The sequence below is a fragment of the Cupriavidus sp. GW823-FHT07B10 genome, assembly GCF_058794355.1.
Window position 1 is genome coordinate 1 of sequence record NZ_JBXAGS010000001.1, and the last position, 54,985, is coordinate 54,985.

Sequence of the window (54,985 nt, forward strand, 5' to 3'; positions counted from 1 at the left end):
TAGTCATAAACACAGTCGTATGCCTACCCGCTATTGTAAGTGGGGGACTGTGTCCGGCGATTCAGGGGGCCGCTCCATGTACTTAAATAGCTGCTGATTGCTGTCAGGACGTTGTACTAAATACCTTAACCAGGTGCAGCTGCATGAGTAGCCCATTCGCCACTTTTATCCGTGACTTACGTTTGCGTAGTGGCTTGCGTCAGCATGAGTTGGCCAAGTTGTTGGGCTACGAGCAGGCCTACGTCTCCGCCATCGAATTGGGCGTCAAGCCGCCGAGTGAAGAATTCTTGGATAGGCTCGACAGCGGGCTGTCTCTAAATGACCGAGACAACCTTGAGATGCGGCTTGCTGCAGAGAACTCGAGACGGCGGTTTGTGCTGCCGGCAGATGTGCCGACAGAGACATACCTGCTATGCCACGAGCTTTGGAAGAAGATTGATCGGCTGTATCCGGCTCAAATCCGCGCCTTACGGGAATTGGTAAGGATTGATGAACTTCTTACAGACGAGCCCACGTACGGTCCGGAACGCTTGCGCCGCCGTAGATTAAAGGAGGATGCCGAAATGTAAAAACGGGACAAACCTTGGCGGCTTGCCCCGTCGCTGACCTCGTTTGGAGGCCGATACTTCTGGTTGGCGCTTGAAGTATCCCTCCTCGCGGTCGGCTGGTCAAGGCCGCTCATTCATCGACCCCCGGTTTACTTCGGCCCTACTTTGGGAATCACAACCCAAGGGCGGGAGATGTTACGCCCGAAAGCCGGAGTTTTGTCGGTGACACCTCGCATGGGGTGCCGCCGGCCGGCGGTCGCCTCGAAGAAAGCGATTAGGGACCCATCATGGCAGAACACAAATTGCCTACCCCGCATATCCCGGCAAGGCATCTCTTCCCCTCCGACCTCCCATATCACAGCACACGCAACCCCGTGCGACCTTCAGGGCGAGGGTTCAGGGGGAAATTCTACTCCCGCAAAATGCGCCGAATGGTGCGGTGCGAGAGCCTCCTTGAGATGAACTGTCTCTACCTAGCAGAGTTCGCTCGCACCATCGCAGACTTCCACGAACAACCTGTGTCGATTTCATATCTGATCAATGGACGCCGGCGGAGATATACGCCTGACTTTAGGTTCCTATGGCAAGACGGCCGGGAATGGTTTGTTGAGGTCAAGCCCGCCGAAAAGCTCTACACGCCGGAAAACAACGAACGCTTTGCCGCAATCACCAGGCACTTTGAAAGTGCTGGTGCTCGCTTTGTTGCACTCACGGAAGAGCAGATTTGCCAATCCCAACGGTCGAAGATGGTTCAGTACCTCCTGCGCATGCGTCCTAACGATTCGGGACCGAGCGCCTGGGCGGGCTTAAGTTGGGACGATCACCGCTCAGCCAGCTTTGCGGAAGCGGCACAACTACTAGGAAGCCCTAAAACAGTGGTCGAGGCGTTGGCCCGTCGCGATTTCGTCTGCGACCTCCACCAGCCATTGACTGCTGGAACTTCGATTCGCACCTTCGCGGAGGCCGATGATGACGCACTCTTCATTTAAGCGAGGATCAATTCTCTCGATAGACGACATCTGCCATCGTATCGTCGAGATTACTGGTGACCGCTTCCAACTACGCGCCGCTACCGACGGCGCACTGCACGAGTACTCCAGTCAGGAGCTCCTGAGCTTGTATGAGCATGCCCGTCTCAAGGTCACCGCTCTTCAGAACTTCCCGGCTGACGATGACGAGCGTTCCAACCAAGCCCCGGTCGAACGTAGTCTGGCGGATTTCTCGGAACCGATACGTATCAAGGCCATGCGCAAGTGGAAGTACCTTACGGCAATCTGCCCAGACGGGCGGCTCGGGTTCAGTCGAAAGATGCTGCGCGAATCGCTTCGCATGTGTGCTGAACAAATCGAGCCCGGCAAGATGCCACCAAGGATCGCAACCTTCTATTCTTGGCGACGGCAGTGGGTGCTCGGCCGCTTTGACATTCGTGCCCTAATAGACAAATGGGAGCTTCGCGGCCGACGGCCAGGCACTAACTACCCCGACTTACTCCGCGAACTGATAGTCGAGGGTATCGAGACTATCTATCTCACAGAGCAACGCGAGTCCAAAGCGGAACTGCGTGATTGGATAAATGCTCGAATCAGGAGAGCGAATCTTGCGAGACCGCCAGAAGAAGCACTACGGGATGCCTCGATCCGGCTCATCAACAGATTCCTTGAGCAATACGAAAAGTACAACGTGCTGAAGCGTCGCTATGGCGAGCGGCTAGCGACACAAGAGCTGGCGATGTTTGGTAAGGGGCCTGAATGCACGCGGCCACTGCAGCGTGTCGAAGTTGACAACACCCCATTGGATATCTTAGTCATCGACGAAGCTACAAGGCTTGTACTCGGCCGGCCGTGGGTCACGGTGATGATTGACCGGTATTCGCGCATGGTGGTCGGTTTCTATGTGAGCTTCAGGAAGCCCAGTGTCGAATCGGTGCTTCGCTGCTTGCGTCACGCCATGCTTCCCAAGACATATATGCGTGAGAAGTACCCCGAAATCGTGGCCACTTGGCCGTGCTATGGGGTGATCGAGCTACTCGTATGCGACAACGGTCTCGAGTTTCACGCGCAAGACTTAGAAGCTGCGTGCGCAGACATTGGAACACATCTGCTCTACTGTCAGCCGCGCACCCCTCATTTAAAAGGAGTCGTCGAGCGCTTCCTCAAGACACTCAACTACAACTTCCTCCACCTCGTCCCCGGGACCACATACGCAACGTACGAACAGCGGCTTGGCTACGACTCAGCTGCGAAAGCCGTTCTTACGCTGGGCGAACTTCAGCAGGTCCTTCACAAGTGGATCGTGGAAGTGTATGGCGCAACGTATCACAGAGGCATCAACACTGCCCCCTTACAACGGTGGAAAGAAGGTGTGGAAATCGACCCGCCTGAACTTGCGCCTGACCCGCAGCGCCTCAAAGTATATCTTGGCCAAGTCGAAACGAGACGGTTGGACCAGAATGGCGTTCAACTAAACAACTTGCGGTACACGTCGACCGCACTTCAGCGCATTCGCGGAAATAGAAAGTCGCTAGAAGTCAAAGTCAGATATGACCCGGACGACCTGGGGGCCGTGCATGTTTTGGATCCGGAGCGCAAGGACTATGTTGTTGCAACCTGCACAACGCCGGACGTTGCGAATGGCCTCACGATTGAGCAACATACTCTAATCACTAGAAAGGCAAAGGCGGACTACGCGGCATTGCCGCTACACGACGCCATGCTCGTCGCGAAGATGGAGTTGCGGGAGTATACCGAGCGTCTAATGCAGACCCGGATATCACCGGCATTACCGAAAGAAAAGCAGTCCGCAGCGGCCAAGGAGGTCCTAAGGCAGCACGCCGAAGCATCCTCTGCTTACTCAGACACAAGTCCAACGCTCCCACCCCAAGAGACAAATACGGCGGACTTCGTGACCTCGTGGCTCGCCGACCAAGAGTTGTCGAACTACGACGTTGAATACCGTCCGATGCAACCAAGAGAATCGAGGGAGTGAGCCATGGAAAAATTTAGTAGCGATCGGCCGAAGCGACTTCGCGACATGCCCCTAGGGCATTCGCAGCGCGATATGTTTCCTAGTGGCACGCCTTCACTTCGCCCGGCCGATGCGGCCGTGTTCGAGTTTAGGAGAAAGCTCATTCGACACCCCGCATTCACCTCAGCCGTGCAGGCCATCGAGCGGTGTCACCTATATGGCCATTATCTAGTCGAAGAGCCAGATTGTCTCCTCATAACTGGTGTCTCAGGTGCAGGTAAGTCAACGATACGCAGGACATACGCAGCCAGATATCCGCGGGAGGAGCTCGAGGAAATCACCGTGATACGAGTTCTGGAGCTAGAGCTTCCGGCGGCACCGACGATCAAGAATGTCGCAGAGAGGATACTAATTGCCCTGGATGATCCCTATCCAGACAAAGGATCCGCCGAAACAAAGACCGGGCGCATAATTACCCTGTTTAAGTCGTGTGGCGTTGAACTCGTAATGCTAGACGAATTCCAACAGTTCGTCGCTAAGTCGGAGGGAAAGATCGAGTACAAGGTTGCCGACTGGCTAAAGCAACTGATCAACGCCACGCGGGTTCCCTTCGTGCTACTCGGACTCCCTCGCTGCAAGCGAATCCTAGAATTGAATGAGCAGCTGCGCCGCCGGTTTCTTCCCCAAGCTACCTTGTCACCATTTTCAATTAAGACAAAGCGAGAAGCGATCAAGTTCGCAGAGTTCCTTAACACACTCCATTCCCAAACGCCGCTTAGCAAACCATCCGCATTCATTGAACCGGCAGTGGTCCCTCTCATGTTTTATGCAACCAACGGACTCATTGACTATGTCATGAAGCTCACCAGCAGTGCAATACAGATTGCGTTGGAAGAGGGGCGTGAGTGCATAGATATCGATGTGTTGAGGAGAGCCTTCGAAAACGCGATTTGGTCTCAGGTTGATCGCGAACGGAATCCGTTTGATAGTGAATTCATACCTAGACCGCTTAACAAAGACGGTGAGCCGTTCAGTGGTTACTGCTAAGAAACTGCTTCCAGCAAAGCTCCTTGTGCGGCCAAGGCCGTACAAGGGTGAAAGCCTATTTAGCTATGTCCATAGGATTGGGGAACTGAATGGTCTGACTGCGCTGAATTGGGCACCTTCGGTGCTGAGTAAACTGGTGTCGTTTGGGAGCCGAAGCCACCGACCTTACCTGCTGCTAGCGGAGTTGGTTGGAATTGATCCAGAGGTCCTCGCCAGCACGACATGTCGCCCCAGAGCTACGGGACTACAGCATGTGGTGCGGTTCATGAATTTGGACGTACCCAAAAAGTTTTTTCGCAGGACTCGTTCTGCGATTTGCGTAGAGTGCTTGCGCGAGCGGGATGCTGCGCCAGCCGTTCGGGATCTACGCTTGATCTGCGCCTGTGTGCGGCACCGGCGTTGGTTGATCGATACCTGTCCGAAGTGTGGTTGTACTTTAGATTGGCGTCGTGAACACTTGACCCGATGCGCGTGTGGAAACGACCTTACGCGCGGCATTCAGAGCGATCTGGAGCCGCCTGAGAACGTATTGATCTTCACGAATGCATTGGAAGATAGGCTTAGGAACGATCTTCCATTCGCGGAACAGTGTGCCGGAGGATTTCGGCACTTCATCACGGGATGGCTGGTATCTGAGTCCATCACGCTTTTTCAAAGCGCGGAACGCTATGTAAGGCGGTACGACGGTGGGGACATGGAGATACCGCGCTCTACGGTGAACCATCGATTTGATATGGCGGCGGTACTGACCATGTCACAAATACTAGTGGAGCGGCTGACGACGCCCTTCCATGTGGAGGCGCGTCAATGAAAGAGACATCAATTTGCATTCGCGACATGCCAAGTGAAAGCAGCACTATTATCTAGCCTCGATTCGTCGAGCCCCCTTGCAGCCTAAAGATAATCCTGTAGCGAAGCGCTGGTGATCGTCCTCGTTGGAGGTGAAGATATGCGGCTATTGATTCGGCCATTGCCCCTTGCGCATGAGTCTAGGCAAGGTTATGTCCTCCGCTTGAGTTCACTGAACGGGTTCGATCATCCGCGATGGTTTGTACCCTTTGCGATCGCAAGCGATGAAAGGGGTGGGCAGAGAGCATTGCTGGAGGTACTCACGGGGCATGACAATGCTACGCTGTCAACGCTGCGCGGGCCAATATCTGGTCTCGGCTTGTTGAATACGCGAGATAGCGGCGATGTAGCCGTGCGCTATTGGAACACCCGCTTTCAGCGCTATTGCCCGATTTGCTTGGCCGCGACGCGTTACCACCGCGCTATTTGGGGATTGACCTTCGGGGTTGCCTGTCACGAACACGCGGTTTGGTTGCGCGACGACTGCCCTGAATGTGGGCAGAGCATACGATGGACCGGTGCGCCGCTCGGTAAGTGTTCATGCGGCGCTCCGCTTGAGACTGCTGCTGCGCTGCCGTGCACCGAAAATGCTCGCTCTTATGTTCGCATGTTAGCTTCCGCGCTGCATCCTTGTTCGACAATTGCGCAAGCTTTTTCACCGAAAGTAGGACCTCTTAACATCGACCAGTTGCTTCGCATCACCTGGTTTCTCGGCGCGTACGCTATACGGCAAAAAGCTAAGGCGCAGAAGATCTCTGGTGTCATGCGCCTCGACCACGCTATCAGTATGGTTGAGGCTACTGCGACTGTACTCTTCGATTGGCCGAGCGGTTTTCACATGTTGCTGGATGAGCTAGGCAAGAGATCACGTTTGGCGGAAAGTGGCAACAGACTACCTGCTCATTTTGGGAGGTTCTACCCAACACTGTACAAGGGGTTTCCCGAGCCGTCATTTGCCGTCCTCCGAGAGGAATTCGAGCGCTACATCGCCAATCACTGGTCGGGCCAACTCAACAAACGTAACCGAAGGATCTCGCAGGCGTCCCGTGATTCGAACGAGTGGATTTCAATCAAAGAGGCCGCAAAAATCTTGCATATGCGAACCACTAGGGTGAAACAGCTAGTGGTGGAGGGAGTGCTCATTGGGAGATTCTTTTCGACCACGAGCGGGCGTAAGATGGGATCTGTACTCAAGGCTAGTGTTGACGATGCCGCAGGCGGACAAGCAAACCTGGTTACGCTGGCAGAAGCGAGGGAGATGTCAGGACTCTCCAAAAAGCGCCTATACAAGTTAGTAGACGAGGGGCACCTGCGGGCTGCAAGGGGGCCGCGGGTCGACGGATATCCCATCTGGCAGTTTGATAGGGCGGCTCTTGAGAGAGCTATAAGCTCGGTCAAAGATGAGGACGGGGGCAACAATGGCAAAATAAAAAGCCACCCGTAGGTGGCTTATTTGTGGCGCAGTCCGGGTCTGCGACGCAGCCCTGCCATTACAGTGAACGGCCGATCCTTGTCTTGCTGTGCATCCCGGTTGACGCGCCGACGAATGGCATCCGCATCCATATTCGGCTGCGAGAAAAGAGCTTCGACGCGCGAGCGGGCTGCGGTGAGTTCCACTGCTACGTCGCCAACTCGCATCGTGCGGTGGCCGATGCGTACCGTTTCAGACTCTCCGGCCTCTTGCGCAAGGGTAACCTCCAGAAGCGCATTCGCCTGGATCGTCGCGCGAGCGAACGGCGACAGCCTGCCAATTCTCTTCTTGTTCGCCTGAGACATGGCGTCCTCTTCTGTGAGGTCCATCAGTGCTTCGATTCTACCCGAATACGCCAAGGGGGAGCGGTAAGGTAAGGCAGGCAGACGGCTTACGAGATAGAGATGAGAGACGGGGTGCCGATGGCCTATGAGCGAATAGCTTTGAGGCGGGCTCTGTAGTCCATTGGCTCGAGCAACAAATTCGAGGATAGGCCGCCGCGCAGGATAAAGAGCTTCGGAGCGGCCGAGAAATCAAATACGCGATAGAGGCAGAACGCGTCGCCAGTCTCGTCCGAAAAATCCTTCTCGTTTCGACTTACGATGAATGGTGTGAGCGGGCCACCATTCGTTGTCTTGACCTCAATGAAGCGAGCCAGCTCCGATGATTCGAACGACAAGATGTCGTAGCCAGTGCCATCCCCCAGGCGATCTGAAAGCCAATCGATCTTCGTTGCCAGATCCGGCCGTTCTTCGTTCTCAAGCCGGTCTTGCTCGAAGCGAACTACCCACGCTTCACCGCTATATCCAAGCTTACGATTGCGCTCGTCGCGGGCGGCATAGTCATACTTCCTGGGCAGACGAGCTTTCTTCGTTGTTGGTTGGAGGACTTCTACGATCGGAGGCGCCACTAATACTCCCTTGAAGAGTTGGTCGCCAGGCTCTGTCTTCGCCTCTAGGTTGTCGAGAACCCGCGAGATCTGACTTTCACTGGACGAGACAAACTCGAGGACCACCTGGCGCAACAGTTCCTGCAGATTCGTGCGCGGTTTATATCCTGGGATGTATGGGAGGTCGAGCTGATACAGGACCGCCGAAATGTTTTGATGTTTAAGTTCAATGGCTGCTTTACTTCGGATCTTGAGGTGCGACCGAAGACGAGCATTGTGCTCGCTTTTGTTATATGAAATTCGCTGAGCTTCGAGAGACAGCATCTCGAAGTAGTCCCGGACAGTAGCCTCTACCTCCGCTCTGCTCCATTCCTGTCCAACTCGAACCACTTCAAAGTCAAGGTCGCTCAGCACTCGCTCCACGGTGGCTTCGCCGCCGGAGAAGCTATCGGCGCCCAGCGGTCCTTTGTCAGGAAATGCGTAGCCGTAGGCTGCTCCAACAATCGCCTTCGAGTCATACAGGTTGCCTGTGACCGGGTCTCGGAGCATATACTCGCGCGACCTGCCGAACCCGTATTTTTCCAGAAACGCCGTTCTACCAAGCTGATCAAATTCATCGAGTGCCAGTTTGACGGCGTGAGGATCCTTCAGCTTGTGAATGCTCATGGCTCTAAGGGGGGCGGCTGTTGAGGTGCTCCGATCAGTAGATCAGTGCGTGCAGTCAGTGTAGCGTCCATTGGAGTTCGGAGGGGCCTTGCTCCGAGACAAATCTGATTTTCCAGTATCCCCCGAAGGGGTGAGGTTGCTCAGCATTTCACTGTGAACAAGCGCTTTCAGACATTGCGACACTCGATTGCGAGGAGAGTCATGCCACCGCCATGGCGCTATCCCGCCAGGGGTAGATCCAGAATCTCGGACAGCGAACGAATGGATAACGCTCCAGGTCGCGCCCCTTTCGACCTGACCAGGTGGCGAGCTTGCAAGCCGGCATTCATGGCGCCAAGGTAGTCGGCCTTATAGGTGTCGCCGACCATCAGCGTCGCTGCAGCCGGTACCCCAAGTTTCGACGTCGCCCACTCGAAGATCTCTACCTGTGGTTTAAGATATCCGACGTCAAACGACCAGGCATATACGTCCAGCTGTATTGGGAGAAGTTTGAGTAGCGGTGGTGCATAAGGCGCAGCCAAATTTGATGCAATAGCGAGCCTAATGCCACGACGTCTGAGCGCCATCAGCGTTGGGATAGCGTCATCAAATAAGCGGATGCTTGCAAGCTCGATCTCCAAACGCAGTTCAAGCTCAGCGACGTCGATGTCGGTGAATCCAAAGCTCTCAACTGCCTGACGGATACTGACTGGGCGTGTCATCAGGGCAACACGCGCGTCAAGGCGCCTACCACCAGCGCGCACAATCTCGGCAAACGGGTGGCGGGGATTCTGGATTTCGCACAGCGTATCGAACGCATCAAAAATTACCGCCCCGATAGGCACCGAAGGAGTCGCCGACATGCTTGCCTTCCAAACGTGGGTAAAATCGTCCTCGCGGAGTAATGGAATCGTCTGCCAAAGCGAATGCGTAATGAGAGTCTGGGCCCATGGCCAATCATACTCGCTGCTCGTCATCACATGGGATACGTTGGAGGCAAGCGTTTGTCTTGATGACGACGTACCTCACGCGCTATTTCGCCGTTGAAGCAGCTGCCGGACCAGAGCGCCGTCTGCTCGCAGGCACTGGGTTGAAAGGGAGGTATTGCCCGGCAGATTGCGATTGCGGACGGCCGGGGTGTTCTGTAGGCGAAGGAAGATACCGCGCGGCCGATTGACCTCGCGCCGTTCATACTTGGCCAGCGCACGATTTCCGCCCCTTATGGGGTGCTGCGAGCCTCAGATCTCTCCCAGCGCCCACCCGCTGATGAACGCGAAATATTCCCTTAACCACGCGTTGTAGCGCAGGTAATGTGGGGTAGGCGCGGCTGCCCCAACTACTGCCCCCAATCCCACCTTCTGAGCAATCCTCTTAGCCCGCATCAGATGAAAATCACTGGTCACCAGTACCAGCGGGTCCGCAGCACTCACGCCTTTCTTCTCCAGCAATCCGCGGCTGAAGCGCAGATTTTCCTCCGTGCTGGTACTTCGATCCTCCCGGATCAGGCGGTCGGGCGCCAGGCCGTGCGCGGTCAGATAGTCCCCCATGATATCCGCCTCGCGACATTGCCGTAGGAAGTCCCGCCCACCGCTCACCACCACCCACGCCGCAGGCCATTGCCGCGCGAGCGCCGTGCCCTCGTCTAGCCGCGCCCTCAGCGTCGGCGACGCAATGCAATGCGGTGTGCCGGAGCCAAGGATGATGATGGCCTTCGCGGCCATTGCCTTCGGCGCGGATTCGGCAATGCCGCGGTGGATGAAGTAGAAGAACACCGCCACCGTCGTCAGCCATACTGCGAATGCCGTCCACCCTGCCCGCCAGATCCATCGGTGCCGCGCGCTGGCCATACGCCATTGCGCCACGGCTTCCCAGCGCCATGACAACGCAAGACATGCAGCGCCGATCGCGCCGGGAAGCACCACGCCGAAGTTGATCAGCCCCGTCAGCATCAGCGCGATGGCATCGCCCAGCAGCAAGGCGGCCGCCAATGCCAGGCCGATGCGCCGCCACGGGGCGCCGGAATTTATGTCATGCGTTGTGGTTCGTGCCAACTTCGCCCTGTGTGTTGAACTCGTTGGCGTAAAGCATACCGTGTGTGACGGAGCCCGGCTGTGACAGCCGGGGAACCGGAGGCCATTCTTGAGCCGTGGTGGCAGCGCTTCTAGGGGCCGCATCTTTATTATCCGGGGCGGCGGCATTTGCCGGCTCCGTTCCGAGGCAAACGGCCGAATGGATGCGCCAGACGTGGCTATTGATCCAACGATACGGTTTGTACGATTAACTCAAACTCTGATAGCAGATCAGACTGCCTTTGACGAAGGAAGGTAGACACTGACTCATTCTCTAGCAGCTTTGCTAGATAGCCCTTCGCCAAAACGAGGTTCAAGATGTCTTGACCATAGGTCTGCTCAACGAGCTTGTATTGCCCCTGCAAGTTTGTCATTTCCCTTTCCATCTTTGCCATCTGCTCCTGCGTGACGCCGGTGAGCTTACGTGGCTTCTTGCCGTCGACAAGTAAGCTGGAAGGAGTGGCGACCAGCAACGCTTCGGCGTAGGCGATCGTGAGATTGTTTGCTGAAGCCATAAGTTCGATGCACTCGACTTGCCGGGTCGGCTTCATTTTCCTGATGGCGCGAACGAGCTCTGGTGAAAATTGCCGGTCCTTGAGTAGCTCCGCTGCCTCTGGGCAGATTCCGTTCAAGAGATTGGCCTTCTTCTGGATGTGTGTTACGTCGACGCTGAGCGCTTTGGCCAGGCGCTCCGGTGAGACGCCGCGATCTATCGCTCGTCTTAGCATGAGGTGCTCTTGAATGGTCGAGAGGCGATTGATGCGATTGTTGTATGTAAAGCTCTCATCGTCGGTCGCAATAAGGCAGGACGCCTCGACGAAGCCTAGCTCCCGAAGGGCGATCAGTCGGATGTGCCCGTCCAGAAGGACATGCTGACCAGACTGCTCATCGGCTGCCGTGACTGAGAGAGGCTCTATCAGTCCGATTTCCTCTATCGATGACTTGATCTGATTGAACTTTCGGGACGTGGCAATGCCTTCCGGGGTGCGCCGAGACGGAAGAATGCAGACCACAGGAATGTTCAACGGCTCAGGAATGAAGCCCAGCGTAACGCCGCTCATCTCAACACACCTCCGGGCCACACGCGTTCAGATAAGTACTTCGGGAGCGTGGCGAGGTCTTCAGCACGCAGAAGATTGATGAAGTTCTCATCAGCGAAGAGCTGTCGTAGAGCTCCCACAACGAACATCAGCCGTTGTTGCGCAAACTCGGCCTTGCGGACCATGGATTTTTGGCGCTCAACCTCATTCTGATATGTGCGGATAAGGCTAGACGAAGAGACGTCGCTAGCTTGCCGCGGCATCCTACGAGAGCTTGTCCTGCCGAGTGTCTGGCGACGCTCGATCACTCGGCGCGCGTCCATGAGTTGCTTGCCTCTCAACTTGCCTGATTCGTAAGCCTCCTGTAGAGCCGCCTGAATCGCCTTGTCATCGTCGCCAGCACCTACAATTGCAAGTGCGGCGTTCAGTGGGATGCTGCCTTTCTCGACAGCGACGAGCAAGCGCTCTTCACCTTGCTGAAGCAGCGTCAGGATGCCCTGGATGTACTGTTGAGTTAGTCCCGTCTTTTCGGCGATGACTCTCGGTGAGTAGCCTTGCTCATGTAGCTGGCGAATGCCTGCCAGCAGTTCCAGTGAACGACACTGGCGGCGCGCGATGTTTTCAGCCAGGCTCATGAGGAAGGCTTCCTCATCGCTAACGTGAACGACGAGAGCTGGAATCGTTGTTTCACCGAGGGACCGGAATGCTTTGAGACGTCCCTCACCACAGACAAGCATGTACTTCTCCCCGCCATCTGCAGCCAAGCGCGGGGTGACAGTAATTGGCTTCTTCAGGCCAATGGTTTTGATGTTCTCAACGATCTCGCCGAATACCTTTCCGTTCCGTTCTCGTGGATTCAGGACTTCGACACGATCGATTGGGATCATGCGAACCTCGCCTGGCTGCCGCTTTTCGCTCATGCTGCTCTCCTGAGCTTCGAGCGAGCCGCCATGCCATAAAGGTAGTCCAGGTTGTCAAATCGGTAGCTCTCCAGTTCGGCCGGATTGCGTTCGGCCAGGTTGATACGTGGCCTACAGAAGTCGAGGCGTGGGAGCAGGTAATAGTCCAGTATCGAGTCGTTCTCTTGGCCTAGGCGGACTGCGACAGTAATGTCGGGAGCGAGACTTGTGTCGAATCGTACCTTCCAGCGGTAATGGCCAGTCGCGGGAGATTGGCATCGAGCTAGGACGATCGAGGCATTGAACTCACCATTGAGCATAAGCAAGTCCGTAGCTGGATCGCGAACTACGGTGCCACCAAGCGCGGCGATTCTGCGCTCCGTCTCCGTCACCATCTCTGGATGGAGGCGGCGTAGGAAACGATTGGTCTCTACGTACCGGTAATCGCGGTCGGGCGTAAAACCAACCGTCTGATAAGCACGGATGAGGCTCCCGAAGTGATAAACGTAGACTGAGGTCGATGGCATTCCCTCCGTTTCATCGATAACTAGGCCGGATAGATAGCCGCGGCTCTTGTACAGTGCGCGTAGCCTGTCGATAAGCTCGCTATCCGAGTAGCGGCGAGCCCTTGCGCGCATGATGCCTTGAGCGGTGTAGAAGATATCGCTCGGGACTATTGGTTCAAAGGCATGCTCCTTCCGAATCCACATATCGGGGGTGTTCGCGACCCGAGTCTTCTTCAGCTTGAATGAGACGCGGTTGTAGACGTTGTTGCCAATGTACTTCTCGTTCGTCAGGACCTCCCTCACTGTAGATCGACCCCAAGGCCGACCGAGTTCCGTCTCGATTCGCATTGCGTTCAGGCGTGCAGCGATTTCATGCTCATTTAGCGACTCCTCGATGAACCACGAGTAGATGAGATTGACAGTACGTACCTCACTTTCCGGGCCAGGCATCAAGATCACGCGGTCAGTCTGAATGCTCTTGTGCTCGCCCCGTGCCAGCGGTGCTTTCATGACACCGTGCTGGTCCACAAGTACCCGCCGCAGCCCATACCCCGCGGGACCCCCTTGGCGAAAACCCATCTCAATAAGGCGGCATTGCCCAGCGAATACTTTTGATGAGAGTTCGCGGCTGTACTCCCCAGCCATTGCACGCTTTACACCCTTGACGATTGTGGACACAGGAGAACCATCGTTCTCGAACTGCTCGGCGCAATAGGCCACCTGTAAGCCAGCTCTCCGGCAGATGTACTCGTAGTACGCGCTTTCGTCGGCGTCCTGGAAGCGGCCCCACCGGCTCACGTCATAGACGAGGATGACCTGGAAATCCGCCGCGCCGGATTCGACGTCATGAATGAGGTTTTGGAGCGCCTGCCTGCCGTCGATGCGTAAGCCGCTCTTCCCTTCGTCGGCATAGGTACGGACTATGCGAAGGCCACGCCGTTGAGCATATTCCCGGATCTTGTCGCGCTGATTCTCAGTCGAGTACTGCTGATGTTCAGTCGACATGCGGACGTACTCGGCCGCTTGTACTTCGGCGCTCGGCGTTTCGCCATTGCGTTGAGGGACTGTCAGCATGATTTCGACTCACTGTCCAAATCGAGTGCCGTGCCCATGCTCCGCCAGCCCCCAAGTTGGCGATCGTTGGGACGTGCACACCGTCATTTTTAGCAGGTCCAAAGGCCTTGCGTGACACGTCCTCTCTTTGCAATCATGACGCGATCTGCACTCTCCCGCGCCAGGACTGTAATTCGGACGATCCACGGGTCCATCTTTGCAATCAGCGTTTGTGGCGCTGGAGACAGGGCGTAAATGCCTGAGCGGACGGCGGTAAGCCGTTTCCACACGTCCATCTTTGCAACGCGATTCGTGACGTTCCGCCGTTTTTGCTGTTCCCGGTTGCGGGCGGCATACGCGGGGTGGAGCTCACGGTACTCATGCCAATACCCCGGGTGTGCCGCGACCCAGTTGCGTTGGGCCTGTGCTTGGTTCGCGCGATAGTCCGCGTCGGTTGCTAAGCGCTGCCGCTGCCATTCGCGGCGCCGGCGTCGCTGGCACGCGCGTGCTGGGCAAAAGCGTTGCCCAGGTGTTTGGGGGCGAACCTCGAACGGCAGTCCGCACGCCTGGCACTGCCTGACGATTTTCATACGTCACTCCCGCGGCGGCAAACGGAGAGGTGACGGGTAGGCGTCTCGATCGTTCGCCTTGGCACAGCCCTATTAGTTAGCCAGATACTTAGTCATCCGGCCTAGGCTACTTTGAGATTTTCCCAGACTATTGGGACGCGTTTTGCGCGACAGTCGAGGTAGAGGCAAACCGGAGATTTCGGAGCGGGTGGGGTGCAAGGTGAGGAATTGTGCGCCAAAAGGCGCGTGCGGAGCAGTCCAGCTAATTCGCGCTTCTTTTCACTGCAGTCCAGCTAATTCCGGTTCTAAGACGGCCGAGCGGCGGCGGAATTAGCTGTTAAGTCATTGATTTTTCGAAAAACGCAGTCCAGCTAATTCCGGTTCCTCACAGCGGTATGGAAATCCGGAATTGGCTGGATTGTCGTGCACTAGATCTGCACACCGAGAGACCGTGAAGCACTTGAAATCCCGCGCGCTATCGGCAGCTGCGGACAAAGCTGAGGGAGCGAGCGGAATTCAACCGATCTGTTCCTGAATACGCTCGAAAAGAACATTCGAGCCAACGCGGAAGCGCAGCACACGAAGGAGGCCGAGGCGGCCCTCGCTGAGGCGGAGCGCACGGCGACCACGCCGGAAGGATTTCCAGCTTACGAACTCATGTCAGCCCTGTTCAATGGCAAAGCGACCGCCGAGCGCTGGAAGCGCGAAGACGCCGCGCGGGAAGCCACGCGCCTTGAGAGATTGAAAGCCGCCAGCGACGCCGCATGGAAGCCCTACGAAGATGAACTGACGCCGGGCAAGCGCCACCAGAATCTGGCGCCGCGCCTCAAGATGCTCAACGAGAATGTGCTCGCACCGATTGCGGCGTCGCTCGTGCAATGGCTCGTGAGCCCCCAGCTTGCCGCCTACATGCAGTACCGCCATGACAAGCTCGAACTGCCGCATGGCTATGTCTACAACGAGTCGCTGACCCGATGCCTGGAAAATGCGCTGGATACCGTGGAGTGCCGTCGCGTAATCAAGCGCTGGTTCGACGACGCGAATCCGGTACGCCACGATAATCTGCTTGCGCGGGCGCTGATGCTGGATCACAAGCCCATCATCGACACCGTGGCGGACCCGACCGACCAGGGATACGGGGCGATCTTCGGCATCCTGAAAAGCGGCATCGATAACATGGACGTCATGGCAAAGGACCTCACACTGCCCGAAGCGCTGGCGAAGATGAGTCTGGTGCCGCGCCTGACCTGGATACTTGCCGATGAGGTTATTCCTGCCCTGGCCAACAAGGTGGGGTCGGCGTCCGCCCGGTTGGCCTTGTATGGCATGAGCCTGTCCAGCGGCGTACGGTTGGTTTCCCGTACCGCGAGCGTCATGCAGATCCGTGCCACGGTGCTGAGCGACCTGGAGGCCGTCAATCCAGCACTCTACAAGCAGTTAGGCCGGACCCAGCACCGCGAGGAAGCCGCAGCCTGGGCGCGGCGGGCCAGCAGCAAGCTCGCGCAGAGCGCGAGGCTGGTCTGGTTCAGGACCGAGGATCTGGGGAGCAATGCCGAACTGAGCGTGCTCAAGCTGCGCACGGAAAATGACGTACCCGGCGTGCGGCAAGTTAAGGCAGTCTTGGGTTCTCGCTTCGTGAACGTCGGTGCGGTTGCCTGCATCCTGCAAGGGCTGGCGCTCTATCACGCCACCCAATCCTTCCGCGCGGCTGGCGAGTTCGATGAGGTGGAGAAAGGCACCAAGCTGGTGGGCGGCTTGGTGGCCATGGCCGGCATCCGCCATTACCAGCTCGACGCGGAGGGCAACGTGGTACGTGCCTTCGTGCTCGGCCAGTTCGCGCTGACGCTGGAAGAGATCTACGCGCAATGGGAATACTACCGGCGTTACATGCAGGACGGCCCCGCCAATCTGCCTGAGCCCTATCGTTTCTGGCCGCCGCGGGAGACGTTCTGGGAGGGGTACAAGATTTGCCGGGGCGGGAAATTCTCCGGGGCTTTTTGGGCCATGATCGACTTCATATTCTCGCCTTTCGCCCTGCTCGATGCATTCGCCCGTTGGCTCGTACTGGCCACGTGCGGCGACCCGGTGTGGCCGCCCGAGATCGAGGCAGCGTGCAAGCCCACACCCAACGACCCGTATGCCCGTCCCTACGCCGACGACTATATCGGTGTCCCGAGCGGCCCGGATGCCAAACCGTCGCGTGAAGACCTGGAACGGATGTGGGCGCAGGAGCCGCAGCGCAGGCGCGAGGGCGCCCTGACCCGAGCCGAGGCGGAGGACCTGATCCGGCGGCAGACGGAGGTCACGGTATGACGCAACGGTTGCGCTTTCTGCTGGACTTCGGCTATGCCACGGGACTGCGGATCAGCGAACTGACCCAGGCCGCGTTGCGCAATGTCGAGGTTGGATGGCTTATGGGTGGTTATGGGTAGTTATGGGTTATGGATGCGCCGGGCGCCGGGCGCCGGCCGTTGCCTGCCGAGCGCCGCCCCTGGAGTACAGCCAGCACCACTTCTGCCATGGTGACGTTTCTGCCTTCCAGCCCTTCAGCGTTCCTGCCCCTGCCGCAGAAACGGTGCCACGGCGCAGGCGACAAGCAACAGGCCCGCCATGATCACCAGTCCGTTACGCGTACTGCCGGTCGCCTGTTCGATGATGCCCATCACCGACGGTCCAATGAATCCGCCCACCAGCCCGCAGGTATTGATCAGGGCCAGTCCGCCCGCCAGCGCCACGCCCTTCAGGCGAGACGACGGGAACAGGAAGACGATCGACTGCACCACGAAAAACATCAGCGCGGTCAGCGAGAAGCCGACGAGCGCCATCACCGGGCCTGCGAAGGCGGCAATCAGCAGGCCGCCTGCCATCACGACCAGCCCCAGGCAGAGCAGGCGGCGGCCGCGCCGTGGGGTGTTGGCATGTCGGGGCAGCCATGCGGCCCCGATGGCGGCGGCTATCCAGGGCAGGGAATTGAGCAGCCCGATTTCCACGGGCGTGAGCTTGCCGTACGTGCCGATGATGCCCGGCAGGAAGAAGATCACCGTGTAGATCGAGATCTGGTGGCAGAAGTAGATGAAGATCGCCAGCCAGACCTGCGGATCACGCATGGCGCCCAGGAACGAGTGGCCACCTTTGCCGGCGCTGGCGTCGGCGGCTTCCGCGGCCAGTCGGCTGCGGACTTCCTGCGCCTGGGCTGGCGTCAGCCATGGCGCGCTGTCGGGGCCGTCGGGCAGCTTCTTCCATACCACCGCGGCAAGGAACACCGCAGGCAGGCCTTCCAGCACGAACATCCATTGCCAGCCCTTGAAGCCCCACATGCCATCCATGCCCAGCAGCGCGCCGCCCAGCGGGCCGCTGACGATGTTGGCGATGCAGACGCCGAGCAGGAAGTAGCCCACCGCCCGCGCGCGATCCTCGCGGCCGAACCAGTACGTGAGATAGAGCATCACACCGGGAAACAGCCCTGCCTCGGCCGCGCCGAGCAGCACGCGCATGATGTAGAAGGAGGTCTCGCCCTGGACAAAGGCCATCGCCGCGGACAGCAGGCCCCACGTCACCATGATGCGCGTGATCCAGAAGCGCGCCCCGACCCGATGCATGATCAGGTTGCTCGGGATTTCCAGCAAGGCATAGCTGAGGAAGAACAGACCCGCGCCCAGGCCGTAGGCCGCGGCGGAGATGCTCAGGTCGACAGCGATGTGGGTCTTGGCGAGTGCAATGTTGGTGCGATCGAGAAAGCTGATCACATAGGACAGCACCAGCAAGGGCATGAGCTTGCGGAACAGTAGTGCGGTCAGCGGGCGGTCTGTCGGCGCGGCCAGCGGCGGCGCGCCTGAGGCGGGTACGGTCTGCATGTGCGTAGTCTCCATCGGCGGATATGGCGCCACGCCCTGGGGCCGCGTGTCAGCCGTCCTGCCTGGTTGAAGTCTTCAGTGTTCGATGGTTGGGCGGGGCCGGGCCGTGGCGGCCTCGCCTATTCAGAACGCGGTGCCTGCCGCGCCCTTGAGGTCCAGGATGTCGCGGGCTTCGTCCGGCGTGGCCACGTCGATGTTCAGGGCTTCAAGCACGGTCCGGATGCGCGTGACCTGCTCGGCGCTCGATGCCGCCAGCTGGCCCGGACCGATCCAGAGTGAGTCCTCCAGGCCAACGCGGACGTTGGCGCCCATTGCCGCGCCGATGGTTGCCAGCGGAAGCTGGCCTCGGCCGGCGCCCAGGATCGACCAGCGGAACTGATCGCCGAACAGGCGCCGGGCGGTGCGGTGCATGTGCATCAGGTCCTCGGGATCGGGGCCGATGCCGCCCAGGATGCCGAAGACGGATTGGATGAACACCGGGCCACTGACCAGGCCACGATCAAGGAAGTGCCGCAGGTTGTACAGATGGCTGATGTCATAGCACTCGAATTCGAATCGCGTGCCGTTGGCATTGCCGATGCGCAGGATGTTCTCGATGTCCTGGTAGGTGTTCTTGAAGATCAGGTTGCGGCTGTTCTCCAGGTGTTCGCGCTCCCAGTCGTGCTGGAATTCCTTGAAGCGGTCGAGCATCGGGAACAGGCCGAAGTTCATCGAGCCCATGTTCAGCGAGGCCAGTTCCGGCTTGAAGGTCGTGGCCGGCAGCATGCGCTCCTCCACCGTCATGTGCGGGCTGCCGCCGGTGGTGATATTGATCACGGCGTCGGTCTCGGCGCTGATCCTGGCGAGGAACGGCCGGAACAGCTCCGGGTCCTGCGACGGGCGTCCGTCCTTCGGATCGCGGGCGTGCAGGTGCAGGATGGCGGCCCCTGCGCGCGCCGCGTCGATGGCGGCGGTTGCGATCTCGTCGGCGCTCACTGGCAGGTGGGGCGACATGCTGGGCGTGTGGATGGCGCCGGTCGGGGCGCAGGTGATGATGGCTTTGGCTCGCTTGGCCATGGTGATTCCTTGGTCGGGTGTTGTCGCGTTTTGGCGGATAGCGGGCCGCGGATATCCGGCGGCCCCCGGAATGCGCTGGTCGCGCTAGCTGAGCGCCTGGGTCAGGCCGTCCACGACCATTTCCTGGCCGTGCACATTGGCCGCCTGGTCGCTGCAGAGAAAGCGCACCATGTTGGCGATGTCGCGCATCGTCACCATGCGGCACAGTGCCGCCTGAGACGTGTAGTTGCGCGTGACTTCCTCAAGCGGCTTGCCGAGCGACTCGGCCTTCGCGGCAATGACGGCGCGGATACGCGGGCCGTCGACCGCGCCGGGCAGCACCGTGTTGACGCGGATGCCATCCGCGCCCAGTTCAAGCGCCAGCGATTTGGTAAAGCCCACCACGGCCCATTTCGATGCGGAGTAGGCGGAACGGCCCGGCATGCCGAGATGCCCGGCAGCGGAGGACAGGTTGACGATCGACGGCGAGCGCCCCTGCCGCAGGCGCGGCACCGCGGCGCGGGCGCACAGGAACTGGCCGGTGATGTTGACGGCAAGCGTGCGCTCCCAGTCGGCCAGCGACAGGGTTTCGACACCGCCGGTCGGGCCGGCAACCCCGGCATTGTTGACCAGCACATCCAGGCCGCCAAAGGCGCCATCCACTGCCTGGAACAGCGCCTCGACGTCGCTTTCCTTCGACACGTCGGCCCTGACTGCCACCACGCCGGGCAACTCGGCGCAGACACGTTCAAGGCTGCCGCCAGCCACGTCGCAAACCGCAACGCGGGCGCCCGCCTCCACAAACGCCCGTGTGATCTCCAGGCCGATTCCGTCCGCGCCAGCAGTCACCAGTACGCGTTTGCCGGCGAGCGATTCATCCTTCCACATGATTCCAATCCTCTTGGGGACAGGCGGCTGCCTGCCTTCCGGACGAAGATTAAAACTGTGATCACAGATCAAATATAGAGAATAACCCTATGTGCTATGCTTCGCGGCATGACCCTGAATGACCTTGTCACGCCCCTTGTCCGCCAGACGCTCAGCCGCGACGTCTACACGCAGCTGCGAGACCTGCTGATCAGCGGCCAGATGATGCCGGGCGAGCAGATTTCCCTGCGCAACATTGCTGCCGCGTTGAACGTCAGCGTCATGCCGGTGCGGGAAGCGGTGCATCGCCTGGTTGCCGAGCAGGCACTTGAGCTCACGCCAAACCGTGCACTGCGGGTACCAAGGATGAGCGTCAGCCAGTTCGAGGAGATCACCAAGATCCGGATCGAACTGGAGGGACTCGCCACTGCGACCGCGGCGGAGCGCATCACCGATGAGGAACTGAAGCAGGTACAGGCACTGCACCGACGGTTTGCCGACGAGATGTCGAAGCGCAGTCCCGACGGCGCGGATGTCATCGCCGCGAACCAGGCCTTTCACTTTGCCGTGTATGCGGCGGCGCGCATGCCGATCCTGTTGCAGATGATTGAGTCGCAGTGGTTGCGCATCGGCCCGATCCTTAACCACGACCTCCGCTCCGGATCGCGCCGCGTGGAAGAGCGCGTCGCGGTCAAGCATCACGACAATCTGATCGAAGCGCTGCGCAGGCATGACAGCGCGGCGGCATGCGCGGCGCTGCGCGGGGATATCGAGAGCGCGGCGGCCTATATTGTCTCGGCGGGGGTACTGGTCAATACGGACAGGACCGAGGATGCGGCGGTCACGCTGGTGCCCTTGAAGCGGGCGGCGAAGGCGGGGCGTGCGGGGATGAAGGGCTGATCAGCGCGGCAGGCTTGAAGAAGTTCAAGGCATTCAATGAGGGGCTGACATCGATGCCGTTTTGAAGCGAGCCATCACCTCCAATGCCTGCATTCCCGCCCCCCTCAAGCCGGCGCCAACCCAATCATCCGACTAACAGTCCCCGCAGCCCGCTGCAGCGCAGGTACCATCTCCTCCCTGATCCGCGCAGGCGTAGCCTCGCCCATTGACGTAGAGATCCCAAGCGACAGCTGCCTGGACCCCACCGCAGGCAGCGGCACGGCAATCGACATCTGATTGCTTTCCGGATATTCCAGCTCGCTCCATTCGCCGACCGGCAGCGCAAGCGCCATGGCCAGGGCACTGCCCGGCGGCAGCACGCTGCCTACCCGCAAGTTCATGACCACCAGCCGGCGCCGCTCGGCCGGCGCCATTGCGCGTCCGACGATGATGACGCCTTCCGGGTTGATCTCCCCCAGGTTCGCCGTGCCGGAATACACGTCAGCCAGTTGCTGCAGGTGCTCCTGCACCGCCTCGGTCACGCCCAGGCTTTCCATCGCGGCAAATCCGATCTCGAACACGCGCGTGGTGAGCCGCCACTGGTTTGCCTTGCGCGCCACGTAGCCCTCTTCCTCCAGCGTCAGCAGGAATCGCAGCACCGTGGGGTGGGGCAAGTCCACCGCGCGTGACAGCTCGGCCAGGGTCGGACGGCCGTTCTGGCGGAACGCTTGCAGGATGGCTAGACACCTGAGGATTGATCTATTACTCTTCATCCGTTCACTACGTGTAATGTACGTTCACTAGGTGAACAATATAAACCAAGAAAGCGTGGGCGGCAAGCATTCTCGCTGCTCCACCACAGGAGACAACATGAAGCGCCCCATTCTCAGTGCCGCGCTGGCCTGCGCGGCTGCAATCATGCCCGGGCCTGCCGCCTGGGCCAGCGATGCCTGGCCGAGCAAGCCGATCAAATGGGTTGTCCCTTACCCGCCCGGTGGATCCACCGACATGCTGGCGCGCATCGTCGGCCAGAAGCTGGGGGAACGGCTCGGGCAACCCGTGGTGGTGGAGAACAAGGCAGGCGCCGGCGGCAATGTCGGCACTGACTACGTGACCAAGCAGCCGGCCGATGGCTACACCATCGTGATGGGCAATATCGGCCCCATCGCGATCAATCCCTCGCTCTATCCCGACCTGCCGTACAAGCCGGGCAAGGATCTCGCGCCGGTGACCATGCTGATGGCGGTGCCCAACCTGCTGGTCGTGAATACGGCACTGCCGGTGCAATCCGTGAAGGACCTGATCCAGTACGGCAAGCGCCAGGCTACGCCGCTGACCTATGCAACGCCGGGCGCCGGCACCTCGCTGCACCTGGCGGGCGAGCTGTTTGCCAGCACCGCCGGCGTGCGCATGACCCACGTTCCCTACAAAGGCAGCGCGCCGGGGCTGAACGACACCGTGGCGGGCCATGTTCCGGTGATGTTCGACAACATGCCGTCGGCGCTGCAGCTGGTGAAGTCCGGCAAGCTGCGCGCGCTGGCGATCACCGGGGCCCAGCGTTCGCCGCTGCTGCCCGATGTGCCCACCATGGCGGAAGCCGGCCTGCGCGGCTATGAGATTGCAGGCTGGTTCGGCGTGCTGGTGCCCGCAGCAACGCCCAAGCCCATCGTTGCCCGGCTGGATTCAGAGCTGGAAGCCGTGCTGAAGATGCCCGACGTCCGCAAGAAGATCGATGAGATGGGCGGCGTCATCTCCGGCGCCGGGCCGGAGGCGTTCGGCGTCTTTATCGATGCGGAAACGCAGAAGTGGCGCGCGCTGGTGCGCAGCGCCCACATCACCGTCCAGTAACCCTCGCAGTCGCTAACACTTTTTAAGCAAGGAGAACGCAAGCCATGTCGCAATACCGTTTCATCGATGTCCAGCCCATCGCGGGCGCCCTCGGTGCGGAGATCAGTGGGGTAGACCTGTCCCAGCCGGTGCCGGACGAGACGTTCGCAGAGATCCGCTCGGCGCTGCACAACCATCAGGTCATCTTCTTTCGCGACCAGCAGTTGACGCCGGATCAGCACAAGGCGTTCAGCGCCCGCTTCGGCGATCTGCTGGAAGTGCCGTTCGTCCGCGCGCTGGAAGGCCACGCTGAAATCCTGCCGGTGATGAAGGGCAAGGCAGAGCAGACCAAACGCAACTTCGGCGGTGCCTGGCACACGGACATGAGCTATGCAGAAATCCCGCCGCTGGGGTCTGCCTTGTATGCGCGCGTGATTCCGCCCTACGGTGGCGACACCATGTGGGCCAGCATGTATCACGCTTACGACGCTCTTTCCGATGGGCTAAAGCTGGTGCTCGACAAGTTGCTCGCGGTACATAGCCCCGTGCGTTCCTATGGCGCCAGGGGCGCTGTGGTCAACAACGGCGACCCCGCCCACAAGATGGACGTGCGTACCGATGACCGCGCCAACAGCGAGGTCCTCCATCCGGTGGTGCGGGTGCATCCCGCCACGGGCAGGAAGGCGCTGTACGTCAACAGCACCTACACCATGCGCTTCGAGGGCATGACCGAAGAAGAAAGCGCGCCGCTGCTGCAATACCTCTACGCCCACGCCGCCCGCCCCGAATTCACCTGCCGCTTCCGCTGGACCCGCGGCGCGCTGGCCATGTGGGACAACCGCTGCACGCAGCATCTGGCGATGAACGACTATGACGGCTTCGACCGCGAGCTGCATCGCACAACCATCGCCGGCGATCGCCCGGTCGGCGTGGCAGCCTGAGCGCGCCGCTGTGCGCCTGGTGCGCCCCACTCGCTCCCTTACGCTCATCAAGGAGACGCGCAATGGCAATGCAAGTTCTGCCGCAGGACGCCCCCTGCGGCGCGCTGGTCAGGGGCCTGGACCTGAAGCAGGCACTGACCGATGCGCAAGTCGCCGAGATTCGCCGGCACTGGCTTGAGCACAAGGTCCTTGCCTTCACCGACCAGGACCTGGCAATCGAGGACATCGAACGCTTCGCGTCAACGATCGGCCCGCTCGGCAGCGATCCGTATTTCACCGCCATCCCTGGCCATCCCCATGTCGCGCAAGTGCGGCGCGATGCCAACGAGCGCACGCCGATCTTTGCCGAGTCCTGGCACTCGGACTGGAGCTTCCTGGCGCAGCCACCGGCGGCTACGGTGCTATACGGCAATGTCATTCCGCCAGTGGGCGGTGACACGCTGTTCGCCGACCAGTACGCCGCCTGGGACGCGCTGCCGGCGGAACTCAAATCATTGGTGGACGGCAGGCAAGGCGTCCATTCCGCGCGGCGCGGCTATTCGCGACAGGGCGCATATGGTGAGAAGGACAAGGGACGCTCGATGGCTATCCGCTATTCGGACAGTGCGATGGCAACGCAGCTACACCCCATTGCGCGCAAGCATCCCGAAACCGGGCGCACAGCCTTGTTTGTCAGCGTGGGCTATACGATCGGCATCGATGGCATGAGCGACGAGGAGGCGGCGCCGATCCTGCGTGCGCTGTTTGAGCACCAGGCCAGGCCGGAGTTTGTGTATCGCCATCGGTGGTCGCAGGGGATGCTTGTTGTTTGGGATAACCGATGTGTGAATCATGCGGCGACTGGTGGCTATGATGGGTATGATCGCCTGTTGCACCGGATTACTGTGGAGGAGCGCGGCGATCGCGTTGGTTGACGCTCCGGGCCGACGTTGGGGGCCGACGGGATGACGGCGACTGTATGACTTGCCTCAGTCCGGATGCGGCGGCAAGGGGCGCCGCGCCGTGGCGGCGGCGCACAAGCCCGTGTATGCGGCCCCCAGTGCGGAGGCTGCGCTGGCCGAGCTGGAGGCCTTCGACCAAGACAAATGGGTAAGGACTACTCCCCGATCGCCGCGTCCTGACGTCGTGTCTGGGATCAGGTGATCCCGCTCTTTGCCTTTCCGCCGGCGATCCGCAAGATCATTTACACAACAAATGCCACTTGAGCGCTGCGAGCCGCTTCATGCCAATGAGGTCCCAGTGATATTCCACTTCAGTTAGTACCACTGAGCCCCGGGTCGAGACGCGCCGGTCTAGCAGTCGTCCGCCGGCACGTTCGTAGAACCTGCGCGCCCGTGCATTTTCCTCGAGTGACCACAGGCGCATCGAACTGGAACCTCGCCTCAACAAGGCTGACGCGCAGCACGACAGAAGCCTCAGGCCGACACGCTTGTCATGAAACGCCTCCAGTACGTAGAGGGCGTAGACCTCTCCCCGACATTCCTGCTCTGCTTCGCGACATGGTCCGCAATCGGAAAAGCCGACGACTTCAGCCTCACTGGTCGCGACGAAACAGGCTACCGATGGGTCCGCGAGAATGCGATACCTGGCTGGCAGCCGGCTTTCCGCTGTCACATTCGCAAGCATATCTTTGGGAAGCAGCTCGCCATATGCTTGATGCCAGCAAAGCGCATGTACCGCCGAAATCGCAGCCGCATCGGCTTGGGTGGCAGGTCGGATGGTCAGGTCTTCCTGATGCGGGCGATCGGGCATTGGTCTGGTCATGTGGTTGCTAATGGAACCTCGCGATCCTCGGCCCAAGATCACCTCAAGTCAAACAAGCCGCATTAACCACCCCCACCGCCAACGAAATCACCCCCATCACCGCCCCAACCCCCCGGTTATCGCTGGAAATAGCCTCACCAACACCCCCCCAACGCCCTCGCCACCACCAGATAAGCCAACACCTGCACCGCAAACGCCCCAAACGCCCACAACAAAAACATCCCAAACGTAGCGTTGTGCTGAATGCTCGACGACAACGTCAGCGAGAACCCCAGCACCGCCCCGCCCAGCGACAACGCCGCTGCAACATTGCCCTCGCGGATCAGCTGGAACTCGCGATGCGGCGTCACCCGCGTGTAGACCAGCAGGAACAGCCCCAGCATGGCAAAGCTGGTGACGATATAGATCAGGTAGGCAAGCGCCGGGTGCATGGCATTGACCATAGGTTGGACTCGTTGTCAGTTGTCAGGGATGTGAATACGACATGGCGATCGGCAGGCGGCACTCAGCCGCCGCCGGAGCGTCCGGAGCTGCCGAAGCGGCTGGTGAAGCCGCCGCGCGATACCACCGGTGCGCGCGATACGGCCGCGGCGCGCATGGACAGGCCCATGGAGCGTCCGCCGCTGAGGGAGCTGCGGCGGACGGTGGCTTCTTCCACCATCGCGGCGTGCGGGGTGGCGTTGGTGAAGGATTGCGTGCGCGTGCCGGTGCTGTCGTAGACGTTCATCGGGCGCAGCGGTCCGGCGGACATGTCGCGCCGGGTCTGGGTGCCGTTGGGATGGTAGACGGTGCCGCTGGAGGTGTAGTACGGGCCGTACCAGCGCGCGTAGTACATGCTGCTGCCGTGGCTGGTGCCGGAGCCGCCGGTGGCGGCGTCGCTGGCGGATGCGTTCAGGCTGGAGCTGTAGATGGTGCTGGGGTCGTCGACCGGCACGCTTTCGCAGTCGTTGGGGGTGTTCCAGTCGGCTTCACAGTCTTCCAGCGTGGCGTAGCTGGCGCGGCGCACGGTCACGCCGGGATCGTCGTCGGCGTCGTCGCTGCAGGAGCCGAGTGCCGCCACGCCGGCCACCACGGCGCAGGCGCCGATGATCCACAGCGTGGGCGAGCTGCGTTTCTGCTCGCCCGCATAGGGCTGCGGCTGCCACGCGGACCTGGGCGATCCCTTTGGCTTGGGCTGGTACGGGCTGTCGTACTTTGACGGCTTGCGGCCGTTGTTGTTCTTCTTTGCCATCGGTCCTTACTCGTTCATGAAGTAGTGTGGAACGAAGAAACTGGTGTTCTTGGCGATGGGCCCGGATTCCTCGCGCACGCACAGGCCGCTGGGCACGTCGTCGACAATCCATACGCCCAGCGTGGTGTAGCGGCCGTCAAAGCGACGCGCCGGCGAATAGGCCTGGTAGATGAAGCCTTCGGCGCCGTATTCGCCGGGGTTGTGGACGTGGCCGCCTTCCGGGGTGGCCAGGGTCACGCTCTCGCCCTCGCGTGACAGGAAGGGTTTTTTGGCGTGCGGCTGACCGGCGAAATGGCTGGGGTCGAAGCTGGCTTCCAGCAGGTTCGGGTGGCCGGGAAAGAGCTCCCACAGGATCGGCAGGATGGCCTTGTTGGACAGCACGGCCTTCCACGGCGGCTCGACCCAGCGCACTGGGCTGTGTGCCAGCTGGTCGCGGTAGTCGGAGGTGGCCATCCATTCCCACGGGTAGAGCTTGAAGACGACTTCCATCGGCACGTTGTCGGCGTCATAGAAGTTGCCGCGGCCGTCGGTGCCGATGTCTTGCAGGTCGACCAGCTTGACGGACCAGCCGGCCTGCAGCGCGGTGTCCATCAGGTACTCGGTGTTGCAGATGTCTTCCTGGCTGTCGAACATGCACGCAAGGTGCAGCATGCTGGCGTTGCGGTAGTGCTTGCGCAGCCATTGCCAGCGCGCCACCAGCGCGTCGTGCAGGCTGTTGAACTGGTCGGCCTGCGGCTGCACGGTGTCTTTCCAGTACCACTGTGCGACGGCGGATTCGATCAGCGAGGTCGGGGTGTCGGCGTTGAACTCGTACATCCTGGGCACGCCGTGCTGGTCCAGCGTCATGTCGAAGCGGCCGAACAGCGTGGGCTCGTCGCGGTCCCAGGAGGTGCGGATCAGCTGCGCGAAGTCCTTGTCGATCGCCAGGCGCGCGAACAGGTCGTGGTCGATCACGTGCTGCACGGCTTCCAGGCAGCGCTGGTTCAGGTCGTACGCGGCGGCGTAGAGCGTTTCCACCTCCTGCTTGCTGAAGGCGTAGGCGGCGTCTTCGCGCCAGTAGAAGAAGGTGTTGTCATCGACTTCGCGCGGGACGTTGAATTCGTCGAGCGAATGGAAGTGGAAGCCGACTTTCTCGAGTTCGCGCGGCCAGTTGCGGCGCGGGGTCTGGGGGATGCGTTGCATCAGCAGGCCATGGTCAGGGGCGATGGATCGGGCTGGGTCATGGCATCGTCCAGCAGGAAGTCGGTGAAGGCGAGCGATGTGGCGCCGGGCCGCGGCAGCCAGTCGGAGAACTGCACGCTGAGCGGTGCCCACCAGTGCGCGGCATCGGCCAGCACGGGGCGAAAGTCGAGCGCATCCGATTCCACCACGCCGCGCGCCGGGTTGGCCAGCATCCACTGCATGCCGGCGATCAGGCTCGATGCCACCTGCAGGCTGGTGGCGGTGTTGTACGGCGCCAGCGAACGCGCGCGTTGGGTGGAGAGGCGCGATCCGTACCAGACCGCACCATGGCGGCCGCTCATCAGCAGTACGCCCAGTTCGTCCTCGCCGCACTGGATCTCGTCGCGCAGGATGCGTTCGCCGCGCACGCGCGGGGCGGCGCGTTCGTCGAGCCATTGCATCGAGGTCTGCGTGGCGGATGTCGGGCGATAGGCATAGTAGACGGTGGGGCGGTGCAGCGGCTGGCCGGCAGACTGGTCGGTCAGGTATTCGGCGATCGAGATCGATTCGTTGTGCGTGATCAGGTACGCATCGAACGGGCCATGCACCGGCGACCACGACCGCACGCGCGTGCGATGCCCTGGCCGGTCCAGCGCGATTGCCGCGCCGCTGCCGTAGCCGTGACGATAGCCATCGGGCGGCAGCGCGGGCTCATGGCTGCCCCAGCCGAGTTCGGCGTCCTGCAGGCATTCTGTGATAAAGCCTTCGGCCGACCAGGTGTTGGCGAACTCGCCGTCGCGCGGATAGCCGGGGGCTTGCTGGCTGTCGTACTCGGCGATCTGGATCACGCGCAAGTCCAGTGCGCGCGCCAGGGCAGCCCAGCCGGCGCGGTCGTGGGGCTCGGGCTGATTCAAGCCGATATTGCCGGCCAGTTCCATCAGCGCGGCCTTGACCAGCACCGAGACCAGCCCAGGGTTGGCGCCGTGCGCCACCAGCGCGGTCGGCTGCGTCTCACGGCCGCGGGCGAAGGCCAGCATCTCGTGGCGCAGCGCGTAGTTGCTCAGGTGCGAGGCCTGCGGGTCGGCTTCATAGTCCCACGGTTCGATGCCGGCATCGACATAGAACGCGCCGTGCGCTTGCGCCAGCGCGATCAGGTCGCGGCTGCAGACGGACGGTGCCAGGTTCAGCAGGAAAGTGCCAGGCCGCAGCAGCGGGCCCAGCATCGCTTCAAAGTTGCCGGCCGTGATGGTGGCTTCGATGGCATCCAGCCCGTGGCGGGCGGCCAGTTGCCGGCGCGTGCCGTCGAGCACGCGGTCCACCACGGTAATCGCTGCCCGCGGCCAGGTTCGTTCCAGCAGCGGCAGCACGGCCTGGCCGATGCAGCCAAAGCCGACGATGACGATTTGTTCGATCACGCAGACCCTTCCGCCCGTAACCGGCGATGGGCGGCCCGGGGGCGCGGCAGGACGGCCGCGCCGGCGCAGGACTGCCCTCGCCTCGCTTTATCAATTCTGATCGGAATCGCTAAATATAGCGAAGGGCAATACTATAGCCGGGCGCGGCTGGTGCCAACCGCCGGGCGGCTGGGGGTGACCTGCCTGTCAGCCGAACAGGCGCCAGGCCAACCGCGCCGCCACGCGCGCGCCCTGGTGGTCGCGGTCATACTGCGGGTTGTACTCGGCCAGGTCGGCCACGCGCAGCTTGCCGCTGCGGCGCGCAAGCATGGCCACTTCCTCCACCACCGGCAACGGCACGCCATAGGCGGCGGGTGCCGACACGCCGGGCATTACGGCCGCGGGCAGCGCGTCGAGGTCGATGGTCAGGTACACGTGGTCCGTGGCATCGATGCGCGCCGTCAGTTCCGCGAGACGCGATGACAGGTGGCGCTCCTGCATGTCCACGTCTTCGACGTAGCAGACGCCCAGCGCATCGGCGCGGCTGAACAACGCCGGCGTGTTGCTGAGGCGGCTGACGCCCAGGCAGACATAGTCGAACGGCTGCCCGCGCTCGGCGCAGGCGTTGGCGATCTGGTCGAACGGCGTGCCGGAGCTTGCGGGCCGGCTGGTGCGCAGGTCGAAATGGGCGTCGATATTGATGATGAGCACGCGCCCGCCATCGTCCTGCGCATCCAGGTGCGCGCGCAGGCCTTGCCACGTGCCCCAGGCCACTTCATGGCCGCCGCCCAGTACCAGCGGCAGCCCGGCGCGCGCCAGCACGTCGCGCACGGTGCCCGCCAGCGCCAGCTGGGCTGATTCCAGGTCACCGTCGTCACAGCTGACATTGCCGGCGTCATATAGCGCGGGCAGTCCGTGCGCCGGCACGTTGGCCAGCGCCTGGCGGATGGCGTCGGGGCCGTGCGCGGCACCGGGACGGCCCTGGTTGCGCAGCACGCCCGCGTCGCAATTGAAGCCGAGCAACACCGGTGCGCCGTCGAGCGGTGTCACGTCTGCCGCTTCCAGCGCATGCACGATGCGGAACAGGCGCGTGGTGTCGCCACGCTCGCCGTCGTCGACACGGCCCTGCCAGAGGTTCTGGGTCAGAGCCATCGTCACGCCCGCGTCAGCACGGCCTGCAGGAAGCCGCGCGTGCGTTCCTGCGTCGGCGCCGAGAAGATGACCGACGGCGGCCCGGCCTCGATGATGCCGCCGCCATCCATGACCACCACCACATCGGCCACTTCGCGGGCGAAGCCCATTTCATGGGTGACCACGACCATGGTCATGCCTTCGGCGGCCAGCACCTTCATCACCTGCAGCACTTCGCCCACCAGCTCGGGGTCCAGCGCGGAGGTCGGCTCGTCGAACAGCATCACGCGCGGTTCCATGGCCAGTGCGCGGGCAATGGCCACACGCTGCTTCTGGCCGCCCGACAGGCTGGCGGGCATGGCGTGGGCCTTGTGCGCAAGGCCGACTTTCTCAAGCAGGCCCATCGCCTTGCGCTCGGCTTCCTCGCGCGAGGCGCCGCGCAGCATGCGGGGACCGACCGTGACGTTGTGCAGCACCGACAGGTGCGGGAACAGGTTGAACGACTGGAACACCATGCCCACTTCGGTGCGCAGCTGGTTCAGCTCGTGCTCGCCGATCAGCTGGCCGTCGGTCACCAGGCGCTTGCCGACGATGTCGATGGTGCCGGCTTCGGGTTGTTCCAGGCCGTTGCAGCAGCGCAAAAAGGTGCTCTTGCCCGAGCCGCTGGGGCCGATCACGACCACGACCTGCGACGGCTCCACATCGAAGTCGATGCCGCGCAGGACGGTATGGCCGCCGAACGATTTGCCCAGGTTCCGGATCCGGATGATTGCGGAATCGCTCATTGCACCATGCCTCCCATGCGCAGCCGTTGTTCGGCGCGCCGCAGGATCAGCCCGGCCGCGCTCGTCAGGATCAGATAAACCAGCGCGATCGCCAGATAGACTTCCAGCGACCGGTACGACACGCTGATGATCTTCTGGCCCTCATGCATCAGGTCGGCAATGGTCAGCAGCGACACCAGCGCCGAGTTCTTGATGAGGGCGATGAACTCGTTGCCCAGCGGCGGAATCATGCGCACGATGGCCTGCGGCAGGATCACCGCGCGCATGGCCTGGCCGGACGACATGCCGATCGAGCGCGCTGCTTCCATCTGGCCCTTGTCCACGGACTGGATCGCGCCGCGCACGATTTCCGAGACATAGGCGCCGGAATAGATGCCCAGCCCGATCACGCCGCACACAAAGGCCGGCAGCAGGATGTTGAACTGCGGCAGTCCGAAGAACAGCAGGAACAGCTGCACCAGCAGCGGCGTGCCGCGGATGAAGGTCACGTAGGCGGTGCAGATGCTGTAGATGACGCGGCGCTTCGGGTCCAGCCGGCCGATGCCGACCAAGAGGCCCATGACGCAGCCCAGCACCAGCGCGCAGGCCGTCACCTCCACGGTGATGACGGCGCCGTGGACGATGTCATGCCAGCCGGCAAAGACAGGAGAAAAATCCAATTCCATGATGATGGTCCGCGCGGCTTACTTGGCGGCCGTGCCGAACCATTTCTGGGTCAGCCTGGCGTAGGTGCCATCGGCCTTCACCTTGGCGAGTGCCGCATTGAGGGCGCGGGTCAGCTCGGGCGTGTCCTTGCGCACGGCCATGCCGTATTCCTCGGTGGTCAGCTGCTGCTCCACCATGCGCAGGCCGCCGCGGGTCTTGACGTACTGCATCGCGGCCGGCTTGCCGGTCACGGCGGCATCGGCGCGGCCGATCTCGACCAGGTTGAACATTTCCTGGTTCTTCTCGACTTCCACGCGCTGCACCTGCGGATACGTGTCACGCAGGAAGCTGACCGACTTGGTGCCCACCTGCACGCTGACCTTCTTGCCGTTCAGGTCGGCCGGGGCGTGGACGGTGGTGTTGCCGCTCTTGACCAGCGCCACCAGGCCGCCGACGTAGTACGGCTCGGTGAAGTCCACCACCTTGCGGCGCTCGGGGGTGATGTAGATGCCGGACACTGCCATGTCGAAGCGGCGCGAGACCAGCCCCGGGATCAGGCCCTTGAAGTCGATGTCGGTCCACTCGACCCGCTTGCCCATCGTCTTGGCCATCGCCTCCACCAGTTCAACGTCAAAGCCGGTGCGCTTGCCGTTCTCGATAAATTCCATCGGCGGGAAGGTGGCGTCGGTGGCCACGCGCAGCACGGCATTGTCCTGCGCGTGCGCGGCGGTGCCGAGGGTCAGGGCGGTCAGGGTTGCCAGGCCGGCCATCAGGCATTTGCGACGAAGGTTCATGGAAGTCTCCTATTCTCGGGAACGAGGGATCTGCCGTCGCATGGGTTTGCCGACGGCGGCGGTAACGAATTGCTTGGTATTCAGTAAGACTGCAGCCGCGCGGAAATCCGCATCGCCGCTGCCACGGTCATGTCGATCAGCGCGGTCTCGCGCCCTTGCCGCCGCGTGGCCGGCACCATCAGCGTGATCGAGCCCAGCGCATCGGCCTTGCTGCGCCGCGAGAACAGCGGCGCGCTCACGCCCCATACGCCCGGATCCACCTCGCCCTCGCTGACGGCGTAGCCGGTCTCGCGAATGACGGCCAGCTCGGCCAGCAGCCGTTCGGCTTCGCCTGGCTCGCACTGGGCCCGGACCAGGCGCTCGCGCGCTTCGTCGCGCATGAACGCCAGCAGCGACTTGGCCGACGCACCGGCGCGCAGCGGTACGCCGCGGCCCTTCTCGAACGAGCAGCGCAGCGACTGGCGGCTCTCCACCATCTCCAGGCACACCACGTGATCCTTGACGGCGACGACCAGGCCTACGCTTTCATCGGACTGCTGCGCCAGCAGCTGCATGTCGGGCAAGGCTTCGCGCGCCAGGTGCGAGGCCATGTCAAAGCCGAGCGCCAGTTGCAGGCTGATCGGGCCCGGCGCGTATTCGCCGTCGGACTCCAGCACGAAGCCCCAGCGCTTGAGCATCATCAGTTGCCGGTAGAGCGTGCTCTTGGGCAGGCCGGTTTTGGCAACCAGCTCGCGTACCGTGATCGGCGCGCCGTGTTGCGCCAGTGCCGCCAGCACGAACAGCACGCGATCGGCACCGCCGGCGGGCTGGGCGGGTTCGGCAGGCGTGGGTGTCGCGGGCTTCACGGCAGTGGGGTTGTCGACGGCATTCAACATAGGGCCCAAGAATAGGACCTGATTCCCATAAATCAAAACCTGGAGTCCCGGAAAATGGGAATGGGTGACTAGGGATAACCCTTGGTGACTGGCGATTTGATCCGCCAAGTGCGCGGGGCGCCGCTGCCCCGTGCTCAGTAGATGCCCGGCAGCATGCGCCAGGTCCGGTCGCAGTACGACGCGTACTCGTCGCCAAACTGGTCGCGCAGCAGCGCTTCTTCCGCCCGGATGCGCGCCACCAGCACCGGCACCATCAGCAGCGTCAGCACCACGCCCACGCCGGAGCGGAATGCCAGTACCCATCCCAGCGAACTGACCAGGAAGCCGAGGTAGCTCGGATGCCGGATCACGCCATAGATGCCGGTGGTCACCAGCGTGTGCCCCGGCTGGATCGCCACCAGCCCGCTGAAGCGCCGCCCCAGCACAAACACCGGCCACAGCCGCAGCACGCCGCCGCCGGCAAACAGCGCCACGCCGGTCCAGCGCATGGTGTCGCCATCGAGCGTCCAGAAGCCGATGCGGTCGGTAAAGGGCGGCAGGTACGCCGCCAGCAGCCCGAGCACGCCAAACACTGCCAGCACCCACCGGTTGCCGCGGTCCTCGCGCATGCCGCTGCTGATATTGCCGCCGGAGAAGAGCGCGGCGATGGACAGGGCGAACAGGACCAGGGTCAGGGCCACGCGCGCCGGGTGCGCGAAGAAGGGGGCGATGCCACCCCAGCCTGCAATCGCGATGGCCAGGTAGGCGAGCGTGCCGGCGAGAGTGGCAATTGCCAGGCCGGGAGTCGGGCGCATGGGAACCTCCGTTGAGACGGTGGATGCACAAGCGAAGGGTAAGCCTCAGGCGGCCCGGGTGTCGAGGGCGGCCGGGTCGTGATTAAATCTGCGTCTTGCGCCGGCGCATGCCGGGGCGCAGTGAACCGCTTTCGTCACACCATCATGCCCCTGATCGACATCAAGAACCTCCAGCAAGCCGCCCAAGACTTCGGCAAGGCCCGTAACTGGGGCAAGTACCACAGCCCCAAGAACCTCGCGATGGCGCTGAGCGTGGAGGTGTCCGAGCTGGTCGAGATCTTCCAGTGGCAGACCGACGCGGAATCGCGCGCCATCATGTCCACCGACGAGCGCGAGCATGTGGAGCAGGAGCTTGCCGATATCACTATCTACCTGGCGCAGCTGGTGACGGCGCTGGGAGTGGACCTGGACGCGGCGATCCGCGCCAAGATGGAGATGAACGCCAGGAAGTACCCGCTGCCGGAATGAGCCGCCCGGCGCAGGTTTGTCGCCGCCGTCGCGATGCCTTGCCGGCGGCTTGATGCTTTGATCCAATTGATCGTGGCGGTGCTCGGAATTTGATCATTTGATCAAACCGGCCGAGTCCTGTTTCTGCGATGCGCGGCCGCTCTGCATCGGGCCGTGTCTCGCATCCTTCTCTTCGCACCCCTTCACGCAACGCCCGCACCACCAGGCGCCGATCTCATCCGTCACTGGCACGCCCTATGCGGTCATAGGGCATGGCCCGGCAGAGGCCTGCAATGGAGACGGTGATGGCATCCCTCGGTGAAACGACGAAGACAACGGCGCAGGCCACCCGCAGCCCGCACGTACTGGCATCGCGCCTCGCCGCCGATGCAGAGCCGCACCTCGGCGCACACCTGGTCACGCCGCGTCATGGCTATGCACACCACGGCATCTACGTCGGGCGTGGCATGGTGGTGCACTACGCTGGCTATTGCCACCGGCAGCAGCGCGGCCCGGTGGAAGAACTGAGCCTGGCCGCCTTTGCTGCCGGCCATGGCATCACGGTGTTGAGCACGCCCATGGCGCGGTACAGTGCCGCTGAATCCGTCGGCCGCGCCCGCTCACGGTTGGGCGAGGACTGCTACCGCCTGCTGACCAACAACTGCGAGCACTTCTGCATGTGGTGCCTGTACGGCGAAAGCCGCAGCGAGCAGGTGCGGCATTGCCTGATGCATCCATTCAGCGGCGTGCGCCTGGCGGCGAGCATGCTGCTTTGCTGGTGCAAGACTGCGGCCGCGCCTGCATGGGACGGCGCGACGGCATGAGCTCACGACAATGGCCGGCTCGCCGTCAGGACGCACAACAGCAGTACCCCGTTCAAAGCGAGCAGTCCGCTCACCAACAGCACGATGGGCGGCGCATCCCGAGTCCGCTCGCGCAGGCGGGTGACCCCCGGCAGCCACTCGCCGCGCGTACGCCGGGACCAGCAGGCGACGCCCGCGCCGCACATGCCCAGCCACGCCAGCGTTCCCAGCGATGCCCAGCCGCGTGGTTGCGGCGCCGGCGTCGGACGAATTGAAGCTTGCTGGAGCGTCGGGCCGGAGGCTCTTTGGATCACCACAGGGGGCGCATGAATCCCCGCTTCTGCCAATGGCTCTGACGGTGGTGGAGCTGGAAGCTGCTCCGCTGCTGGTTGAGTCGCTGGCGTCGCTGAAGCTGGCGCGACCGCTGGCCGCGAGGCCTCGACCCTGACCGCAGCCTGCTTGGTCCTCGACACCTCCCGCGCCCGCGCCGCCGGCGGCGTTGGTTGCGGCGCGGCAGCCCGCGGTGGTTTCTTGCCTGGCTGCCGCCGCCAGCTGGCAAAGACCCGGTCCAGGCATGCCACCGACGTGCAGGCGTCCCGGTGCTCCCGCCAGGCGGCGATGTCGCTTCCTTGAATCGCGCCGGCGCGTAGCCGGCGCTGCTGGTCCGCGTGGATGCGCTCATGTTCGCGATGGAGCATCGCGTGATCGCAGATCAGGTCGGCGGCGTGTGGCACTGAATGCAGGCAGGACGTGCTGGCGGCGAGCGGATCGTCGCAGCGGGAAGGACGCAGCGTGGTCTTGCAGGCTATATCCGACGCCTGCGCACTGGCAGCCAGCAGAAGGCCGAACGCGATGCACGCAGCCAGCCGGCCCGAAAGCCTTGTCATCCTGTCGCCCGTGATGGTGGGGATCGTCCGGCGCTGAAGCGGGCGCCGATGGACTTCTATTCTGGAGCGGCGCCAGCAATCTACGGTTCGATAGCCCACAGAAGCGGGCGGCAAACTTTGGGCGCGGTCTCCGATGCCTGGCTGAGGCCATAAATCTGGAAAGCCGCGGAGGTTTCTCCTCGGCCTTGGATCTGACAACGGCAGCCGGCCGCTGTGCCCGCTTGTCAGTTCGCTACCAGGCTCACGACCCAACCCGCCACATAGAGCCCCAGCCCGAACACCGCATGCGTCACCAGGCTATGCACCCGTGCCACGTTTGGCCGCGGCGTGCGGCTCGCAGCGATGCCGGCACCCATCGCCGGCTGCATCAGCAGGAACGGTGCCGCCACACTGCCGATGCCGACGATCAACGCGGGCGCCGGCGTCGGATGACGTGCCCAGTCGAGTCCCCATAGCCCCAGCAGGATGGCCGCGAACACGATGCCGGTCAGGTAATGCGCGATCCAGCCGATCCCGCGCTCGCCGCGCACCGGCGGCGATGCGGCGATGGGATGGTGGCAAAGGCGTCCTCGCGGCAGCCACGCGAGCCAACGGCCTACGAGTCCATAGTCCAGCGCAGGCACGCCCAGCAGCCGCTTGCGCAGGATGGCCCAGGCGTCCATCACCAGCGTTGCGCCGGTGCCGATCACGATTGCATTGAGCAGGAGGGCCACCGCTGTATCAGGCATGGGCAGTCTCGCCGGCGGTCAGTGATGAAGCCGCAGCGCGGGCGGTGATCATCCAGCAGGCAGCGGTGTAGCGCACAGTTGCGCCATGAACGTAAGGCTCGAATGCCGCGCGGACAGTTTCGATGACGCTGGCGCGTGTGCTTGCATCGGCCTCGCGCAGGGCCAGTCCGACGGGACCCAGGCGGGACAGGTAGTCCACCAGCGCAGGCTCCGGCAGCGTGCAGGCGAAGTCGATCGGCTCGACATCGATCCCGCCCCAGCCGCCCTCTTCCAGGATGGCCTGCACGCGCTGGCGGTCGCCGAAGGCGAACTGCCCCGGCGCCCCCGGCTGCCGCGGCGGCAGGTTGGACAGCAGCGGTGCGGCCGCTCGCTCGGCGGTGGTCATGAACGGATTCTCTGAGGCGCTGCGCCAGGCGATGCAGTGGAGCGTGGCATCCGGTGTTGCGGCCCGGCGCAGGTTGGCAAAGGCCCGCACCGGATCGCTGAAGAACATCACGCCCAGGCGCGACACGATGCTGTCGAAGCTTGCTGGCGCGAAGGCGTAGTCCTGCGCGTCGGCGCGAATAAAGCTGGCGGTCGAGCCGTTGTGTTGCGCGCGTGCCCGTGCAGCGGCGAGCATCGGCTCGGAAATATCGATGCCGGTGCATCTGCCTTGCGCGCCGAGCTTGCGCGCCAGCGCGATCGTAGTGCTGCCGGTGCCGCAGCCGACATCGAGCACATGCTGCGCGGAAGTCTTGCCCACCGTATCGACAAGCCGGCCTTCCAGCGGCCGGAACATGTCGTCGAGCACCGCCTGCTCCGCGACCCAGGCATGGCCGGACGGGCCGTTCCACAGTGCGGCCTGGTCGCCGCCGTTGCTGCTGGTCTGCTGTTGCTCACCCATGGTCATATCTCCTTGCACGCCGCCCTGGCATGGAAGCTACACTGTGCCAGTTCAAGTCGACTTGAGGTCAAGCGGTGACAAGCCTGGATATTGCGGAAGTGGCCCGGCAGGCTGGCGTGCCGGCCTCGACGCTGCGGTACTACGAGGAAAAGGGGCTGATCGCGTCCATCGGCCGGCGCGGGATGCGGCGCGTGTTCGATGCCGGCGTGCTGGAGCGGCTGGCGCTGATCGCACTGGGGCGTGCCGCCGGTTTCTCGCTGGATGACATCGCACGGATGTTCTCGCCACAGGGCCAGCCGAACATCGACCGGCAGGTGCTGGCGGCCAAGGCGGATGAGCTGGACCGGACCATCCGCAAGCTGACTGCGATGCGCGACGGACTGCGGCATGCGGCGGTTTGTCCGGCGCCAAGGCATATGGAGTGCCCGACGTTCCAGCGGATCCTGCGGGCGGCGGCGTCGGGGGCGATTGGTGGAAGGAAACATGCCCACGGGCTTCCAATGGACTGACGTTCCGCCCTGAACAAGCGTTTCGAATGGCCCCTTTTTTGGTCTCTGCGGAGTCTGGCGGGGCCATTCTCCGCAGAATTTGCGGAGATTAGCTTAAGGATGGAGCCAATCTCACCCCAACCTGAACTGCCCCACCGCCCCCGCCAGGCTCCCGGCCTGCGTCTGCAGCGCCGCGGCAGCCGCCGTGGATTGCTCAACCAGCGCCGCATTCTGCTGCACCATCTGATCCAGCTGGCTCACCGCCATATTCACCTCTTGAATACCACGGGTCTGTTCCATGGCTGCTTGAGTGATCTCGGAAATAATGCCGGTCACCCTGGAGACGTTGCTGACGATCTCGCTCATGGTGTCGCCGGCGCGGCGGACCTGGCCGGAGCCGGAGCTGACGCTGCCTACGGTGGATTCGATCAGGGTCTTGATCTCCTTGGCGGCCTGGGCGCTGCGCTGGGCCAGGGCGCGCACTTCGCCCGCCACCACGGCGAAGCCGCGGCCCTGGTCGCCGGCGCGGGCGGCTTCGACCGCGGCGTTGAGCGCCAGGATGTTGGTCTGGAAGGCGATGCCTTCGATCACGCCGATGATGTCGGAGACCCTGACCGAGGCGTTCTCGATCTGGCCCATGGTGGTGATGACTTCGCCGATCACGACGCCGCCGTCGGCGGCCACGCGCGAGGCCGCGGTGACGGATTCGTTGGCGTGCTGGGCCGAGCTGGCCGACTGGCTGACGGTGGCGGTGATTTCTTCCATCGAGGCCGCGGTCTGCTGCAGGCTGGCGGCGGCGGATTCGGTGCGGCGCGACAGGTCCGTGTTGCCCGCGGCGATCTCGTCGGAGGCCGCGCGCACGGATTCGCTGGCGTCGCGGATCTGGCGCATGATGGTGCAGAGCTTGTCGGCAAAGGTGTTGAAGGCGCGCGCGATCTGCGCGACTTCGTCGTTGCCGTCGGCGGGCAGGCGCTGGGTCAGGTCGCCGTCGCCGGAGCCGATGGCGTCCATGGCATCGCGCACGGTGGACAGGCCGCGCAGCGATATCGTTGCCACGCCCCATACCACCGCGGCGGCCACGCCTGCGATCAGTACCAGTGCAAGCACCGATGCGATCAGCACTGAGCGCATGCCGGCGGTGGCCTCGGCCTTGTCCAGGGCGACGATAACCATCCAGTCGGTGCCGGGGATGGCGCGCGCGCCAAGCAGCTTGGCGCTGCCGCCGACTTCGACTTCCAGCGGCGTCTTTGCTCCGGCCAGTGCGGCGAGTTTGTCGGCGTTCAGCGCAGGCGCGAGTTCCGTCACCGGCTTGAGCGTGAGCTTGTCGTCGGTGTGGGCGACGATGTCGCCGTTCCTGGCCACCAGCATGCCGAAGCTTGCCGGCGTGGGGTGGATCGCCTTGACGTTGGCGATCACGCTGTCCATCGCCACATCGCCGGACACCACGGCCTTGACGCCGCCGTCGCGCACCACTGGCGCGGCAAATGCCACCACCAGCTTGCCGGTGCCGGCATCGACATAGGGCGGCGTGACCACGGGTTTGCCGGCTGCGGCGGCCTGCTGGTACCAGGGGCGGCCTGTCGGGTCGTAGCCGGGCGGGATGCCTTGCGGGTTGGAGAACTTCGCGGTCTTGTCGGCGTAGCCGACGTAGACGTTGGTGAAGCCGCCGGCGTCGGCAATCTGCCTGAGCGCAGCATCGGGTTCGGGCTGCAGCACGGCGTCCTGCAGCGACTGGATCATCTGGCTGTGCGAGGCCACCCAGTCGGCGATGGCGCTGGCGTGGCCGCTCTGCACTGCCGCGAGGCTACTGTCGATGGCGTCTTCGTTATAGCGGTTGGCGACGAACTGGTTCAGCGCCGTATTGATGGCGAGCGCGGCGATGACGATGGCCACGCACAGGGCCACGATCCGCGCACGGATGGTAGTGAACATCAGGGGAGATCCTTCGTAGGGAATCGTTTGGGGGCGTTTGTGTGTGGGATTTCCACCCCGCTGTATACGGAGCGGGTGCGCCCGACTTGAGGCCGACAGGAGAAACCCTGTCGAATGTGATCAGGTTGACGACACAACACGCCAAGTTGGTGCACGATAGTGCGCTTGCGCGGTTCGGGAATGCGCGCTGGTGGATCTGCATTCGTAACGCGAACACACGCAGGAGCGGGTGGGAGCGGGTTTCGGCCTGATCAAACGCCAAATCGGATGCGTTGCAATACAAGCGGCGTTGCAATGCAGCGATGATGTTGATACGGCGTTCATGGGCATGACGGCAGCCGCAGCAGAACGCTTGCCGCAGCGCATCCGACGGCGGCTTGGGCGGGATCACATATGTCGTCAAGCCTTTCTGATCAGTCATCAGACAAGCTAACGACTTTTTCACAACGTATTACAAAGACTTACAGCCGTTATGCGATCGGCAACATATCCTCCGATCAACTCACAAATAACCCAAACGGAGAGCCTACCGTGTCAGTCCTTTCTTTGTCTTCCGCGCCGGTGCGCGTGCTTGCTCTGAGCGGTGCCCTGGCGCTGGCCGCCTGCGGTGGTGGTGGCGGCGATGATGGCGGTGGGCAGGGCACGCTCAAGGTCTCGATGACCGATGCGCCGGCCTGTGGCTTCAAAAGTGTCTTCGTGACCGTCAACAAGGTGCGCGTGCACAGCAGCGCCAGCGCCGAGACGAGCGCCGGGGGCTGGGTCGATATCGACGTCGTGCCCGCGCGCAAGATCGACCTGCTGTTGCTGACCAACGGCATGATGGCGGTGCTGGGCCAGGCCGCGCTGCCTGCCGGCAACTACCAGCAGGTACGCCTGGTGCTCGATGCCAACCGTGGCGGCGGCGCCGGTGCGCTGGCCAACTCGGTGGTGCCCATCGGCGGCACTGAGCAGACGCTGGATACGCCTAGCGCGGTGCAGTCGGGCATCAAGATCAATCGGCCGTTCACCGTGGCAGCGGGTACGCTGACCGACCTGGTGCTGGACTTTGACGCGTGCAAGTCGGTGGTCACGCGCGGCAATGGCACCTTTGGCCTGAAGCCGGTGGTGACGGCGATCCCGATGACCGTCAGCGGTGAAGTGAACGGCGTGGTCAGCGGGGCACCGGGTGCGCGCGTCTATGCCGAGCGCAACGGCGTGGTGGTGAAGTCGACGGTGGCGGACGCCAACGGCAACTTCAAGCTGTCACCGATCGAGCAGAGCAGCACGGCCGGTCCAGTTGACGTGGTGGTGGTGCCGGGTTCTGCCAATGGCAAGGCGGCGGGCATCGTGCGCGCCGTGCCGGTGGTGGTGGGCACGCCCACGGCGATCTCGACCGCGGCGGCACCGATGTCGCTGCCGGCGTCGACCTATCGCCGGGTTTCGGGTTCGGTCACGCCGGTTTCGGCGGAAGCGACCCTGCGCGCGCTGCAACTGGTCAATGGCGGCAATTTCGAGATTGCGGCGACGGCCGCCGCCAGCGATACCGGCGCCTACAGCATGTTTGCCACCGAACCGGCGCTGCCGGTGGCCGCTCCGGTGATCGGCACCTACCAGGCCGCGCTGCCGATTCCGCTGCAGCCGGATGGCGCTGCCGCGGGCAAGTACAGCGTGCAGGCCACCAGCGCCACGGGTGCGGTGCAGACCCAGCCGGCGGACGTGAGCGCTGCCGACGCCCTGGTGAATTTCTCGTTCTGATTCCGGGGGACCGGGAACGGAGCCGGAAGGGGGCCTGGCCCTCTTCCGGCTTTTTTTGTTGGCCAGGGGCGTGTTTGCGCCGCCACCGCCTGGCGCAGTTTCCCGCTAGACTGCCAGTCTCGCGTTTCGGGAGATCGCGCCATGGCAGCACGCACCGCGGCGAAGGCCGCATCCAGGACTGCAGCAACCTCAGAGGCCACACCCAAGGCCAGGTCACGCAAAGCCGCCACGTCCACCGAGCCGGTGCGGGTTGGCATCGGTGGCTGGAATTTCGCCCCGTGGCGCGACAACTTCTATCCCGCCGGCCTGGCACAGGCGCGTGAGCTGGCCTATGCCAGCCGCCACCTCAACGCGATCGAAATCAACAGCACGTACCACGGCACGCAGAAGCGCACCTCGTTCGCCAAATGGCGCGACGACACGCCGGATGATTTTGTGTTCGCGGTGAAGGCCTCGCGCTTTGCCACCAACCGGCGCGTGCTGGCCGAGTCCGGCGAATCGATCGAACGCTTCATCGACAGCGGCATTGCCGAGCTCGGCCGCAAGCTGGGGCCGGTGGTGTGGCAGTTCGCGCCCACCAAGCAGTTCGATGCGGAGGACTTCGAGGCCTTCCTGCAGCTGCTGCCGGATTCGGTGGAAGGCGTGAAGCTGCGCCACGTGCTGGAGGTGCGGCACGACAGCTTCCAGTCGCCGGACTACCTCAAGCTCGCGCGCAAGTACAAGGCCGCCACGGTCTTTACCGATTCGCCCAAGTTTCCGTCGATGGCGGATCTCACGGCAGACTTTGTCTATGCACGGCTGATGGCCAGCAGCGCGAAGCTGAAGGCCGGCTATGCGCCCAGGGACCTGGATGCGTGGGCTGCGCGGGTGCGCACGTGGGCGCAGGGCCACCAGCCGGACGACCTGCCGACGGTGGAAGACCGCAAGACCGCCGCGCGCAAGCGCGAAGTCTTTGTCTTCTTTATCAACGGCGCCAAGGAACGCGCGCCGGCCGCGGCGCAGGCGCTGCTGGAGCGGCTGGACTGGACGCCGCCGGCCGATGACTGACGGATCGACATCCCTGGATCGCTATAATCGCGCATGAACTCGACCCCCGCCCAGCCGCAAGCCGGCACCGCTTTTTCCAACCTGCCGCTGTCGCCCACCATGCTCGCCACGCTGGCGCAGCTTGGCTATGACGAAATGACGCCGATCCAGGCGGCCAGCCTGCCGATCACATTGGCAGGCCAGGACCTGGTGGCGCAGGCCAAGACCGGCAGCGGCAAGACCGCCGCCTTCGGGCTGGCGCTGCTGCACCGGCTCGATCCGCGCCGCTTCGATGTGCAGGCGATGGTGCTGTGCCCCACGCGCGAGCTGGCCGACCAGGTCACGCAGGAAATCCGCCGCCTGGCGCGCGCCGAAGAGAACATCAAGGTGCTGACACTGTGCGGCGGCTCGCCGATGCGGCCGCAGGTCGACAGCCTGATCCATGGCGCACATATCGTGGTGGGCACGCCCGGCCGCATCCTGGATCACATCGACCGCGGCAGCCTGGATCTGTCCGGCATCAACACGCTGGTGCTGGACGAGGCCGACCGCATGCTCGACATGGGCTTCTTCGACGACATCGCCTATGTGGCCAGCCGCTGCCCGAAGGACCGGCAGACGCTGCTGTTCTCGGCCACGTATCCGCCCGGCATCGACAAGCTCAGCCACCGTTTCCTGCGCAACCCGCAGTCGGTCAAGCTGGAGGCTACGCACGACAACACCACCATCCGCCAGCGCTTCTATGAGGTCGAGGAAGGCGAGCGCCTGAACACGGTGGGGCGCCTGCTGGACCACTTCCGCCCGGTCAGCACGCTGGCCTTCTGCAATACCAAGGCGCGCTGCCGCGAGCTGGTGGAACTGCTGCGCGCGCAGGGCTACCAGGCGCTGGCGCTGCACGGCGAACTGGAGCAGCGCGAGCGCGACCAGGTGCTGGTGCAGTTTGCCAACCGCAGCTGCTCGGTGCTGGTGGCAACCGACGTGGCCGCGCGCGGGCTGGATATCGCGCAGCTCGAGGCCGTGATCAATGTCGAGATCACGCCCGATCCTGAGGTGCACGTGCACCGCATCGGCCGCACCGGCCGCGCCGACCAGGAAGGCTGGGCCTTCAGCCTGGTCAGCATGGACGAGATGGGCCGCGTGGGCAACCTGGAACAGCACCACGGCGGCGAATTCGAATGGCAGCCGCTGGCCGACCTGAGGCCCGCCAGCAATGAACGCCTGCTGCCGCCGATGGTGACCTTGCAGATGCTGGGTGGCCGCAAGGAGAAGATCCGCCCCGGCGACATCCTGGGCGCGCTCACCGGCGAGGCAGGCTTCACCAAGGAGCAGATCGGCAAGATCAATGTGCTGGAGATGTCGACCTATATCGCGGTGGAGCGCAGCATCGGGCGCGAGGCGGTGAAGCGGCTGAATGCCGGCAAGGTCAAGGGCAAGAAGGTGAAGGTGCGGATGCTGACGGAGTGAAAGACGGGCCCCATGCGGGGCCCGTTCTGCTTTTACCCCACGACCACCACGTACCCCTCCTGCGGCGCCCCGCTCCCCGCCGCCAGCCGCGCGATCCGTGCCTGCGCGGCTTCGAATCCCCGTTCCTCCACCAGCGCCAGCCAGCGCTTGGCCGGATCGCGCGCATGGTCGATAAAGCGGCGCTGCGCCGCGTTGAAGCGCCGGTTCACTTCCTGCGGTCCCCAGTCGGCATTGCGCTTGCGGATCTGCACCGGCGCGAAATAGAACTCGGGCCTGGGCCCGGGCAGGTGCAGGTCGCGCAGGAAGCCGGTGTTCTGCGTCGAGCCGACAAAGCAGTCGTACACCAGGCTGTCGCCAAAATGCGCATGCACGCGCGCGCGCAGCGACTCATCGCCGGAGAAGTCGACATAGAGCGTGGGCTCGTCCACCGGCACCGATGCCAGTTCGTCATAGGTGACGGTGCTGCCGTAGCAGCCGAGGTCTTCGACAAAGGCGCGGTTGCGGGCCGAGGTCAGCCCGGTCAGCGCGATGCCGTCGAGGTCGCGCAGGCAGAAGGCGGTGCCATAGGCCGTCTTGCTGGAGGCGCTGGACACCACCAGCCGCCGTGCGCCGAAGAAGCGGTTGTCTTCCAGGAAGTCGGCCAGCATGAACGAGGTGATGAACAGCGGCCGGTACAGCATCTGGTAGTGCTCCAGTTCCGGCGCGTAGGCGGCGTCGTTCTGCACGCGGGTGTACTGGTTGTAGGCCGAGGTCAGCTTTGCGCGGTGCGCCGCGGCATCGTAGAAGCCGCGCGCGGTGACGCGCCCGGGCTGCATGCGGAAATGGCTGGCGATGGGGAAGTAGCCGTAGAAGCGTTCGCCGGGGGCGATGCCGTCGACGCCGGAGGCCACCACATCGGCAAAGCCCCACACCGGCATATGGCCCCACTGCGGCTGGCCGGTGGGAAAGAAGTCCCAGTACTGCATGGCCTCGCCAAAGGCGGCATAGGTGATGTTGTTGGTGGTCAGGGCAAAGCGGTCCAGGCGCAGCAGCACTTCGCCGGGCGCGGCGCTGGCGGGTTCGTGCGCGGCTTCCAGCCGGCTTTCGTTTAGGGCATCCTTGCGGCTGAACAGCCGCGTGATGGCAAGGGTCGGTTCAGTTGCTGCCATGTCTTCTCCTGGTTCGCGGCCCGTCCGTCCGGCGTGCAATGTTCGCCATGACTTCCGTGAGGCCGATGCCAAGAATCTATCGCCGCGCCAACGCCGCCGGGTTCGGAAACGAAGCGCCCGCCGCCGGCGACCTGAAACGGCCCGCCACGCCGCGCAGCAAGCCGCTCAAGCGCCCTTCGCAGCAGCGCGCGCACTTCACCGTCAACGCCATCTACGACGCCTTTGTTCGGATCTGGTGCCGCGATGGCTGGGACGGCGTGACCACGCGCGCGGTGGCGCTGGAGGCAGGGTTCTCGGTGGGTACGCTGTACGAGTACTTTCCCAGCAAGGAAGCGCTGGCGTCGGGCTACGTGCGCCACACGGTCGAGACCATGCTGGCGCGCATCGACGCCGAGGTCACGCAACGGGCTGACGCCGACTGGCGCACGCGCGTGCGGCGGCTAGTGGCCATCGCTTGCGGTGCGGACGACGAGGCCACGGGCATCGTCTTCGATGCCGACATCATCGGGCTGGAGCCGCGCATCGCCGAGCCCAAGCACCACCGGCGCGTGTTCGAAGAGTTCTGCGAGGCCTGGCGCCGGGCGCTGTGCGCTTGCCCCGACTTGCCCACGGCCCCGGATGCCGCGAAGGTGCAGGCACTGGTGCTGGCGGTCTGGGGGGCGCGCCGCTATCGGCTGCTGCTGCAGGGCGCGGCGCTGCAGCCGGCGCAATGGGTGTCCGAAATGCAGGCGCTGTGCCTGGCGGCACTGGACGAAAAAGCGACCGATGCGCAACCTTGACCCGGCGGCTGCCATGCGGGCGTCACAACATTGCTTACAAAGATTCGCGTAAGTCACCCTGTAACGGCGCGCGTTACTTTGCTACTCTGATTGCATTGGCACCGCCAGCCGCATTGCATTGTCGACGGAAAAGGAGTTGGTGATGAAAACCGCACGCCAGGTTCTGGAGTCCAAGCCGAGTCAGGCCATTTACAGCGTCCCGCCCACGGCGACCGTCTATACCGCGCTGCAACTGATGGCGGAGAAAGGCATCGGCGCGCTGCTGGTGATCGAGCATGGTGAGATCCTGGGGATCCTGAGCGAGCGCGACTATGCGCGCAAGGTGATCCTGATGCAGCGCACCTCGCGCGAGACGCTGGTTCGCGACATCATGACCAATGCAGTGATCTACGTCGGCGCCAGCCAGACCACCGACGAATGCATGGCATTGATGACCCGACACCGGCTGCGCCACCTGCCAGTGATGGAAGGCGACGAGCTGATCGGCATGCTGTCGATCGGCGACCTGGTCAAGGACATCATCTCCGAGCAGCAGTTCATCATCGAGCAGCTCGAGCATTACATCACCGGGGGCGGGCGCTAGGCCTGTCGTGTTCGGGGGCTGGTCGCATTGCACGCACCCGCCCCGTCCACTCTCCCGCGCGCGGCCGCCGGCTAGCCCAGCGTGCCGAACCTCACCCCATGCGCCGCCAGGTAGCGGCGGTACGCGCCTGCCAGCTTGTCCGCCGGCTGGGGCACCTCCACGCCGGTGCGCAACGGCAGGCGGCGCGGCTGCTGCGATTCCACGATCGGCTTGTCCTGCAGGAAGATGGTGTCCTGGAATTCGCGCAGGCTGGCGTCGTCATCGTCCGTCACCAGTGACATCACGAACCACACGCGGCTCGATTCCTCGTCCCGCGGGCCGATAAACAGCGCGATGGCGCCGCGATGGTTGTCGCCAAGGTCGGGCACCTTGGTCAGGATCGCGGCGTAGGGCGCAACCACGCGGTATTCATACTCGACCATGGCTCCGCCGGCGGCGCTGGCGTGCGCGCGCGGCTGCCAGGCGCGGCAGCCGATGGTGCGCAGCGCGTCGGGCTTGCGCGCATCGCCGATGGCTTCCACTTCATAGGGCGGCACTTCGGTGTGCGCCGGGTCACCCAGGTAGCCGTCATGGACATAGCCGAAGTGCGCCATGTCGAGGAAGTTCTCCACCAGCCGTGGCGCCGAGGTGGCAACGTCGTAGGGGCCGCAGACCACGCGGCGGCATTCGGCGTCGTGGTACTCGGGGAAGGACGGCAGTTCGGGCACGGCCTCGGTGCCGTCGCCGCCAAGGCGTACCCATAACAGCCCGTAGCCCTCGCGCACCGCGTGCGTGGTGGCGCAGGCGCGCGGCGCAGGCACCAGTTCCGGGTGGGCGGGATAGCGCGTGCAGCGGCCGCCCGAGGCAAAGCGCCAGCCGTGATAGCCGCAATGCAGCAGGCCATCGCGCACGGCGCCCAGCGTGAAAGCGGCGCCGCGGTGCGGACAGCGGTCGTCCCAGGCGTGCCAGCCGTCGGCATTGCGCCACAGCACCAGCGCGCGGCCAAAGAGCCGGGCGGCGAAGGGGCCGTCGCCGTCGGCCTGTTCGATGGCCAGCACGGGGTGCCACTGGCCCAGTTCGGGCCCGGCCGCATCGGCGGCCTGACCTGCTTCGTGTCGTGGGGTCTCGGTCATGACGAAATCTTACCTTCGGTAGTGGCGATGTGATCTTGCATCGACCATCGTGCCTGATCCTTGTCACGCAAGTGACGTGCCAGACATCTGGGTCACGAGCGCGATACTTGCTGGCCGCATATAATTATGCGTTCGCTGAATTAGGCCACCCGCGACGGCGTCACGCCCCCTATTGCGCGGTTCCCGGCCGATATTCCCTGCATTTGACGTAGCTTTCACCGCACATCGCTGCGGTCTCGTGCCTGTTCATGTCTTCACCCTCTTCTGCCGCATCCGCCCGGGACACCACGCCGGCCCTGCCCGCCCACGACCATCGCGCCGTGATGCGGGTGATCGGCGGCATCGTGCTGTGCATCCTGCTGGCCGCGCTCGACCAGACCGTGGTGATCCCGGCGGTGCCGGCGATCGCCAATGACCTGAACGGCTTCAGCCACCTGTCATGGATCGTGACGGCGTACCTGATCGTGTCGACGGTGACCACGCCGCTGTACGGCAAGCTGTCGGACAGCTTTGGCCGGCGGCGCCTGCTGATGGTGGCGATCACGCTGTTTATCGGCGCCTCGGTGGCATGCGCGCTGGCGCAGACGCTGGGTCAGCTGATCCTGTTCCGCGCGCTGCAGGGCGTGGGCGGCGGCGGGCTGATGTCGCTGGCGCAGGCAGCCATTGCCGATGTGGTGGCGCCGCGCCAGCGCGGGCGCTACCAGGGCTACCTGGCCACGGTGTGGGCGGTGGCGTCGATCGCCGGGCCGCTGGTGGGCGGCTGGGTCTCTGACCATATGTCGTGGCGCTGGCTGTTCTGGGTCAACGTACCGCTGGGCCTGCTGGCGATGTTCATGTGCTACCGCGGGCTGGCCATGCTGCCGCCGCGTGGCGGGCGTGCGCGCGTGGACTGGCTGGGGGCGCTGCTGCTGGCGGTGGCCATCGTCGCCTTCCTGCTGGCGATGAGCTGGGGCGGCGACGTCTACGACTGGCTCTCGCCAGAGCTGGGCGCCCTGCTCCTGGCCGCGGTGGCGGCCCTGGTCCTGCTGATCTGGCAGGAGCGCCGCGCCGCGGACCCGATGCTGCCGCCGCGCCTGTTTGCCAACCGGGCCTATGTGATGGGCGTGGCCGCCTCGGCGCTGGCCGCGCTCGATATCTTCCTGTGCATCTTCGCCCTGCCCCTGCACTTCCAGCTGGTCCGCGGCGCGGATGCATCGACCTCCGGCCTGCTGGTGATGCCGTTCCTGCTGGCCACCGTGGCGGGCAACTTTATCGTCGCGTGGCTGGCGCCGCGCGTGGGCCGCATGCGCGGCATCCTGAGCGCCGGCTATATCGCCGGCGCGCTGGGGCTGATCGCACTGGCGCTGGTGACGCCGGCGGTGCCGCTGGCGGTGGTGCTGGCGGCGATGACGCTGGCCGGCGTGGGCCTGGGCATGACCATGGTGGCCACGCTGATGAGCGTGCAGAACGCGCTGGAGCGCCGCGACACCGGCGCCGGCACGGGCGCGCTGCTGGTGCTGCGCTCGCTCGGCAGCGCGCTGGGCGGGGCGCTCGCCGGCACGCTGCTGACGCTGGAATTCCGCCATGCGCTGGCGGCGTCGGGGGTCACGCAGGCGCTGGACCTCGGTGCGCTGCGCCACGGCAGCGAGGCCTTTGCGCAGCTGTCGCCGTCCGTGCGCGCGGTGCTGGCGGGCGGCGTGGAGTCGGGCTTCCACCTGCTCTTTGCCGCGGGCGCGGCGGCGGCGGTGCTGGCGCTGCTGATCGTGCGCCGCATGCCGGACCTGGAGCTGCGCGGCAGCGTCACCGAACACGCGGCCACGCTGGCGATGGACTGACCGGCGCGGCATCCGTCAGGCCGCCATCGGCGTAAACTACGCGTACCCGATACAGCGAGCCGACCACCGGAGCCCCGTCGCCATGATCCGTCGTCCCCTGCTTTCCAGCCTGGCTGCCGCCCTGACCCTGGCGGCGGCCAGCACCGTCCTGCTGCCGGCGCCCGTGCGCGCCGCCGACAAGCCCGCCGCGGCGCCTGCCGCGGGCGCCTGCCCCGCCTCGCTCAACTTCACCTTCCCGCGCCTGCAGGACGATGTGCCGCAGAACCTGTGCCAGTACGCCGGCAAGGTGGTGCTGGTGGTCAATACCGCCAGCTATTGCGGCTTCACGCCGCAGTACGAGGGCCTGGAGGCGCTGTACGCCAAGTACGGCGCGCGCGGGCTGGTGGTGCTGGGCTTCCCGTCCAATGACTTTTCGCAGGAGCCCGGCTCGCAGAAAGAGATCGCGGACTTCTGCTACAACACCTACGGCGTCAAGTTCCCGATGCTCGGCAAGTCGCATGTGCGCGGCAGCGATGCCAACCCGATGTACGCGCTGCTGGCAAAGCAAACCGGCACCACGCCCAAGTGGAATTTCTACAAGTACCTGATCGGCCGCGATGGCCAGGTGGTGGCCAGCTATGGCAGCCGCACCAGGCCGGACGACAAGGAACTGGTGGCGAAGATCGAATCGCTGCTCGGCGCGCAGCGCTGAGCGAGCGATTCCGCGCGCGGCCGGGTTCAGTCGCGCACCAGCCCTTCGGCCCGCATCGCTTCCTGCACCGCCGGCCGCGCCGCAACGCGCGACAGGTACTGCTGCAGCGCCGGGTAGTCGTTGAGCGGCAGCTTCAGGATGCGGGCCCAGCCGACGATGGTGAAGCAGTAAGCATCCGCCACCGTGAACGTGTCGCCCATCAGGTAATGGCGGGTTTGCAGGTGCTGGTCGAGTTCGGCAAAGCGCCGGTGCAGCCTGGCCTTGCACTCGTCCTGCGTGCTCTGCGCGGTTTCCTTGTGCCACAGCCACGGGCTGAAGACCTTGTGCAGTTCCGTTGAAACCAGCGTGATCCAGCCGGTGGCTTCCAGCCGCTCGCGCGTGCCGGCGGCGGGCAGCAGCGCGCGTTCGGGCACCAGGTCGGCGATGTATTGCAGCAGCGATGCCGCCTCGGTATGGCGCGAGCCGTCGTCGAGCTGCAGCAGCGGCACATAGCCGCGCGGGTTGATGGTGTAGTAGTCGTCGGTGCCGTTTTCAGGCTCGGCCAGCTTGTGGCGGAGCAGGTCGACCTTGGCCAGCGTGACCGGCAGGCCGGCTTCGCGCAGGGCGATATGGACGGCCATCGAGCAGACGCCCGGAGTGTAGTAGAGCTTCATTGCGATCCTGTGGTGGTTGCCTGGCCGCCACGCCATGCGGCGGCCGTGCAGGCAGTCTAGGATCGCCCCCCTTATGCAGCAATGCGCGTCCTTGCGGACGCGCATTGCAGATTTGCACACGGCTAGATTGCGCTCAGTCGAGCAGCTTTGCCAGCGCCGGCGGCAGGCCGGCATTGGGCTTGCGCGGCGGCCGCGCGAAGCTGCCCTGCGTGGCGCTGCCGGCGCGCAGGGCCACCAGCGATTCGCAATGCCGCACCGCGCTCGACACGCCATCCACCACCGGCACCGGGATGCGCCCTTGCAGCGAGCGCGCCAGTCCCGCCAGCGGCGCGCCGGCGACGATGATCACGTCGGCACCGTCCTGCTCGATGGCCTGCAGGGCCAGTTGCTCCAGCCGCGCGGCATGGTCTTCCTGCACGCTGCCGATATCGCGCAGCGGCTCCTGCAGCGAGCGCACGCTGGCCAGCCGCGACGACAGGCCGTTGGCCGCCACGCATTCGCGGTACCACGCCTGGATGCGGTGCGAGATCGCGATGATGGAGAAGCGCTGCCCCAGCAGGCAGGCGCTGGCCAGCGCGGCCTCGGTCATGCCGACGACCGGGACGTCGAACAGCTCTTTCAGGCCGGCCAGGCCGGGGTCGCCGAACGCGGCGACCACCAGGCCGTCGAACTGGCCGGCGTGTTCCGCGGCGGCGCAGGCGGTGGCATAGCCGCCGACCAATGCTTCGAAGCGAGTTTCGATGTAGGCCACGCCGAACTGGGCGGTGGCCATCTTCAGCGTGGTGGTGGAGGCGGCAGTGCGGCGCGCCTCGGCTTCGATCAGCGCGGTGACGGATTCGCTGATATTGGGATTGACGATCAGGAGTTGCATTGGGAGATAGTGTTTGTCGAACAGCGAAAACAGCAAACCTGCACAGCTCTTCAGTCTTCAGGTCCGCAGGTCATCAACCAAGCATCGGCGCGCCCGCCGGCAGGAACTGCCCGCGTCCGGCCTGGGGTTCCTGGTACTGGCCATCGCGCACCAGCATCTCGCCGCGCGAGAAGCAATGCACTGGCCAGCCGGTCACTTCGATGCCTTCGTACGGCGTGTAGTCCACCGCGTGGTGCAGCGCGCTGTTGCGGATCTGCACGCGCTGGTTCGGGTCCCACAGCACGATGTCCGCATCCGCGCCGATGGCGATGGTGCCCTTGCGCGGATACAGGCCATACAGCCGTGCCGGCCGCCATGAGGTCAGCTCGACGAACTGGTGCAGCGACAGCTTGCCGCGCGCCACGCCGTCGAACAGCAGCGGCAGGCGCGTCTCGATGCCCGGCACGCCGTTGGGGATGTGCTCGAACGAAGGCCGCTCGCCGCCCGGCTGCTTGCCTTGCGGGTCGTCATAGCGGAACGGTGCATGGTCTGACGAGAACACGCTGAACACGCCATTGGTCAGCGCGCGCCAGACCGCGGCCTGGTTCTCGGGGTCGCGCGGCGGCGGGCTGCACACGCACTTGGCGCCTTCGTAGCCGTCGTCGCCGGGCAAGGCCATGTCGTCGGCGGTCAGGTACAGGTACTGCGGGCAGGTCTCGGCCAGGATCTGCAGCCCCCTGCCCTGTGCCCAGCGGATCTGCTCGATCGCTTCCTTGCCCGAGACATGCACGATCAGGATCGGCACGTCGACCAGTTCGGCAAAGGTGATGGCGCGGTGCGTGGCCTCGCGCTCCACTGCGGCGGGACGTGCCAGGCCGTGGAAGCGCGGTGCGATGCGCCCTTCCCCGACCAGCTTGTCGGTCAGCCACGAGATGCAGTCGGCGTTCTCGGCATGCACCATCACCAGCGCGCCGCTCTGCTTGGCGACGTCCAGCACCGACAGCATCTCGCGGTCGGACAGCTTCAGGTCGTCATAGGTCATGTAGACCTTGAACGAGCTGTAGCCCTTGCGGATCAGCGCCGGCAGTTCATCGGCCAGCACTGCCGGCGTGGGGTCTGCCACGATCAGGTGGAAGGCGTAGTCGATCACCGCGCGGCCTTCAGCGCGGCGATGGTAGTCCGCCACGGCAGCCTTGAGCGAAGCGCCCTTCTCCTGCGCGGCAAACGGGATCACGGTGGTGGTGCCGCCGCACACCGCGGCGCGCGTGCCGGTGAAGAAGTCGTCGGCCATGCGCAGGCCGTCGGGCATGGGCTGGTCGAGGTGGCAATGGCCATCGACGCCGCCGGGCAGCGCCAGCAGGCCATCGGCATCGATCTCGCGCGCGCCTTGCGGCAGCGCGTGGCCGAGCGCGACGATCTGCCCGTTGCGCACGCCGATATCGCAGCGGAAGCGGTCGGACGCAGTGACCACGTCCGCGCGCCGGATCACCAGGTCAAGGCTGTCGTGAGCGGACATCGGCTTACTCCACTTCGCGGAACAGGCGGCCCCAGCCGCGCAGCTCGCGCGTGTCCACGCCGCACAGGCGCAGCGACTTCCACACCACGGTGGAGATGGTGTCGTACAGCGGAATGCCGGTTTCGGCTTCAAGTTCTTCGGCCAGGTGCGCGGCGCGCAGGTTGGTGCAGAAGGTGGTGATGGCCTGCGGCTGGTGCTGGGCCAGGCCGCGCACCATCTCGCGGATGGTGTCTTCCTCGACCTCGGCGAAGCTGTAGTTCACATGCAGGTCCAGGTGGCTCTCCGCCACGCAGTGAAAGCCGCTGCGCTCGTAGTTGGCGATGATGCGCTGCTGCACGTCGTCCAGGTACGGCGTGGCCAGGCCGAAGTTGCGCGCGCCGGTCTTTTCCAGGATCTCGTTGAGCGCAAGCACCGAGGTGGTGGCCGGGATGCCGGTGGCTTCGGTGATCTGCTGGCACAGCGCCTCATCCTTGTCGAAGCCGAGCCAGCCGGAAGACGTGCCGTTCCAGGCGATGACATCGACGCGGGCATCGGCCAGCAGGCTGGCGGCGGCCAGGATCTTGTCCAGGTTGAACTGGCCCAGGGCCTGGTCGCGCAGCGAGATCTCGGTCACGGTGAAGCGCGAGAAATGCGCGCTGACGTTGGGCAGGCCGGCAACCATCGCGCTGGTGATGGGTTCGAGCGCAGTGTTGGAAGACGGCGTCAGCATGCCGAGGCGGATTTGCTTGGTCATTTTGCTTTTTGTCTCAGGAGTGGTTGCGAGGGCCGGGACATTGCCGGCCCTTTCGCTGGTTTTTCGGAGTTCGGTGATCCGACGGGTCTTCAGACCGGGATCTTGGTCTCGTAGTCGATGGCGGTGGAAGCCAGCAGCAGGCCGACGCCAGCCGCGGCGAAGAACATCAGCGCCAGGAAGTACGAGCC

54 protein-coding genes and 3 pseudogenes (1 of these 57 cut by a window edge) are annotated in these 54,985 nt (G+C 63.7%); 24 read left to right on the forward strand and 33 right to left on the reverse strand.

Annotated elements, in window-relative coordinates; translation table 11 throughout:
• Positions 1-143 precede the first annotated feature (143 nt).
• The 7 genes and pseudogenes from AC1Q6V_RS00005 (at position 144) to AC1Q6V_RS00035 (ending at position 6,852) form a co-directional block, all read left to right on the forward strand.
• Positions 144-569: a helix-turn-helix domain-containing protein gene (locus AC1Q6V_RS00005; RefSeq protein WP_454749892.1), complete on the forward strand. Its 426-nt coding sequence runs from the start codon at positions 144-146 to the stop codon at positions 567-569.
• A 437-nt stretch (positions 570-1,006) separates the two neighbouring features.
• A complete protein-coding gene (locus tag AC1Q6V_RS00010) occupies positions 1,007-1,537 on the forward strand; it encodes a Tn7 transposase TnsA N-terminal domain-containing protein (RefSeq protein ID WP_454749891.1) in 531 nt (176 codons plus the stop codon).
• On the forward strand, positions 1,515-3,533 hold the full coding sequence (locus AC1Q6V_RS00015; RefSeq protein WP_454749890.1) for a transposase: 2,019 nt from the start codon (positions 1,515-1,517) through the stop codon (positions 3,531-3,533). The genes AC1Q6V_RS00010 and AC1Q6V_RS00015 overlap by 23 nt, the downstream gene beginning before the upstream one ends.
• Positions 3,534-3,536: 3 nt before the next feature.
• Positions 3,537-4,559 (forward strand): TniB family NTP-binding protein, encoded by a 1,023-nt coding sequence (locus tag AC1Q6V_RS00020; RefSeq protein ID WP_454749889.1) that lies wholly within the window; start codon positions 3,537-3,539, stop codon positions 4,557-4,559.
• Between the two features lie 25 nt (positions 4,560-4,584).
• The gene (locus AC1Q6V_RS00025; RefSeq protein ID WP_492344496.1) at positions 4,585-5,370 is read left to right on the forward strand and encodes a TniQ family protein; all 786 of its coding nucleotides are present in this window, start codon (positions 4,585-4,587) and stop codon (positions 5,368-5,370) included.
• Between the two features lie 138 nt (positions 5,371-5,508).
• A pseudogene (locus AC1Q6V_RS00030) lies at positions 5,509-5,865 on the forward strand (TniQ family protein); the annotation flags it as partial.
• A gap of 306 nt (positions 5,866-6,171) precedes the next feature.
• The gene (locus tag AC1Q6V_RS00035; protein WP_454749916.1) at positions 6,172-6,852 is read left to right on the forward strand and encodes a helix-turn-helix domain-containing protein; all 681 of its coding nucleotides are present in this window, start codon (positions 6,172-6,174) and stop codon (positions 6,850-6,852) included.
• A 5-nt stretch (positions 6,853-6,857) separates the two neighbouring features.
• Here AC1Q6V_RS00035 and AC1Q6V_RS00040 read toward each other — a convergent pair whose 3' ends face one another.
• The 7 genes from AC1Q6V_RS00040 to AC1Q6V_RS00070 all read right to left on the reverse strand — a co-directional run bounded on the left by AC1Q6V_RS00040 (position 6,858) and on the right by AC1Q6V_RS00070 (position 14,001).
• On the reverse strand, positions 6,858-7,208 hold the full coding sequence (locus AC1Q6V_RS00040) for a hypothetical protein (protein WP_454749887.1): 351 nt from the start codon (positions 7,206-7,208) through the stop codon (positions 6,858-6,860).
• A gap of 98 nt (positions 7,209-7,306) precedes the next feature.
• The gene (locus AC1Q6V_RS00045; RefSeq protein ID WP_454749886.1) at positions 7,307-8,434 is read right to left on the reverse strand and encodes a protein NO VEIN domain-containing protein; all 1,128 of its coding nucleotides are present in this window, start codon (positions 8,432-8,434) and stop codon (positions 7,307-7,309) included.
• 218 nt (positions 8,435-8,652) lie between these two features.
• Positions 8,653-9,276, reverse strand: a complete 624-nt coding sequence (locus AC1Q6V_RS00050) for an HAD family hydrolase (RefSeq protein ID WP_454749885.1) — start codon at positions 9,274-9,276, stop codon at positions 8,653-8,655.
• 375 nt (positions 9,277-9,651) lie between these two features.
• Positions 9,652-10,464 (reverse strand): YdcF family protein, encoded by an 813-nt coding sequence (locus tag AC1Q6V_RS00055; protein ID WP_454749884.1) that lies wholly within the window; start codon positions 10,462-10,464, stop codon positions 9,652-9,654.
• Between the two features lie 197 nt (positions 10,465-10,661).
• The gene (locus AC1Q6V_RS00060) at positions 10,662-11,543 is read right to left on the reverse strand and encodes a plasmid partitioning protein RepB C-terminal domain-containing protein (protein ID WP_116381135.1); all 882 of its coding nucleotides are present in this window, start codon (positions 11,541-11,543) and stop codon (positions 10,662-10,664) included.
• Positions 11,540-12,442, reverse strand: a complete 903-nt coding sequence (locus tag AC1Q6V_RS00065) for a ParB/RepB/Spo0J family partition protein (protein WP_454749883.1) — start codon at positions 12,440-12,442, stop codon at positions 11,540-11,542. The genes AC1Q6V_RS00060 and AC1Q6V_RS00065 overlap by 4 nt, the downstream gene beginning before the upstream one ends.
• Complete coding sequence (locus AC1Q6V_RS00070; RefSeq protein ID WP_116381133.1) at positions 12,439-14,001, reverse strand: recombinase family protein; 1,563 nt, start codon at positions 13,999-14,001, stop codon at positions 12,439-12,441. Before AC1Q6V_RS00070 ends, AC1Q6V_RS00065 begins: the two co-directional genes overlap by 4 nt.
• A gap of 2,312 nt (positions 14,002-16,313) precedes the next feature.
• On the opposite strand from AC1Q6V_RS00070, the gene AC1Q6V_RS00075 reads away from it, so the two are divergent.
• Positions 16,314-16,862, forward strand: coding sequence for a DUF6708 domain-containing protein (locus AC1Q6V_RS00075; RefSeq protein WP_492344497.1), 549 nt, complete (start codon positions 16,314-16,316; stop codon positions 16,860-16,862).
• Positions 16,859-16,981: a hypothetical protein gene (locus AC1Q6V_RS00080; RefSeq protein WP_255266302.1), complete on the forward strand. Its 123-nt coding sequence runs from the start codon at positions 16,859-16,861 to the stop codon at positions 16,979-16,981. Before AC1Q6V_RS00075 ends, AC1Q6V_RS00080 begins: the two co-directional genes overlap by 4 nt.
• A gap of 114 nt (positions 16,982-17,095) precedes the next feature.
• Here AC1Q6V_RS00080 and AC1Q6V_RS00085 read toward each other — a convergent pair whose 3' ends face one another.
• The 3 genes from AC1Q6V_RS00085 to AC1Q6V_RS00095 form a co-directional block, all read right to left on the reverse strand.
• Positions 17,096-18,403, reverse strand: a complete 1,308-nt coding sequence (locus AC1Q6V_RS00085; protein ID WP_454751154.1) for an MFS transporter — start codon at positions 18,401-18,403, stop codon at positions 17,096-17,098.
• 123 nt (positions 18,404-18,526) lie between these two features.
• Positions 18,527-19,459 (reverse strand): 3,5-dioxohexanoate:acetyl-CoA acetone transferase, encoded by a 933-nt coding sequence (gene kce, locus AC1Q6V_RS00090; RefSeq protein ID WP_058697451.1) that lies wholly within the window; start codon positions 19,457-19,459, stop codon positions 18,527-18,529.
• 84 nt (positions 19,460-19,543) lie between these two features.
• Complete coding sequence (locus AC1Q6V_RS00095; protein ID WP_011614306.1) at positions 19,544-20,326, reverse strand: SDR family oxidoreductase; 783 nt, start codon at positions 20,324-20,326, stop codon at positions 19,544-19,546.
• A 96-nt stretch (positions 20,327-20,422) separates the two neighbouring features.
• Between AC1Q6V_RS00095 and AC1Q6V_RS00100 the strand changes: the two genes are divergently transcribed.
• A complete protein-coding gene (locus AC1Q6V_RS00100) occupies positions 20,423-21,205 on the forward strand; it encodes a GntR family transcriptional regulator (protein ID WP_454751153.1) in 783 nt (260 codons plus the stop codon).
• Between the two features lie 104 nt (positions 21,206-21,309).
• On the opposite strand, the gene AC1Q6V_RS00105 is transcribed toward AC1Q6V_RS00100, so the two are convergent.
• Positions 21,310-21,957, reverse strand: coding sequence for an IclR family transcriptional regulator (locus AC1Q6V_RS00105; protein WP_454751152.1), 648 nt, complete (start codon positions 21,955-21,957; stop codon positions 21,310-21,312).
• Between the two features lie 97 nt (positions 21,958-22,054).
• Here AC1Q6V_RS00105 and AC1Q6V_RS00110 point away from each other — a divergent pair, with 97 nt between their 5' ends.
• The 4 genes and pseudogenes from AC1Q6V_RS00110 to AC1Q6V_RS00125 all read left to right on the forward strand — a co-directional run.
• Positions 22,055-23,032: a Bug family tripartite tricarboxylate transporter substrate binding protein gene (locus AC1Q6V_RS00110; RefSeq protein WP_011614308.1), complete on the forward strand. Its 978-nt coding sequence runs from the start codon at positions 22,055-22,057 to the stop codon at positions 23,030-23,032.
• A gap of 44 nt (positions 23,033-23,076) precedes the next feature.
• Positions 23,077-23,952, forward strand: a complete 876-nt coding sequence (locus AC1Q6V_RS00115) for a TauD/TfdA dioxygenase family protein (RefSeq protein ID WP_454751151.1) — start codon at positions 23,077-23,079, stop codon at positions 23,950-23,952.
• A gap of 62 nt (positions 23,953-24,014) precedes the next feature.
• Entirely contained in the window at positions 24,015-24,866 is an 852-nt protein-coding gene (locus tag AC1Q6V_RS00120) for a TauD/TfdA dioxygenase family protein (protein WP_454751150.1), read from the forward strand.
• A gap of 73 nt (positions 24,867-24,939) precedes the next feature.
• Positions 24,940-25,151, forward strand: a pseudogene (locus AC1Q6V_RS00125) (transposase); the annotation flags it as partial.
• Here the strand turns inward: AC1Q6V_RS00125 and AC1Q6V_RS00130 are convergent.
• The 11 genes and pseudogenes from AC1Q6V_RS00130 to AC1Q6V_RS00180 form a co-directional block, all read right to left on the reverse strand.
• A complete protein-coding gene (locus tag AC1Q6V_RS00130) occupies positions 25,132-25,716 on the reverse strand; it encodes a GNAT family N-acetyltransferase (protein WP_011614310.1) in 585 nt (194 codons plus the stop codon). The pseudogene AC1Q6V_RS00125 and the gene AC1Q6V_RS00130 sit on opposite strands and share 20 nt — an antisense overlap.
• 43 nt (positions 25,717-25,759) lie before the next feature.
• Positions 25,760-26,159: pseudogene (locus AC1Q6V_RS00135) on the reverse strand (DUF350 domain-containing protein).
• Between the two features lie 62 nt (positions 26,160-26,221).
• On the reverse strand, positions 26,222-26,947 hold the full coding sequence (locus AC1Q6V_RS00140) for a hypothetical protein (RefSeq protein WP_454751149.1): 726 nt from the start codon (positions 26,945-26,947) through the stop codon (positions 26,222-26,224).
• A gap of 6 nt (positions 26,948-26,953) precedes the next feature.
• Entirely contained in the window at positions 26,954-28,129 is a 1,176-nt protein-coding gene (locus AC1Q6V_RS00145) for a glutathionylspermidine synthase family protein (protein WP_058697454.1), read from the reverse strand.
• The gene (locus tag AC1Q6V_RS00150) at positions 28,129-29,523 is read right to left on the reverse strand and encodes a saccharopine dehydrogenase NADP-binding domain-containing protein (protein ID WP_454751148.1); all 1,395 of its coding nucleotides are present in this window, start codon (positions 29,521-29,523) and stop codon (positions 28,129-28,131) included. The genes AC1Q6V_RS00145 and AC1Q6V_RS00150 overlap by 1 nt, the downstream gene beginning before the upstream one ends.
• A 186-nt stretch (positions 29,524-29,709) precedes the next feature.
• The gene (gene hutG, locus AC1Q6V_RS00155) at positions 29,710-30,654 is read right to left on the reverse strand and encodes a formimidoylglutamase (protein WP_454751147.1); all 945 of its coding nucleotides are present in this window, start codon (positions 30,652-30,654) and stop codon (positions 29,710-29,712) included.
• Positions 30,655-30,656: 2 nt separating this feature from the next.
• Entirely contained in the window at positions 30,657-31,418 is a 762-nt protein-coding gene (locus AC1Q6V_RS00160) for an amino acid ABC transporter ATP-binding protein (protein WP_013955141.1), read from the reverse strand.
• The gene (locus AC1Q6V_RS00165; protein WP_010811413.1) at positions 31,415-32,083 is read right to left on the reverse strand and encodes an amino acid ABC transporter permease; all 669 of its coding nucleotides are present in this window, start codon (positions 32,081-32,083) and stop codon (positions 31,415-31,417) included. The genes AC1Q6V_RS00160 and AC1Q6V_RS00165 overlap by 4 nt, the downstream gene beginning before the upstream one ends.
• 18 nt (positions 32,084-32,101) lie before the next feature.
• Entirely contained in the window at positions 32,102-32,857 is a 756-nt protein-coding gene (locus AC1Q6V_RS00170; RefSeq protein WP_439671136.1) for a glutamine ABC transporter substrate-binding protein, read from the reverse strand.
• A gap of 80 nt (positions 32,858-32,937) precedes the next feature.
• Positions 32,938-33,732: an IclR family transcriptional regulator gene (locus AC1Q6V_RS00175; protein WP_454751146.1), complete on the reverse strand. Its 795-nt coding sequence runs from the start codon at positions 33,730-33,732 to the stop codon at positions 32,938-32,940.
• 134 nt (positions 33,733-33,866) lie between these two features.
• Positions 33,867-34,526 (reverse strand): methyltransferase family protein, encoded by a 660-nt coding sequence (locus tag AC1Q6V_RS00180; protein ID WP_010811416.1) that lies wholly within the window; start codon positions 34,524-34,526, stop codon positions 33,867-33,869.
• A gap of 144 nt (positions 34,527-34,670) precedes the next feature.
• Here AC1Q6V_RS00180 and AC1Q6V_RS00185 point away from each other — a divergent pair, with 144 nt between their 5' ends.
• The gene (locus AC1Q6V_RS00185; protein WP_010811417.1) at positions 34,671-34,994 is read left to right on the forward strand and encodes a nucleotide pyrophosphohydrolase; all 324 of its coding nucleotides are present in this window, start codon (positions 34,671-34,673) and stop codon (positions 34,992-34,994) included.
• Positions 34,995-35,278: 284 nt separating this feature from the next.
• Positions 35,279-35,797 carry a lecithin retinol acyltransferase family protein gene (locus tag AC1Q6V_RS00190; RefSeq protein ID WP_454751145.1) on the forward strand — a complete coding sequence of 173 codons (519 nt, stop codon included), beginning with the start codon at positions 35,279-35,281 and terminating at the stop codon, positions 35,795-35,797.
• A 2-nt stretch (positions 35,798-35,799) separates the two neighbouring features.
• Here the strand turns inward: AC1Q6V_RS00190 and AC1Q6V_RS00195 are convergent, their stop codons facing one another.
• From AC1Q6V_RS00195 to AC1Q6V_RS00205, 3 genes are all read right to left on the reverse strand, one after another.
• On the reverse strand, positions 35,800-36,663 hold the full coding sequence (locus AC1Q6V_RS00195) for a hypothetical protein (protein WP_454751144.1): 864 nt from the start codon (positions 36,661-36,663) through the stop codon (positions 35,800-35,802).
• A gap of 224 nt (positions 36,664-36,887) precedes the next feature.
• A complete protein-coding gene (locus tag AC1Q6V_RS00200; protein WP_439668457.1) occupies positions 36,888-37,391 on the reverse strand; it encodes a DUF2938 domain-containing protein in 504 nt (167 codons plus the stop codon).
• Positions 37,384-38,274, reverse strand: a complete 891-nt coding sequence (locus AC1Q6V_RS00205) for a class I SAM-dependent methyltransferase (RefSeq protein ID WP_454751143.1) — start codon at positions 38,272-38,274, stop codon at positions 37,384-37,386. The genes AC1Q6V_RS00200 and AC1Q6V_RS00205 overlap by 8 nt, the downstream gene beginning before the upstream one ends.
• Before the next feature lie 74 nt (positions 38,275-38,348).
• Between AC1Q6V_RS00205 and AC1Q6V_RS00210 the strand changes: the two genes are divergently transcribed.
• Positions 38,349-38,783 carry a helix-turn-helix domain-containing protein gene (locus tag AC1Q6V_RS00210; protein ID WP_011614321.1) on the forward strand — a complete coding sequence of 145 codons (435 nt, stop codon included), beginning with the start codon at positions 38,349-38,351 and terminating at the stop codon, positions 38,781-38,783.
• Positions 38,784-38,894: 111 nt separating this feature from the next.
• On the opposite strand, the gene AC1Q6V_RS00215 is transcribed toward AC1Q6V_RS00210, so the two are convergent.
• Entirely contained in the window at positions 38,895-40,694 is a 1,800-nt protein-coding gene (locus tag AC1Q6V_RS00215; RefSeq protein WP_454751142.1) for a methyl-accepting chemotaxis protein, read from the reverse strand.
• A 531-nt stretch (positions 40,695-41,225) separates the two neighbouring features.
• Here AC1Q6V_RS00215 and AC1Q6V_RS00220 point away from each other — a divergent pair.
• The 3 genes from AC1Q6V_RS00220 to dbpA all read left to right on the forward strand — a co-directional run bounded on the left by AC1Q6V_RS00220 (position 41,226) and on the right by dbpA (position 44,918).
• Entirely contained in the window at positions 41,226-42,428 is a 1,203-nt protein-coding gene (locus tag AC1Q6V_RS00220; RefSeq protein WP_454751141.1) for a DUF4382 domain-containing protein, read from the forward strand.
• A gap of 141 nt (positions 42,429-42,569) precedes the next feature.
• Complete coding sequence (locus AC1Q6V_RS00225; RefSeq protein ID WP_454751140.1) at positions 42,570-43,475, forward strand: DUF72 domain-containing protein; 906 nt, start codon at positions 42,570-42,572, stop codon at positions 43,473-43,475.
• 33 nt (positions 43,476-43,508) lie between these two features.
• Positions 43,509-44,918 (forward strand): ATP-dependent RNA helicase DbpA, encoded by a 1,410-nt coding sequence (gene dbpA, locus AC1Q6V_RS00230; protein WP_010811426.1) that lies wholly within the window; start codon positions 43,509-43,511, stop codon positions 44,916-44,918.
• A 32-nt stretch (positions 44,919-44,950) separates the two neighbouring features.
• On the opposite strand, the gene AC1Q6V_RS00235 is transcribed toward dbpA, so the two are convergent.
• On the reverse strand, positions 44,951-46,066 hold the full coding sequence (locus tag AC1Q6V_RS00235; RefSeq protein ID WP_010811427.1) for a DUF2855 family protein: 1,116 nt from the start codon (positions 46,064-46,066) through the stop codon (positions 44,951-44,953).
• A gap of 65 nt (positions 46,067-46,131) precedes the next feature.
• Between AC1Q6V_RS00235 and AC1Q6V_RS00240 the strand changes: the two genes are divergently transcribed.
• Positions 46,132-46,845: a TetR/AcrR family transcriptional regulator gene (locus AC1Q6V_RS00240; protein WP_011614326.1), complete on the forward strand. Its 714-nt coding sequence runs from the start codon at positions 46,132-46,134 to the stop codon at positions 46,843-46,845.
• Between the two features lie 142 nt (positions 46,846-46,987).
• Entirely contained in the window at positions 46,988-47,428 is a 441-nt protein-coding gene (locus tag AC1Q6V_RS00245) for a CBS domain-containing protein (RefSeq protein ID WP_010811429.1), read from the forward strand.
• 71 nt (positions 47,429-47,499) lie between these two features.
• Here the strand turns inward: AC1Q6V_RS00245 and AC1Q6V_RS00250 are convergent, their stop codons facing one another.
• On the reverse strand, positions 47,500-48,540 hold the full coding sequence (locus AC1Q6V_RS00250; protein WP_439671146.1) for a Rieske 2Fe-2S domain-containing protein: 1,041 nt from the start codon (positions 48,538-48,540) through the stop codon (positions 47,500-47,502).
• Positions 48,541-48,788: 248 nt separating this feature from the next.
• Between AC1Q6V_RS00250 and AC1Q6V_RS00255 the strand changes: the two genes are divergently transcribed.
• A complete protein-coding gene (locus AC1Q6V_RS00255) occupies positions 48,789-50,354 on the forward strand; it encodes an MDR family MFS transporter (RefSeq protein ID WP_246840252.1) in 1,566 nt (521 codons plus the stop codon).
• Between the two features lie 82 nt (positions 50,355-50,436).
• Positions 50,437-51,045 (forward strand): glutathione peroxidase, encoded by a 609-nt coding sequence (locus AC1Q6V_RS00260; protein WP_010811432.1) that lies wholly within the window; start codon positions 50,437-50,439, stop codon positions 51,043-51,045.
• A 26-nt stretch (positions 51,046-51,071) separates the two neighbouring features.
• Here AC1Q6V_RS00260 and gstA read toward each other — a convergent pair whose 3' ends face one another.
• The 5 genes from gstA to AC1Q6V_RS00285 form a co-directional block, all read right to left on the reverse strand.
• A complete protein-coding gene (gstA, locus tag AC1Q6V_RS00265; RefSeq protein WP_010811433.1) occupies positions 51,072-51,698 on the reverse strand; it encodes a glutathione transferase GstA in 627 nt (208 codons plus the stop codon).
• 133 nt (positions 51,699-51,831) lie between these two features.
• Complete coding sequence (locus tag AC1Q6V_RS00270) at positions 51,832-52,569, reverse strand: aspartate/glutamate racemase family protein (protein ID WP_010811434.1); 738 nt, start codon at positions 52,567-52,569, stop codon at positions 51,832-51,834.
• A 73-nt stretch (positions 52,570-52,642) separates the two neighbouring features.
• The gene (hydA, locus tag AC1Q6V_RS00275; RefSeq protein ID WP_439671147.1) at positions 52,643-54,064 is read right to left on the reverse strand and encodes a dihydropyrimidinase; all 1,422 of its coding nucleotides are present in this window, start codon (positions 54,062-54,064) and stop codon (positions 52,643-52,645) included.
• Between the two features lie 4 nt (positions 54,065-54,068).
• Positions 54,069-54,797, reverse strand: a complete 729-nt coding sequence (locus AC1Q6V_RS00280; protein WP_340528437.1) for a maleate cis-trans isomerase family protein — start codon at positions 54,795-54,797, stop codon at positions 54,069-54,071.
• 89 nt (positions 54,798-54,886) lie between these two features.
• Positions 54,887-54,985, reverse strand: partial view of an MFS transporter gene (locus AC1Q6V_RS00285; RefSeq protein ID WP_010811437.1) — the end only. The gene runs 1,200 nt beyond the window's last position; only the last 99 of its 1,299 coding nucleotides appear in the window; its start codon lies beyond the right edge, outside the window — the gene reads right to left on this strand; its stop codon occupies positions 54,887-54,889.

Excerpts from the sequence above, each read along its gene's own strand:
- kce (WP_058697451.1), bottom strand. The coding sequence starts at position 19,459 with ATGGCCAAGCGAGCCAAAGCCATCATCACCTGCGCCCCGACCGGCGCC.
- AC1Q6V_RS00175 (WP_454751146.1), bottom strand. The coding sequence starts at position 33,732 with ATGTTGAATGCCGTCGACAACCCCACTGCCGTGAAGCCCGCGACACCC.
- AC1Q6V_RS00020 (WP_454749889.1), top strand. The coding sequence starts at position 3,537 with ATGGAAAAATTTAGTAGCGATCGGCCGAAGCGACTTCGCGACATGCCC.
- AC1Q6V_RS00280 (WP_340528437.1), bottom strand. The coding sequence starts at position 54,797 with ATGACCAAGCAAATCCGCCTCGGCATGCTGACGCCGTCTTCCAACACT.
- AC1Q6V_RS00045 (WP_454749886.1), bottom strand. The coding sequence starts at position 8,434 with ATGAGCATTCACAAGCTGAAGGATCCTCACGCCGTCAAACTGGCACTC.
- hutG (WP_454751147.1), bottom strand. The coding sequence starts at position 30,654 with ATGGCTCTGACCCAGAACCTCTGGCAGGGCCGTGTCGACGACGGCGAG.
- AC1Q6V_RS00260 (WP_010811432.1), top strand. The coding sequence starts at position 50,437 with ATGATCCGTCGTCCCCTGCTTTCCAGCCTGGCTGCCGCCCTGACCCTG.
- AC1Q6V_RS00255 (WP_246840252.1), top strand. The coding sequence starts at position 48,789 with ATGTCTTCACCCTCTTCTGCCGCATCCGCCCGGGACACCACGCCGGCC.
- AC1Q6V_RS00225 (WP_454751140.1), top strand. The coding sequence starts at position 42,570 with ATGGCAGCACGCACCGCGGCGAAGGCCGCATCCAGGACTGCAGCAACC.
- AC1Q6V_RS00205 (WP_454751143.1), bottom strand. The coding sequence starts at position 38,274 with ATGGGTGAGCAACAGCAGACCAGCAGCAACGGCGGCGACCAGGCCGCA.
- AC1Q6V_RS00200 (WP_439668457.1), bottom strand. The coding sequence starts at position 37,391 with ATGCCTGATACAGCGGTGGCCCTCCTGCTCAATGCAATCGTGATCGGC.
- AC1Q6V_RS00005 (WP_454749892.1), top strand. The coding sequence starts at position 144 with ATGAGTAGCCCATTCGCCACTTTTATCCGTGACTTACGTTTGCGTAGT.
- AC1Q6V_RS00040 (WP_454749887.1), bottom strand. The coding sequence starts at position 7,208 with ATGGACCTCACAGAAGAGGACGCCATGTCTCAGGCGAACAAGAAGAGA.
- AC1Q6V_RS00080 (WP_255266302.1), top strand. The coding sequence starts at position 16,859 with ATGACGCAACGGTTGCGCTTTCTGCTGGACTTCGGCTATGCCACGGGA.
- AC1Q6V_RS00195 (WP_454751144.1), bottom strand. The coding sequence starts at position 36,663 with ATGACAAGGCTTTCGGGCCGGCTGGCTGCGTGCATCGCGTTCGGCCTT.
- AC1Q6V_RS00270 (WP_010811434.1), bottom strand. The coding sequence starts at position 52,569 with ATGCAACTCCTGATCGTCAATCCCAATATCAGCGAATCCGTCACCGCG.
- AC1Q6V_RS00165 (WP_010811413.1), bottom strand. The coding sequence starts at position 32,083 with ATGGAATTGGATTTTTCTCCTGTCTTTGCCGGCTGGCATGACATCGTC.
- AC1Q6V_RS00215 (WP_454751142.1), bottom strand. The coding sequence starts at position 40,694 with ATGTTCACTACCATCCGTGCGCGGATCGTGGCCCTGTGCGTGGCCATC.
- AC1Q6V_RS00070 (WP_116381133.1), bottom strand. The coding sequence starts at position 14,001 with ATGCTGACAGTCCCTCAACGCAATGGCGAAACGCCGAGCGCCGAAGTA.
- AC1Q6V_RS00110 (WP_011614308.1), top strand. The coding sequence starts at position 22,055 with ATGAAGCGCCCCATTCTCAGTGCCGCGCTGGCCTGCGCGGCTGCAATC.
- AC1Q6V_RS00140 (WP_454751149.1), bottom strand. The coding sequence starts at position 26,947 with ATGGCAAAGAAGAACAACAACGGCCGCAAGCCGTCAAAGTACGACAGC.
- AC1Q6V_RS00120 (WP_454751150.1), top strand. The coding sequence starts at position 24,015 with ATGGCAATGCAAGTTCTGCCGCAGGACGCCCCCTGCGGCGCGCTGGTC.
- AC1Q6V_RS00095 (WP_011614306.1), bottom strand. The coding sequence starts at position 20,326 with ATGTGGAAGGATGAATCGCTCGCCGGCAAACGCGTACTGGTGACTGCT.
- AC1Q6V_RS00100 (WP_454751153.1), top strand. The coding sequence starts at position 20,423 with ATGCTTCGCGGCATGACCCTGAATGACCTTGTCACGCCCCTTGTCCGC.
- AC1Q6V_RS00065 (WP_454749883.1), bottom strand. The coding sequence starts at position 12,442 with ATGAGCGAAAAGCGGCAGCCAGGCGAGGTTCGCATGATCCCAATCGAT.
- AC1Q6V_RS00170 (WP_439671136.1), bottom strand. The coding sequence starts at position 32,857 with ATGAACCTTCGTCGCAAATGCCTGATGGCCGGCCTGGCAACCCTGACC.
- AC1Q6V_RS00185 (WP_010811417.1), top strand. The coding sequence starts at position 34,671 with ATGCCCCTGATCGACATCAAGAACCTCCAGCAAGCCGCCCAAGACTTC.
- AC1Q6V_RS00075 (WP_492344497.1), top strand. The coding sequence starts at position 16,314 with ATGGCCGGCATCCGCCATTACCAGCTCGACGCGGAGGGCAACGTGGTA.
- AC1Q6V_RS00105 (WP_454751152.1), bottom strand. The coding sequence starts at position 21,957 with ATGAAGAGTAATAGATCAATCCTCAGGTGTCTAGCCATCCTGCAAGCG.
- AC1Q6V_RS00115 (WP_454751151.1), top strand. The coding sequence starts at position 23,077 with ATGTCGCAATACCGTTTCATCGATGTCCAGCCCATCGCGGGCGCCCTC.
- hydA (WP_439671147.1), bottom strand. The coding sequence starts at position 54,064 with ATGTCCGCTCACGACAGCCTTGACCTGGTGATCCGGCGCGCGGACGTG.
- AC1Q6V_RS00010 (WP_454749891.1), top strand. The coding sequence starts at position 1,007 with ATGAACTGTCTCTACCTAGCAGAGTTCGCTCGCACCATCGCAGACTTC.
- AC1Q6V_RS00130 (WP_011614310.1), bottom strand. The coding sequence starts at position 25,716 with ATGACCAGACCAATGCCCGATCGCCCGCATCAGGAAGACCTGACCATC.
- dbpA (WP_010811426.1), top strand. The coding sequence starts at position 43,509 with ATGAACTCGACCCCCGCCCAGCCGCAAGCCGGCACCGCTTTTTCCAAC.
- AC1Q6V_RS00190 (WP_454751145.1), top strand. The coding sequence starts at position 35,279 with ATGGCATCCCTCGGTGAAACGACGAAGACAACGGCGCAGGCCACCCGC.
- AC1Q6V_RS00050 (WP_454749885.1), bottom strand. The coding sequence starts at position 9,276 with ATGTCGGCGACTCCTTCGGTGCCTATCGGGGCGGTAATTTTTGATGCG.
- AC1Q6V_RS00015 (WP_454749890.1), top strand. The coding sequence starts at position 1,515 with ATGATGACGCACTCTTCATTTAAGCGAGGATCAATTCTCTCGATAGAC.
- AC1Q6V_RS00160 (WP_013955141.1), bottom strand. The coding sequence starts at position 31,418 with ATGAGCGATTCCGCAATCATCCGGATCCGGAACCTGGGCAAATCGTTC.
- AC1Q6V_RS00250 (WP_439671146.1), bottom strand. The coding sequence starts at position 48,540 with ATGACCGAGACCCCACGACACGAAGCAGGTCAGGCCGCCGATGCGGCC.
- AC1Q6V_RS00245 (WP_010811429.1), top strand. The coding sequence starts at position 46,988 with ATGAAAACCGCACGCCAGGTTCTGGAGTCCAAGCCGAGTCAGGCCATT.
- gstA (WP_010811433.1), bottom strand. The coding sequence starts at position 51,698 with ATGAAGCTCTACTACACTCCGGGCGTCTGCTCGATGGCCGTCCATATC.
- AC1Q6V_RS00180 (WP_010811416.1), bottom strand. The coding sequence starts at position 34,526 with ATGCGCCCGACTCCCGGCCTGGCAATTGCCACTCTCGCCGGCACGCTC.
- AC1Q6V_RS00240 (WP_011614326.1), top strand. The coding sequence starts at position 46,132 with ATGCCAAGAATCTATCGCCGCGCCAACGCCGCCGGGTTCGGAAACGAA.
- AC1Q6V_RS00145 (WP_058697454.1), bottom strand. The coding sequence starts at position 28,129 with ATGCAACGCATCCCCCAGACCCCGCGCCGCAACTGGCCGCGCGAACTC.
- AC1Q6V_RS00085 (WP_454751154.1), bottom strand. The coding sequence starts at position 18,403 with ATGCAGACCGTACCCGCCTCAGGCGCGCCGCCGCTGGCCGCGCCGACA.
- AC1Q6V_RS00060 (WP_116381135.1), bottom strand. The coding sequence starts at position 11,543 with ATGAGCGGCGTTACGCTGGGCTTCATTCCTGAGCCGTTGAACATTCCT.
- AC1Q6V_RS00035 (WP_454749916.1), top strand. The coding sequence starts at position 6,172 with ATGCGCCTCGACCACGCTATCAGTATGGTTGAGGCTACTGCGACTGTA.
- AC1Q6V_RS00235 (WP_010811427.1), bottom strand. The coding sequence starts at position 46,066 with ATGGCAGCAACTGAACCGACCCTTGCCATCACGCGGCTGTTCAGCCGC.